Source organism: Cupriavidus sp. H39, assembly GCF_050271075.1.
GTDB classification, from domain to species: domain Bacteria; phylum Pseudomonadota; class Gammaproteobacteria; order Burkholderiales; family Burkholderiaceae; genus Cupriavidus; species Cupriavidus necator_B.
The window spans coordinates 1,234,577-1,290,934 of sequence record NZ_CP189848.1; the positions used below are offsets into that span (position 1 = coordinate 1,234,577).

Annotated in this window: 50 protein-coding genes, 1 tRNA gene and 1 riboswitch (1 of these 52 running past the window's edge); of the genes, 24 read left to right on the forward strand and 27 right to left on the reverse strand. The window is 66.6% G+C overall.

All coding sequences use genetic code 11. The features are described from left to right. Nucleotides 1–1,557, reverse strand: the 5' portion of a protein-coding gene (gene pepN / locus ACOCMH_RS21170) for an aminopeptidase N (protein WP_427312867.1). It extends 1,155 nt beyond the left edge of the window; the window shows 1,557 of its 2,712 coding nt (coding positions 1–1,557); it begins with the start codon at nt 1,555–1,557; its stop codon lies off the left edge, out of view. Between the two features lie 284 nt (nt 1,558–1,841). Between pepN and ACOCMH_RS21175 the strand changes: the two genes are divergently transcribed. Together ACOCMH_RS21175 and ACOCMH_RS21180 are read left to right on the forward strand one after the other, a co-directional pair. Next, entirely contained in the window at nt 1,842–2,456 is a 615-nt protein-coding gene (locus ACOCMH_RS21175) for a DUF4136 domain-containing protein (protein ID WP_427313337.1), read from the forward strand. 328 nt (nt 2,457–2,784) lie between these two features. Then, on the forward strand, nt 2,785–5,106 hold the full coding sequence (locus ACOCMH_RS21180) for an NADP-dependent malic enzyme (protein WP_427312868.1): 2,322 nt from the start codon (nt 2,785–2,787) through the stop codon (nt 5,104–5,106). 105 nt (nt 5,107–5,211) lie between these two features. Here the strand turns inward: ACOCMH_RS21180 and ACOCMH_RS21185 are convergent, their stop codons facing one another. From ACOCMH_RS21185 to ACOCMH_RS21210, 6 genes are all read right to left on the reverse strand, one after another. Beyond that, on the reverse strand, nt 5,212–5,457 hold the full coding sequence (locus ACOCMH_RS21185; RefSeq protein ID WP_012352285.1) for a hypothetical protein: 246 nt from the start codon (nt 5,455–5,457) through the stop codon (nt 5,212–5,214). A 241-nt stretch (nt 5,458–5,698) separates the two neighbouring features. After that, nucleotides 5,699–6,766: a porin gene (locus ACOCMH_RS21190; RefSeq protein ID WP_427312869.1), complete on the reverse strand. Its 1,068-nt coding sequence runs from the start codon at nt 6,764–6,766 to the stop codon at nt 5,699–5,701. A 179-nt stretch (nt 6,767–6,945) separates the two neighbouring features. Further along, nucleotides 6,946–7,464 carry a 2-oxo-4-hydroxy-4-carboxy-5-ureidoimidazoline decarboxylase gene (gene uraD / locus ACOCMH_RS21195; RefSeq protein WP_427312870.1) on the reverse strand — a complete coding sequence of 173 codons (519 nt, stop codon included), beginning with the start codon at nt 7,462–7,464 and terminating at the stop codon, nt 6,946–6,948. Beyond that, nucleotides 7,461–8,411 carry an allantoinase PuuE gene (gene puuE, locus ACOCMH_RS21200; protein ID WP_427312871.1) on the reverse strand — a complete coding sequence of 317 codons (951 nt, stop codon included), beginning with the start codon at nt 8,409–8,411 and terminating at the stop codon, nt 7,461–7,463. Before puuE ends, uraD begins: the two co-directional genes overlap by 4 nt. A 155-nt stretch (nt 8,412–8,566) precedes the next feature. After that, a complete protein-coding gene (locus tag ACOCMH_RS21205; protein ID WP_427312872.1) occupies nt 8,567–9,973 on the reverse strand; it encodes a nucleobase:cation symporter-2 family protein in 1,407 nt (468 codons plus the stop codon). A 177-nt stretch (nt 9,974–10,150) separates the two neighbouring features. Then, nucleotides 10,151–10,918 carry a GntR family transcriptional regulator gene (locus ACOCMH_RS21210; RefSeq protein WP_427312873.1) on the reverse strand — a complete coding sequence of 256 codons (768 nt, stop codon included), beginning with the start codon at nt 10,916–10,918 and terminating at the stop codon, nt 10,151–10,153. 298 nt (nt 10,919–11,216) lie between these two features. Here ACOCMH_RS21210 and uraH point away from each other — a divergent pair, with 298 nt between their 5' ends. Both uraH and ACOCMH_RS21220 read left to right on the forward strand, forming a co-directional pair. After that, nucleotides 11,217–11,570: a hydroxyisourate hydrolase gene (gene uraH / locus ACOCMH_RS21215; RefSeq protein ID WP_427312874.1), complete on the forward strand. Its 354-nt coding sequence runs from the start codon at nt 11,217–11,219 to the stop codon at nt 11,568–11,570. A gap of 31 nt (nt 11,571–11,601) precedes the next feature. Then, nucleotides 11,602–12,816 carry a urate hydroxylase PuuD gene (locus ACOCMH_RS21220; protein ID WP_427312875.1) on the forward strand — a complete coding sequence of 405 codons (1,215 nt, stop codon included), beginning with the start codon at nt 11,602–11,604 and terminating at the stop codon, nt 12,814–12,816. 612 nt (nt 12,817–13,428) lie between these two features. Here ACOCMH_RS21220 and ACOCMH_RS21225 read toward each other — a convergent pair. From ACOCMH_RS21225 to xdhA, 8 genes are all read right to left on the reverse strand, one after another. Further along, the gene (locus ACOCMH_RS21225) at nt 13,429–14,688 is read right to left on the reverse strand and encodes an IS256 family transposase (protein WP_427312876.1); all 1,260 of its coding nucleotides are present in this window, start codon (nt 14,686–14,688) and stop codon (nt 13,429–13,431) included. 419 nt (nt 14,689–15,107) lie between these two features. Next, nucleotides 15,108–15,683 (reverse strand): TMEM165/GDT1 family protein, encoded by a 576-nt coding sequence (locus ACOCMH_RS21230; RefSeq protein ID WP_427312877.1) that lies wholly within the window; start codon nt 15,681–15,683, stop codon nt 15,108–15,110. A gap of 20 nt (nt 15,684–15,703) precedes the next feature. Further along, nucleotides 15,704–15,945: riboswitch (yybP-ykoY riboswitch) on the reverse strand. 49 nt (nt 15,946–15,994) lie between these two features. Further along, nucleotides 15,995–17,158, reverse strand: a complete 1,164-nt coding sequence (locus tag ACOCMH_RS21235) for a fatty acid desaturase (protein WP_427312878.1) — start codon at nt 17,156–17,158, stop codon at nt 15,995–15,997. Between the two features lie 187 nt (nt 17,159–17,345). Then, nucleotides 17,346–18,668, reverse strand: a complete 1,323-nt coding sequence (gene guaD, locus ACOCMH_RS21240; RefSeq protein ID WP_427312879.1) for a guanine deaminase — start codon at nt 18,666–18,668, stop codon at nt 17,346–17,348. A 77-nt stretch (nt 18,669–18,745) separates the two neighbouring features. Next, nucleotides 18,746–19,801 carry an adenosine deaminase gene (locus ACOCMH_RS21245; RefSeq protein ID WP_427312880.1) on the reverse strand — a complete coding sequence of 352 codons (1,056 nt, stop codon included), beginning with the start codon at nt 19,799–19,801 and terminating at the stop codon, nt 18,746–18,748. Between the two features lie 55 nt (nt 19,802–19,856). Next, nucleotides 19,857–20,846 (reverse strand): xanthine dehydrogenase accessory protein XdhC, encoded by a 990-nt coding sequence (gene xdhC / locus ACOCMH_RS21250; RefSeq protein ID WP_427312881.1) that lies wholly within the window; start codon nt 20,844–20,846, stop codon nt 19,857–19,859. A gap of 164 nt (nt 20,847–21,010) precedes the next feature. After that, a complete protein-coding gene (xdhB, locus tag ACOCMH_RS21255; RefSeq protein WP_427312882.1) occupies nt 21,011–23,371 on the reverse strand; it encodes a xanthine dehydrogenase molybdopterin binding subunit in 2,361 nt (786 codons plus the stop codon). Nucleotides 23,372–23,396: 25 nt separating this feature from the next. After that, the gene (gene xdhA, locus ACOCMH_RS21260; RefSeq protein WP_427312883.1) at nt 23,397–24,899 is read right to left on the reverse strand and encodes a xanthine dehydrogenase small subunit; all 1,503 of its coding nucleotides are present in this window, start codon (nt 24,897–24,899) and stop codon (nt 23,397–23,399) included. 229 nt (nt 24,900–25,128) lie between these two features. Here xdhA and ACOCMH_RS21265 point away from each other — a divergent pair, with 229 nt between their 5' ends. Next, entirely contained in the window at nt 25,129–26,076 is a 948-nt protein-coding gene (locus ACOCMH_RS21265) for a LysR substrate-binding domain-containing protein (RefSeq protein ID WP_010809162.1), read from the forward strand. 31 nt (nt 26,077–26,107) lie between these two features. Here the strand turns inward: ACOCMH_RS21265 and ACOCMH_RS21270 are convergent, their stop codons facing one another. Continuing rightward, entirely contained in the window at nt 26,108–26,953 is an 846-nt protein-coding gene (locus tag ACOCMH_RS21270; RefSeq protein WP_427312884.1) for a substrate-binding domain-containing protein, read from the reverse strand. A 145-nt stretch (nt 26,954–27,098) separates the two neighbouring features. Between ACOCMH_RS21270 and ACOCMH_RS21275 the strand changes: the two genes are divergently transcribed. From ACOCMH_RS21275 to ACOCMH_RS21295, 5 genes are all read left to right on the forward strand, one after another. Further along, complete coding sequence (locus ACOCMH_RS21275) at nt 27,099–28,196, forward strand: substrate-binding domain-containing protein (protein WP_427312885.1); 1,098 nt, start codon at nt 27,099–27,101, stop codon at nt 28,194–28,196. 120 nt (nt 28,197–28,316) lie between these two features. After that, a complete protein-coding gene (locus ACOCMH_RS21280) occupies nt 28,317–28,916 on the forward strand; it encodes a DUF4126 domain-containing protein (protein WP_171517504.1) in 600 nt (199 codons plus the stop codon). Nucleotides 28,917–29,001: 85 nt separating this feature from the next. Beyond that, nucleotides 29,002–31,617 carry an ABC transporter permease gene (locus ACOCMH_RS21285; protein ID WP_427312886.1) on the forward strand — a complete coding sequence of 872 codons (2,616 nt, stop codon included), beginning with the start codon at nt 29,002–29,004 and terminating at the stop codon, nt 31,615–31,617. A gap of 35 nt (nt 31,618–31,652) precedes the next feature. Further along, the gene (locus ACOCMH_RS21290) at nt 31,653–32,069 is read left to right on the forward strand and encodes a group II truncated hemoglobin (protein WP_427312887.1); all 417 of its coding nucleotides are present in this window, start codon (nt 31,653–31,655) and stop codon (nt 32,067–32,069) included. A gap of 43 nt (nt 32,070–32,112) precedes the next feature. After that, nucleotides 32,113–32,709 carry a DUF924 family protein gene (locus ACOCMH_RS21295; RefSeq protein WP_427312888.1) on the forward strand — a complete coding sequence of 199 codons (597 nt, stop codon included), beginning with the start codon at nt 32,113–32,115 and terminating at the stop codon, nt 32,707–32,709. 30 nt (nt 32,710–32,739) lie between these two features. Here ACOCMH_RS21295 and ACOCMH_RS21300 read toward each other — a convergent pair whose 3' ends face one another. The 10 genes from ACOCMH_RS21300 to ACOCMH_RS21345 form a co-directional block, all read right to left on the reverse strand. Further along, entirely contained in the window at nt 32,740–33,324 is a 585-nt protein-coding gene (locus ACOCMH_RS21300; protein ID WP_427312889.1) for a TIGR00730 family Rossman fold protein, read from the reverse strand. Continuing rightward, nucleotides 33,321–34,022 (reverse strand): TetR/AcrR family transcriptional regulator, encoded by a 702-nt coding sequence (locus ACOCMH_RS21305; protein WP_427312890.1) that lies wholly within the window; start codon nt 34,020–34,022, stop codon nt 33,321–33,323. Before ACOCMH_RS21305 ends, ACOCMH_RS21300 begins: the two co-directional genes overlap by 4 nt. 109 nt (nt 34,023–34,131) lie before the next feature. Next, nucleotides 34,132–34,617, reverse strand: coding sequence for a diacylglycerol kinase (locus ACOCMH_RS21310; protein WP_427312891.1), 486 nt, complete (start codon nt 34,615–34,617; stop codon nt 34,132–34,134). Continuing rightward, on the reverse strand, nt 34,544–35,662 hold the full coding sequence (locus ACOCMH_RS21315; protein ID WP_427312892.1) for a glycosyltransferase family 4 protein: 1,119 nt from the start codon (nt 35,660–35,662) through the stop codon (nt 34,544–34,546). The genes ACOCMH_RS21310 and ACOCMH_RS21315 overlap by 74 nt, the downstream gene beginning before the upstream one ends. Nucleotides 35,663–35,723: 61 nt before the next feature. Then, the gene (locus ACOCMH_RS21320; protein WP_427312893.1) at nt 35,724–36,701 is read right to left on the reverse strand and encodes a UDP-2,3-diacylglucosamine diphosphatase; all 978 of its coding nucleotides are present in this window, start codon (nt 36,699–36,701) and stop codon (nt 35,724–35,726) included. Nucleotides 36,702–36,820: 119 nt separating this feature from the next. Further along, nucleotides 36,821–37,801: an esterase/lipase family protein gene (locus ACOCMH_RS21325; protein ID WP_427312894.1), complete on the reverse strand. Its 981-nt coding sequence runs from the start codon at nt 37,799–37,801 to the stop codon at nt 36,821–36,823. Continuing rightward, nucleotides 37,798–38,337 carry an RDD family protein gene (locus ACOCMH_RS21330; RefSeq protein ID WP_427312895.1) on the reverse strand — a complete coding sequence of 180 codons (540 nt, stop codon included), beginning with the start codon at nt 38,335–38,337 and terminating at the stop codon, nt 37,798–37,800. Before ACOCMH_RS21330 ends, ACOCMH_RS21325 begins: the two co-directional genes overlap by 4 nt. 115 nt (nt 38,338–38,452) lie before the next feature. Further along, nucleotides 38,453–39,259 carry a DUF3106 domain-containing protein gene (locus ACOCMH_RS21335; protein WP_427312896.1) on the reverse strand — a complete coding sequence of 269 codons (807 nt, stop codon included), beginning with the start codon at nt 39,257–39,259 and terminating at the stop codon, nt 38,453–38,455. Nucleotide 39,260: 1 nt separating this feature from the next. Next, complete coding sequence (locus tag ACOCMH_RS21340; RefSeq protein ID WP_427312897.1) at nt 39,261–39,692, reverse strand: DUF3619 family protein; 432 nt, start codon at nt 39,690–39,692, stop codon at nt 39,261–39,263. Further along, nucleotides 39,689–40,258 carry an RNA polymerase sigma factor gene (locus tag ACOCMH_RS21345; RefSeq protein WP_171517517.1) on the reverse strand — a complete coding sequence of 190 codons (570 nt, stop codon included), beginning with the start codon at nt 40,256–40,258 and terminating at the stop codon, nt 39,689–39,691. The genes ACOCMH_RS21340 and ACOCMH_RS21345 overlap by 4 nt, the downstream gene beginning before the upstream one ends. A gap of 379 nt (nt 40,259–40,637) precedes the next feature. On the opposite strand from ACOCMH_RS21345, the gene ACOCMH_RS21350 reads away from it, so the two are divergent. The 7 genes from ACOCMH_RS21350 (at nt 40,638) to ACOCMH_RS21380 (ending at nt 48,333) form a co-directional block, all read left to right on the forward strand. Next, a complete protein-coding gene (locus ACOCMH_RS21350) occupies nt 40,638–42,401 on the forward strand; it encodes an acetolactate synthase 3 catalytic subunit (protein WP_427312898.1) in 1,764 nt (587 codons plus the stop codon). 2 nt (nt 42,402–42,403) lie between these two features. Then, entirely contained in the window at nt 42,404–42,895 is a 492-nt protein-coding gene (gene ilvN / locus ACOCMH_RS21355; protein ID WP_010809144.1) for an acetolactate synthase small subunit, read from the forward strand. A gap of 123 nt (nt 42,896–43,018) precedes the next feature. After that, entirely contained in the window at nt 43,019–44,035 is a 1,017-nt protein-coding gene (gene ilvC, locus ACOCMH_RS21360; protein ID WP_427312899.1) for a ketol-acid reductoisomerase, read from the forward strand. A gap of 248 nt (nt 44,036–44,283) precedes the next feature. After that, entirely contained in the window at nt 44,284–44,934 is a 651-nt protein-coding gene (locus ACOCMH_RS21365; protein ID WP_427312900.1) for a phosphatidylserine decarboxylase, read from the forward strand. Nucleotides 44,935–44,959: 25 nt separating this feature from the next. Next, nucleotides 44,960–45,841, forward strand: coding sequence for a CDP-diacylglycerol--serine O-phosphatidyltransferase (gene pssA / locus ACOCMH_RS21370; protein ID WP_427312901.1), 882 nt, complete (start codon nt 44,960–44,962; stop codon nt 45,839–45,841). A 118-nt stretch (nt 45,842–45,959) separates the two neighbouring features. Then, nucleotides 45,960–46,463, forward strand: a complete 504-nt coding sequence (gene lysM, locus ACOCMH_RS21375) for a peptidoglycan-binding protein LysM (RefSeq protein ID WP_427312902.1) — start codon at nt 45,960–45,962, stop codon at nt 46,461–46,463. A gap of 328 nt (nt 46,464–46,791) precedes the next feature. Then, nucleotides 46,792–48,333 carry a 2-isopropylmalate synthase gene (locus ACOCMH_RS21380; RefSeq protein ID WP_171517523.1) on the forward strand — a complete coding sequence of 514 codons (1,542 nt, stop codon included), beginning with the start codon at nt 46,792–46,794 and terminating at the stop codon, nt 48,331–48,333. 112 nt (nt 48,334–48,445) lie between these two features. On the opposite strand, the gene ACOCMH_RS21385 is transcribed toward ACOCMH_RS21380, so the two are convergent. After that, on the reverse strand, nt 48,446–48,976 hold the full coding sequence (locus tag ACOCMH_RS21385; RefSeq protein ID WP_427312903.1) for a hypothetical protein: 531 nt from the start codon (nt 48,974–48,976) through the stop codon (nt 48,446–48,448). Nucleotides 48,977–49,179: 203 nt separating this feature from the next. On the opposite strand from ACOCMH_RS21385, the gene ACOCMH_RS21390 reads away from it, so the two are divergent. The 7 genes from ACOCMH_RS21390 (at nt 49,180) to ACOCMH_RS21420 (ending at nt 56,196) form a co-directional block, all read left to right on the forward strand. Continuing rightward, on the forward strand, nt 49,180–50,436 hold the full coding sequence (locus tag ACOCMH_RS21390) for a branched-chain amino acid ABC transporter substrate-binding protein (RefSeq protein ID WP_427312904.1): 1,257 nt from the start codon (nt 49,180–49,182) through the stop codon (nt 50,434–50,436). Nucleotides 50,437–50,597: 161 nt separating this feature from the next. Then, nucleotides 50,598–50,867 carry a 30S ribosomal protein S15 gene (gene rpsO / locus ACOCMH_RS21395; protein WP_010809136.1) on the forward strand — a complete coding sequence of 90 codons (270 nt, stop codon included), beginning with the start codon at nt 50,598–50,600 and terminating at the stop codon, nt 50,865–50,867. Between the two features lie 442 nt (nt 50,868–51,309). Continuing rightward, the gene (gene pnp, locus ACOCMH_RS21400) at nt 51,310–53,481 is read left to right on the forward strand and encodes a polyribonucleotide nucleotidyltransferase (RefSeq protein ID WP_427312905.1); all 2,172 of its coding nucleotides are present in this window, start codon (nt 51,310–51,312) and stop codon (nt 53,479–53,481) included. Between the two features lie 154 nt (nt 53,482–53,635). Continuing rightward, complete coding sequence (locus tag ACOCMH_RS21405; RefSeq protein ID WP_427312906.1) at nt 53,636–54,640, forward strand: NAD(P)H-quinone oxidoreductase; 1,005 nt, start codon at nt 53,636–53,638, stop codon at nt 54,638–54,640. Between the two features lie 114 nt (nt 54,641–54,754). Continuing rightward, entirely contained in the window at nt 54,755–55,498 is a 744-nt protein-coding gene (tpiA, locus tag ACOCMH_RS21410) for a triose-phosphate isomerase (RefSeq protein WP_427312907.1), read from the forward strand. Nucleotides 55,499–55,561: 63 nt separating this feature from the next. Further along, nucleotides 55,562–55,924, forward strand: a complete 363-nt coding sequence (gene secG, locus ACOCMH_RS21415) for a preprotein translocase subunit SecG (protein WP_306851404.1) — start codon at nt 55,562–55,564, stop codon at nt 55,922–55,924. Between the two features lie 187 nt (nt 55,925–56,111). Next, nucleotides 56,112–56,196: transfer RNA gene (locus tag ACOCMH_RS21420), tRNA-Leu, on the forward strand. Nucleotides 56,197–56,358 lie beyond the last annotated feature (162 nt).

The following is a 56,358-nucleotide window of genomic DNA, read 5'->3' on the forward strand; positions in this document are numbered from 1 at the left end:
GGGCGCGCTTTCGCCTTCGAGCTGCAGCGGCAGGTCCTTGCCGTCGGCGCCCAGCAGGCCCAGCGCGAACGGGATATGGAAGGGCTGTTTCTCGGGCGTGCCGGCGCGGGTCTCGATGCCGACCTTGGGGCAGCGCTGCGACAGCGTCAGGGTCAGGCTGCCGTCGTCGCCGTTCCACGCGGTGCGGGCCGTGACCACCGGCGTGCCGGCCTGGCTGTACCAGAGGCCGAACTGGCTCAGGTCGCGGCCGTTGGCATCGGCCATGGCGGCGCGGAAGTCGTCGCAGGTCACGGCCTGGCCATCGTGGCGCTGGAAGTACAGGTCCATGCCCTTGCGGAAGCCGTCGCGGCCGAGCAGGGTCTGGTACATGCGCACGACTTCGGCGCCTTTCTCGTACACGGTGACGGTGTAGAAGTTGTTGATCTCTTCGTAGCTGTCGGGGCGCACCGGATGCGCCATCGGCCCGGCGTCCTCGGGAAACTGCACCTGGCGCAGCACGCGCACGTCCTCGATGCGCTTGACCGCGCGGCCCGATTCCGAGCCCATCATGTCGGCCGAGAACTCCTGGTCGCGGAACACCGTCAGCCCTTCCTTCAGCGACAGCTGGAACCAGTCCCGACAGGTCACGCGGTTGCCGGTCCAGTTGTGGAAGTACTCATGGCCGACCACCGCCTCGATATTGGCGAAGTCGGTATCGGTGGCAGTCTGCGCGTTGGCCAGCACATACTTGGTGTTGAAGATGTTCAGGCCCTTGTTTTCCATCGCGCCCATGTTGAAGTCGCCCACGGCGACGATCATGAAGCGCTCGAGGTCCAGCTCCAGCCCGAAGCGGCGCTCGTCCCAGCGGATCGAATGGATCAGCGAATCCATCGCGTGGCGGGTCTTGTCGAGGTCGCGCGGCTCGACCCACACCTGCAGCAGCTTGTCCTGGCCGGAGGCCGACTGGATCCGTTCCTCGATGCATTCCAGCTTGCCCGCGACCAGCGCGAACAGGTAGGACGGCTTGGGGAACGGGTCTTCCCACACCGCTTCGTGGCGGCCATCGGGCAGTTCGCGCTGGCTCACCAGGTTGCCGTTGGACAGCAGCACCGGATAGCCGGCGCGGTCGGCGCGCAGCGTGACGCGATAGGTCGCCATCACGTCGGGGCGGTCCAGGAAGTAGGTGATGCGGCGAAAGCCCTCGGCCTCGCACTGGGTGAAGAAGTTGCCGTTGGACACATAGAGGCCCGACAACGTGGTATTCGCCGCGGGCTGGCACGCGGTGGTGATCTCCAGCGTGCCCTGCGCCGGCAGGCCGGGCAGGGTCAGCGTGCCGCCCTCCACGGTGGCATTGGCGAAGGGCTTGCCATCCAGGCTGACGCCGGTCAGTTCGAGTTCTTCGCCGGCCAGCACCAGCGGCGCGTCGGGGGCGCCGGCCACCCGCGCGAAGCGCAGCGTGCTGGTGACCACGGTGCGCTGCGGATCGAGCTCAAGCACCAGTTCGGCGTGGTCGATGGCGAACGGCGGCGGGGTATAGTCCTTGCGATAGACGGTAACGGGCGTGTCGGTGCGCAGCATGGAGGGATCCTGTCTTCGGAAGACCGTTAGCAAAGGGGGCGGCCAGTTGCGTGAAGCAAAGCATGGCACTGAAGTCCTCATTGTAGCCAAGGGGTCGGGGCGCGGTCTGGCGGGCGCCGCACCAAGCCGCCGCGGGGAATTTCGCGCCGCTGGCGTGGTCTCAGAGACACGCAGGGTTTCCGTGGACAGAAGAGCGAGGTAGCACTATGTGGCAGCGCGCAGGCGGTGTCGGCAATGAAGGGGCGGCGGGCCGGTGGCCAGGGCTGCGCAGGGCATGGGGCGCGTTGGCGCTGCTGGCGGCGCTGCTGCTGACGGGATGCGCCAGCACCGTGACCACCGATGTCACGGCGTTCCGCCAGCCGGGTTGGCAGAACGACGCGCCGCGCACCTACAGTTTCGAGCGCAGTGCCGAGCAGGCGGCGCAGCTGGACCGGCAGACTTATGAACAGTGGCTGGCGGCGGCGCTGGCTGGCGTCGGCTTCGAGCAGGTGCCGGCCAGGCAGGCGCGCTACCTGGTCAGCATGGACTATGACGCCGCGCCGGGGCTGGTGCGCGTGGCCGAGACCGTGTACCCGGACCCGTGGTACGGCCCCTGGGGCCCGTACTGGGGACCCGGCTACTACCATCCGTGGGGCCCCTGGGGCCCGTGGGGTCCGGGCTACTGGCCGCCGCAGACGGTGGTGTACGACGTGCCGGTGACGTTCTCCAGCCTGCGGGTGTATTTCAAGGACGCGGCCAGCGGCAAGCGGGTCTACCAGGTCACGGCGCATAACCAGACCGAGAACGGCAGCCTGCCGGCCATGATGCCCTACCTGATCCGCAGCGCCTTCACCGACTTCCCGTCCGACAGCGGCCGTCCGCGCCGCGTGACGCTGGAGGTGGAAAAGAACGGCAAGTAGGCGGCCATGACCGGCGGCCCCGGGGCCGGCCGGCGCAATGCGTGCAGAGGCATGCAGGAGCATGCTTCTGCGCCACCATTGCATACCCAAGGGTAAAAGCTGTTTAACGGGAACAATCCGCGCAAAATGCGGCCTCCGGACGGGCTGTGGTGGTACTTTGCGCGGGCGCGTGGGCTAGAATAACTGCTCGATTTTTCCGGCCCAGTCTGCCGGAGTCGTCAGTTTCGCTGCCAGAAGGTGTCCTTCGCTGCCGGCTTGTCGCGCGGGCCGGGCCGAACCATGGCGGGAGAGGGGCGCTTCCGGTCCGGGCCATTTTCCGGACGAGCCAATGAGCAGCAAGCACGGCGGTGATGCACCGCAACATGCCCCCAACAGTCCTGAAGCGCAGTTGCGCCTCGCCGCGCTGGAATACCACCGCAGCCCTACCCGGGGCAAGATCCAGGTCACCGCGACCAAGGCGCTGTCCAACCAGCGCGACCTGTCGCTGGCCTATTCGCCGGGCGTAGCCTATGCCTGCGAGGAAATCGCCAAGGATCCCGCCACCGCTGCCGAGTACACCTCGCGCGCCAACCTGGTGGCCGTGGTCACCAACGGCACCGCCGTGCTGGGCCTGGGTGACATCGGCCCGCTGGCCGGCAAGCCGGTGATGGAGGGCAAGGGCTGCCTGTTCAAGAAGTTCGCCGGCATCGACGTGTTCGACATCGAGCTCGACGCGCGCGACCCGGACCAGATCGTCGAGATCGTTGCCGCGCTGGAGCCCACGCTGGGCGGCGTGAACCTCGAAGACATCAAGGCGCCCGAGTGCTTCTACATCGAGCAGAAGCTGCGCGAGCGCATGAACATCCCCGTCTTCCATGACGACCAGCACGGCACCGCCATCATTTCGACCGCGGCGCTGCTCAATGGCCTGAAGGTGGTTGGCAAGGACGTCGCCAAGGTGAAGCTGGCCGTGTCCGGCGCCGGCGCGGCGGCGATTGCCTGCCTCGACACCATGGTCAGCCTCGGCGTGAAGCGCGAGAACATCTCGGTGGTCGATTCCAAGGGCGTGATCTATGTCGGCCGCGACGCCAACATGGAAGCCAACAAGGCCCGCTACGCGCAGGACACCTCGGCGCGCACGCTGGCCGACATCGTCAACGGCGCGGATGTGTTCCTGGGCTGCTCGACCGCCGGCGTGCTGACCGGCGAGATGGTCAAGACCATGGCCGACAAGCCGATCATCCTGGCCCTGGCCAACCCCGAGCCGGAAATCCGCCCGGAAGTGGCCAAGGCCGCGCGCCCGGACTGCATCATCGCCACTGGCCGTTCGGACTACCCGAACCAGGTCAACAACGTGCTTTGCTTCCCGTATATCTTCCGCGGCGCGCTCGATTGCGGCGCGACCAAGATCACGGAAGCGATGAAGCTGGCCTGCGTGAAGGCGATCGCCGAGCTGGCCGAAGCCGAGCTCAACGATGCCGTCGCCGCGGCCTACGGTGGCCGCGAGCTGAAGTTCGGCCCCGACTACATCATCCCGACGCCGTTCGACCAGCGCCTGATCGAGAAGATCGCGCCGGCGGTGGCCAAGGCCGCCGAAGAATCCGGCGTGGCCACGCGCCCGATCCAGGACCTGGAAGCGTATCGCCAGCAGCTTTCGACCTACGTCTACCACACCGGCCTGATCATGAAGCCGGTGTTCTCGGCCGCCAAGGCCGCGCCCAAGCGCGTGGCCTATGCCGAAGGCGAGGAAGAGCGCGTGCTGCGCGCGGTGCAGTCGGTGGTCGACGAAGGCCTGGCCCGTCCGATCCTGATCGGCCGCCCGCACGTGATCCAGATGCGCATCGACAAGGCCGGCCTGCGCCTGAAGCCGGGCGTGGACTTCGAGCTGATCAACCCCGAGGACGATCCGCGCTACCGCGCCTACCATGAGGCCTACCACGCGCTGCGCGGCCGCGACGGCGTGACCCCGGACATGGCCAAGGTGGCGCTGCGCCGCTCCAATACGCTGATCGGTACCATGCTGATGCACATGGGCGACGCCGACGCGCTGCTGTGCGGCACGGTGGGCCGCTTCGAGGCGCACCTCGAGCACGTGCGCGACGTGATCGGGCTGGCCCCGGGCGCGCATGTGTTTGCGGCGATGAACGCGCTGATGCTGGAGAAATACACGCTGTTCATCACCGACACCTTCGTCAACGACGACCCGAGCGCGGAACAGCTGGCAGCCATTGCCCAGCTGGCCGCGGAGGAGATCGCCCGCTTCGGCCTGCAGCCGAAGGTGGCGCTGATGTCGCACTCGATGTTCGGCTCGTCGACGCGGCCGTCGGCGCGCAAGATGCGCGAGGCCGCGCAGATCCTTGCGCGCGAGGCGCCGCACCTGGAGGTGGAAGGGGAGATGCAGGGCGATGCCGCCCTGGTCGAGGACGTGCGCCGCCACTTCCTGCCGTCGACCAAGCTGGCCGGCAGCGCCAACCTGCTGGTGATGCCGACGCTGGACGCCGCCAACATTGCCTTCAACCTGCTCAAGATCACGGGCGGGCAGGGCGTGACGGTGGGCCCGATCTTGCTGGGCGCGGCCAAGCCGGTGCACATCCTGAACCCGCAGGCGACCACGCGCCGGATCGTCAACATGACGGCGGTCGCCGTGGCGGAGTGCAACGCGGTGCGCTGAACCACAGCAAAGCGCGCGCCATGCAAAAAGCCGGGTCGATGACCCGGCTTTTTTGCGTTGTTGCCCCGCCGCATCCGTGCGCTCAGGGGGCGGTTGGCGTGGTGGCTATTGCAGCACGTTGTACTGCTCGCGCATGACCACGATGATCGATTTCGCCGCGGCCAGCTGGTGGCCCAGGTTATCGACGGACTCCTGCGGGAAATCGACCTCGGCGCTCCAGTTGCATCCGGTATGGTCAGGCTGGTGCATTCGCACCGCGTGCAGCTCGCATTCGCCGCACTCGGGGTTGTTGTCGAGGCACTGGTTCAGGATGGCCATCAGTTCAGACCGGGTCTTCGCGTATCGCCGCATGTGTCACCTCGCTATCATTGGTTTTTGAGGCCTGGAACACCAATCTAGGAAGCGCGCCGGGGCCTATCCAATTGAATCCGCCTATGGAGCGGCAGTTTCTCATCCGCCGAAAGGCCGCGACTGGCGTGGCGCAGCGCAGCATTGGCGAGGCTGCATCGGGGCGCGCGATGGCCTTCGCGGCCCATGAAAAAAGCCCGCCGGAAAGGCGGGCTCCAGGGCTGCCGGTGACGCGCTCAGCGCATCAGAACTTGTGGCGCACGCCCACGCCGAAGGTATCGCCGTGCTCGATGCCGGTGATCTTGTCGTAGTAGTAGGCGGCGTACACGTCGGTGCGCTTCGACAGGTTGTAGTCGTAGGCGACGGCAAAGGTATTGCGCTTGAAGTCGCCCAGCGAGTTGTCGACCTTGCCGTAGGCATACGACGCCAGCACGTTGCCCGCGCCGATCGGCACCGACGCGCCGAACTGGCCGTCGATATGCTTGATGTCGCCGGACGGCGCGGTGGTGGCGCGGGTCTTGATGTACTGGCCCTGCGCGAACAGCTTGACCACCTTGAAGTCATAGGACAGGCCGATCTGCGCGGCGTCCTGGCGCGACAGGCCGATGTCGGACAGGTCGGTCGGCACGTTGTTGAAGCGCACCTGCTGGTAGGCTACCGTCGCGGCGAACGGGCCGTTGAAGTACAGGACGTTGCCGCCGAACTTCTGCTTGCCCGCGGCGCCCGGCTGCTCGCCGAAGCCGTAGATGAAGTTGGCGGTCAGGCCGCCGAAGTTCGGCGTGCTGTACACCACGGAGTTGTTCCAGCCCGAATCGCCGATGATGCCCGGATCGACGACGGCACCGCTGGTCGCGCCGAAATAGGTGTGGAAGATGGTCGGCGAGAACACGTACGAGTCGACCAGCGGGTTGAACAGGATGGTCGAGATGAAGTACGGCGTGGTGTTGCGGCCCAGCTTGATGGTGCCGGCCTTGTCGTTCTGCAGGCCGACATAGGCGTTGCGGCTGAACATCGAGTCGCCGTTGAAGCGGCCGCTGCTGCCGCTGTCGGTGCGGAAGAAGCCGTTCAGGTCGAAGATGGCCTTGGTGCCGCCGCCCAGGTCTTCGGTGCCCTTGATGCCCCAGTAAGACGTCTGCATGCCGCCCGAATTGGCCCCCCATGCGCGCTCGCCCGAGCCCGGGCTCTTCACGCCGCCGACGAACATGTCAGCCTGGCCGTACAGCGTGACGCTGGACTGGGCCATGGCCGCGCCGGAAAAAAGGGTAGCCGCTACCGCCGCCAGCTTCAGGGCCGGCTTGTACTGCTTCTGCATTGTTAGACCTCCGTGGTTTTGATCCTGCTTGGAACGTTGTGTACTGGGTCCCTGTCGGGTTCTTTTAATGTCTTTGTGCTTTTATTCGTGCCGCCTGGCCTGGGCTCGGTGTGGTGATGCATGGGGGCCGGCGGCATCGGGGTACAGCGTTTTTTGTTATACAGGTGACGCTTTTTTTCTCAGGCGGATACTAAGTCGTCAAGACGGAACTGCGCAATGCGGTGGATCTGGCTGATGCAAGTTTGCAACTCTTGCTGCGGCGTGTTTTCCAGGCGGCGCGCGAACTCCGCGATGATGCCGTGGCGGTCGTAGCCACGCACCGCCAGGATGAACGGAAAGCCGAACTTCTGGTTGTACGCCGCGTTGAGCGACTGCAGGCGGTCGAATTCCTCGGGCGTGCACAGGTTCAGGCCGGCACCGCTCTGTTCGCGCGTGGATTCGGCGGTCAGCTCGCCGCGCACCGCGGCCTTGCCGGCCAGTTCCGGGTGGGCGCGCACCAGCTTGAGCTGGGCCGCTTCGCCGGCTTCATCGACCGCCTGGCGCAGCGCCTGCGCCAGCGCGGCGCCGTCGGCAAAGGGCCGTTGCGCGGCGGCGGCCTCGGCAAACCACGGCGAATGTTCGTAGATGCCGCCCAGCACCTGCACGAATTCCGTGACCGGCATGGTGTTGAGTTGGGCGATGGTGTAGGTCTGGCTCATGCTTGGTTCCGGGGAGTGTAGGGGTGGGTTTCGGCCCAGTGGCGGGCGATGTCGACACGGCGGCAGATCCACACCTTGTCGTGCCCCTGCACGTAGTCCAGAAAGCGCTGCAGCGCGCGGAAGCGGCCGGGGCGGCCGAGCAGGCGGCAATGCATGCCGATCGACAGCATCTTGGGGCTGTCCTGGCCGGCCGGGTCGCCTTCGTCGTACAAGACGTCGAACGCATCCTTCAGGTACTGGAAGAACTGTTCGCCGGTGTTGAAGCCCTGCGGCGTGGCAAAGCGCATGTCGTTGGAGTCGAGCGTGTACGGCACTACCAGGTGCGGCTTTTTCTCGCCGCCGGTGACTTCCACTTCGGTCCAGAAGGGCAGGTCGTCGCCGTAGTAGTCGGAGTCATATAGCAAGCCGCCGTGCTCGACCACCAGGCGGCGCGTGTTGGGGCTGTCGCGGCCGGTGTACCAGCCCAGCGGCAGCTCGCCGGTGAGCTCCTTGATGATCTGCATGCCGATGCGCATGTGCTCGCGCTCGGTGGCTTCGTCGATGTTCTGGTAGTGGATCCAGCGCCAGCCGTGGCAGGCGATCTCGTGGCCGAGCTCGACAAAGGCGCGCGTCAGCTCCGGATGGCGCTGCAGCGCCATCGACACGCCGAAGATGGTCAGCGGCAGGCCGCGCTTTTCGAACTCGCGCAGGAGGCGCCAGACGCCGGCGCGCGAGCCGTATTCGTAGATGCCCTCCATGCTCATGTGGCGGTCGGGATAGGCCGCGGCCCCGACGATCTCGGAGAGGAACTGCTCGGAGGCGGCGTCGCCGTGCAGCACGCAGTTCTCGCCGCCTTCTTCGTAGTTGAGGACGAACTGCAGCGCCACGCGCGCACCGCCCGGCCAGCGGGCGTGCGGCGGGCGGGCGCCGTAACCGATGAGATCGCGTGGATAGTTATCGTTGGTCATGTGTCGTTGCTTGCTTCAGGAAAACCACCCGGCACCGCCGTCCCGCCGCAGGCGCCGAACGTCATGCAATGAGCATGCCAGTCGTGCCGGCGGCAGCGCCGGTCTGCTTCAGGGCCGGATCCTTCCAGGCCGGCCCTGCCTTGCCGGTACTTCGATTACTCGGTGCCGTGCGAGTTGGCCGCGGCGTTGCGCATGGCCTCTTCGCGCGACTGGATGCCGTTGTAGAACAGGTTCAGCGCCACGGCCACGATCGTGCCGAGCACGATGCCGCTGTGCGTGAACGGGCTGGTCCACTTGGGCAGGTACTGGAAGAACGTCGGCGCCAGCGTCGGGATCATGCCGAAGCCGATCGAGATGGCGACGATGAACAGGTTGTGGCGGTTGCGGTTGAAATCGCACGAGCCCAGGATGCGGATGCCGGTGGCGGCCACCATGCCGAACATCACGATGCCGGCGCCGCCCAGCACGAACTGAGGCACCGAGGCCACCACGTGGGCCATCTTGGGGAACAGGCCGAAGGCGATCAGGATGATGCCGCCGGCCGCCGCCACATAGCGCGAACGCACGCCGGTCACCGTGACCAGGCCCACGTTCTGCGAGAACGAGGTGTAAGGGAAGGTGTTGAAGACGCCGCCGATCACCGTGCCCAGGCCGTCGGCGCGCAGGCCGCGGGTCAGGTCCTCGTTGCTCAGCTTCTTGCCGGTGATGTCCGACAGCGCCAGGAACATGCCGGTCGACTCCACCAGCGTGATCAGCATGACGATGCACATCGACAGGATCGCGGTCACTTCGAAGGTTGGCATGCCGAAGTGCAGCGGCGTGATGACGGCGACGAAGCTGGCTTCATCGAGGCCTTCGAACGACACCTTGCCCATCGCCATCGCCAGCAGCGTGCCGGCGATAATGCCCAGCAGCACCGCGCAGTTGGCCACCAGGCCGCGGCCATACTTGGTCAGCAGCAGGATGATGACCAGCGTCAGGGCGGCGATGCCAAGGTTGCCCAGGTCGCCATAGGCGAGGTTGGGAACTTCCTTGGCGACGCCGTCGATGACAGCGCGCGTGGTGGGCTGGCCGCCGGCCGACCAGTTGATGGCCACGCGCATCAGCGACACGCCGATCAGCGTGATCACGGTGCCGGTCACCACCGGCGGGAACAAGCCGAGCATGCGTCCCATCATCGGCGAGATCAGGATGCCGAAGATCCCTGACGCAATCACCGCGCCGTAGATGCCGAGCAGGCCGACATTGGGATCGGTGCCGATGGCGATCATCGGCGCCACCGAGGCGAACGTCACGCCCATCATCACCGGCAGGCGGATGCCGAATTTCCAGAAGCCGATGGCCTGGATCAGCGTGGCCAGGCCGGCGGCGAACAGGTCGGCGTTGATCAGGAACGCCAGCTGGTCCTTGGGCAGCTTGAGCGCGCCACCCACGATCAGGGGCACGGCGACCGTGCCGGCGTACATCACCAGAACGTGCTGCAACCCGAGCGCGAGCAGGCGCCCGGAAGGCAAACGCTCGTTGGTGAGGTCCGTCGGGACCGTGGTGCTTGCGGAATTCATTGGTGCGTCTCCTCTCCTTTGGTTTGATGGGAACGCCGCTGTCCTGGCCTCGGTCCTGGATCCCGGTGGGGCTCCGGACCGTTATCTGCCTGTGGTCTCAGCACTCTCGTTTGTCTGCCGGGTGCTGTTTTGCCGCCAGGTCTGGCCTTGCATGGGGGGCAGGGCGGGAACACCGTGCTAGGTGGAGCGGCCTAGTACGCTGCGAAGATCGAAGTTGCCCGGTTCGTCCGGCTGCACGCGGTCGGCGCAGGCGCCGAGGTGGTGCGCCATGCGCGACTGGGCCAGTGCGGCATTGCCCTGTTCCAGGGCATCGAGGATCTCTTCATGTTCGTCGAACGAGCAGGCATTGTTGCCCGGCGCTTCCACGCTGGCGATCATCAGCGTGGTGCGCGACACCAGCCGGCGCATCATGTTGACCAGCAGCGCGTTGCCCGACAGTTCCGCCAGCGCGGTGTGGAATTCGGCGGACAGGCGGATCCATTTGGGGCGATCGTGCGTCAGGAAGGCCTGGCGCTCGCTGGCCACCATCTGGCGCAGCGGCGCGATCACGGCCTTGACGTCAGGCATGCCGGCCAGTTTTTCGAGCACCGCGCGTTCCAGCATCTGGCGCAGCTCGAACATGTCGTGCGCTTCGTCGGTGGACGGGCTGGCGATAAAGGCGCCGCGGTTGGGCTCGAGGTCGACCATGCCGTCCGCGGCCAGGTGCGATAGCACCTTGCGCACGGTGTGGCGCGCGGTGGCATAGATCTCGCAAAGCGAATGCTCGGTCAGCTTGGTGCGCGGCGGCAGCCGGTGCTCCATGATCGCGTCGTAGATCTCGTGGTACATGCGCTCTTCCACCGAGCCCTTGCGCGCGGGCTTGGTGGGCTTGCCCGGGATCTCGGTGGGGTCCGCGTCGGCCTTGGTCTCGGCGTTGGCGGCAATCAGCTTCAGGCTCTTGGACATCGTGGCACCAGCAGGTCAGGCAGGGCACCGTGAATCCTGGATATCAGGGTACGGTGATCCAAAAATTGTTGACAATTATTTGGTTACGGCCTCAATATTGTCAACAAAACCGACTCAGGTTTTCGACAACTCAGGGAAATTCCTGAATTGCCAACGGGGAAGTGCAGGCGCATTGTCGCCACGCACCCAACCAGCGCCGGGATGCGTTACCAGACGTACCGAGCGGGCACCATCGCACACATGGTGCTAGTGAAGGCAGCGGCGCCCCTCACAACCCAATCGCAAAAGGACCAATACGATGGGACGCTTGACCACCCATGTTCTCGACACCGCTGCCGGCACGCCCGGCCAGGGCATGTCGATTACTCTCCATAAAATTGTCGACAATCGTCGCGAAACCCTCAAGACCGTCGTCACCAACCACGACGGCCGCTGCGACCAGCCGCTGCTGGAAGGCGCCGATCTTGCCGCGGGCGTGTACGAACTGGAATTCGCCGCCGGCGATTACTTCCGCGCGCAGGGCGTGAAGATGCCCGAGCCGGCCTTCCTGGACGTGGTGCCGCTGCGCTTCGGCATTGCCGATGTCAACGCGCACTATCACGTGCCCCTCCTGGTTTCGCCCTGGTCGTACTCGACCTACCGTGGCAGCTGAAGCGGTGGCATAGGGAAACAGGAGACAAGACATGGAAGGCTATATTCTCGACTGGGCCAATATGCTGCTGCGGTGGGTGCACGTCATCACCGCCATCGCGTGGATCGGCTCTTCGTTCTATTTCGTGTGGCTGGACAACAGCCTGACCAAGCCCACCGCGCCCGACCTGAAGGACAAGGGTGTCGACGGCGAATTGTGGGCGGTGCACGGCGGCGGCTTCTACAACCCGCAGAAGTACCTGACCGCGCCCAAGTCGCTGCCGGAGAACCTGCACTGGTTCTACTGGGAGTCGTATTCGACCTGGATGAGCGGCTTCGCGCTGCTGGTGGTGCTGTACCTGTTCAACGCCAGCACGTTCCTGATCGACAAGAACGTGTTCGACATGTCGCCCGGCGCGGCGGTCGGCTTCGCGGTGTCGTACCTGCTGATCGGCTGGATCGTCTATGACGGCATCTGCCGCCTGTTCAACAAGAATGACCGCTTGGTCGGCATCCTGGTGGCGATCTATATCGCCGCGGCGGCCTACGTTGCGTGCCATATCTTCTCGGGCCGCGCGGCGTTCCTGCTGACCGGCGCGATGATCGCGACGATCATGAGCGCCAACGTGCTGGCATGGATCATCCCGGGCCAGCGCAAGGTGGTGGCGGCACTGAAGGCCGGCCAGCCGGTGGACCCGATCCACGGCAAGCGCGGCAAGCAGCGCAGCGTGCACAACACCTACTTCACGCTGCCGGTGCTGTTCGCGATGCTGTCGAACCACTACAGCATGACGTACGCCCACAAGTACAACTGGGTGGTGCTGATCCTGATCATGCTGTCGGGCGTGCTGATCCGCCAGTTCTTCATCCTCAAGCACAAGGGCAAGATCAACGTGCTGTGGCCTGCCGCCGGCGTCGCCGCGCTGGCCGTGGTGGCGGTGCTGATCGCCCCGCAGCCGCGCCCGGCGGTGGCTAAGGCAGAAGGCGCCGACGCGGCTGCCGCGACCAGCGTGAGCTTTGCCAAGGTGCAGGAAGTGATGAACGCGCGCTGCGTGCAGTGCCACGCCGAGCAGCCGAAGATGATGCCGACCGCGGCCAAGGGCATCAAGCTCGATAGCGCCGAGGACATCAAGTCCCACGCGCAGCTGATCTACCAGCAGGCCGTGCAGCAGAAGGCGATGCCGCTGGGCAACGTGACGCAGATCACCGACGACGAACGCGCGCTGCTGGGGCAGTGGTTCGAAGGCGGGGCCAAGACGACGAATTGATCGTGGTCTGAGTTGAAAAGCATTTGGGGCCGGCTCTTGGGGAGTCTGCCCGCGAGATCCGAGCATCGGTGATCGACGGTCCGGAGGGTTGAGTGGTTGGCAACCGTTGGTACTGGACCGGCGAGGGTTTGAACGGGGCCTATGTGTCCCGTTTTTTTTTGGTTGGTGCTGGTGGTGACGTGGTGTGGGGCGTTTTTTGCGGTGGTCCCTGCTGGTGACATGCTGTCGGCTTTTGAAGCGCGTGGTTCCGCCCTGCTGGGCGGGTCACTTTTTGTCCGAGCGACAAAAAGTAACCAAAAAGCGCGTTTACTGCCCTGCGGGCGGCATGTCTTATCGTAGTGGGCGTGGGGTTTTCGTACGGGGCTTGGCTTCCTCACAAAGCTAGACTGCCTGCCGCAGGGGGTGCACGACGGTGGGTGGGGCGTTGGAGTGGGGTTTGAACGAGCCCAGAGCGGTGGGTGGTCCCTGCTGCGTACCTTATCGTGGGGACGCCTACGGCTGCGCTACGCGCCGGCCCAAAACAGCAAAACTGCCTCACCGGGCCTGTCAGGGTTTTTGTGTTCAGGGCAGTTAAAGGCTCACCGTCGACTTGACCGGTGAGCCAGCATTATCTCAGCGATGCGGGTGGGTGAAGCGCTCCTCATAGAGAATCGCAAACTGGTTCATGGCAGCCTTCCAGTCATGCGTTGAACTGCCCCACTTGCCGGTGATGTTGCGCAGGGCTAGCCATAGCAGCTTCGTTGCCGCTTCATCACTGGGGAAGTGTCCCCGGGTCTTGATGATCTTGCGCAGTTGCGCATTGATGCTTTCAATGGCGTTGGTCGTGTAGATGATCTTGCGGATTGCCGGCGGGAACGTAAAGAACGGGATCACCTGATCCCAGGCACGACGCCAGGATGCGGCAATGGGGGGATACTTCTTAGCCCACTCTCCCTGCTCGAAGGCCGCCAACTCGGCCAGCGCCGCCTCAACAGTGGGCGCGGTGTACACGGGCTTAAGCGCCGCCGCCACGACCCGGCGCTCTTTCCAACCGGCGTAGCCTAAGCTGTTTCGGATCAGATGCACGATGCAGGTCTGTAGCGTCGTGTGTGGGAACACCGCGTTCAGGGCCTGCTCCATGCCCTTGAGGCCATCGGTGACCGCGATCAGGATGTCCTGCGTGCCACGGGTCTTCAGGTCATTGAACACCTTCATCCAGAACTTGGCGCCTTCGGTGGTCTCTATCCACAGGCCCAGGATGTCGCGCGTGCCGTCTGGCAGCACGCCCAGGGCCAGATAGACGGCCTTGTTGCGCACCACGCCGTCCTCGCGCATCTTGACCCGCAGCGCGTCGAAGAACACCACCGGGTACATCGCCTCCAGCGGCCGGGCCTGCCAGGCGGTGACCTCGTCCATGACCGCATCGGTTACCGAGCTGATGAACTCGGGCGATACCTCGGTGCCGTACTGCTCGGCCAGGAACGCCTGGATCTCGCGCACGGTCATGCCCCGGGCGTACATGGCGATGATCTTGTCGTCGAACCCAGTGAAGCGCCGCTCGTGCTTGGGGATCAGAATTGGATCGAAATTGCCGTCGCGGTCGCGCGGAATGTCTATCCGCAGCGGGCCGTCGTCGGTCAGAAGGGTCTTGGCGCTCTTGCCATTGCGCTGGTTGACCGTGCCGGCCGGGCGCTCGGCGCCAGCCGCGTAGCCCAGGTGATGGCCGAGCTCAGCGCCCAGGGCGCGTTCGATCAGGGCCTTCTTGAACGCCATCGAAGCGTCCTGGACCGCCTCGGCAGTCATTGGGCCCTTGACGAAATGGGCAAGCAACTCCTCGGGGATGGTCGGCAACTCACGGTCGGCGGCCTGGCTCGTCTTGGTTCTGCGTGGCATACATGCTCCTTGGCGACATGTTATGCCCTAAACACAAAATTTCTGACAGGTCCTGGGCCGGCGCGTAGCGCAGCCGTAGGCGTCCCCACGATAAGGTACGCAGCAGGGACCACCCACCGCTCTGGGCTCGTTCAAACCCCACTCCAACGCCCCACCCACCGTCGTGCACCCCCTGCGGCAGGCAGTCTAGCTTTGTGAGGAAGCCAAGCCCCGTACGAAAACCCCACGCCCACTACGATAAGACATGCCGCCCGCAGGGCAGTAAACGCGCTTTTTGGTTACTTTTTGTCGCTCGGACAAAAAGTGACCCGCCCAGCAGGGCGGAACCCGGCGGTTCAACAGCCGACAGCATTTCATCAATCCTTACAAAGCGAAGTTCAACGCCCGCCAGCACATCACCACCAGCCCCAACCAAATAATCACCCCCCAACATTCACCAACACCAACACCCCCAGCACCAAAAAAATCCCCGCCGCTATCTTATGCACCAGCCCGATCGGCATCTTGTGGGCAAACTTGTCCCCCAGCAGCACCGCCGGCGCATTGGCGATCATCATGCCGAAGGTCGTGCCCATCACCACCGCCAGCACGGCATCGCTGAAGCGCGCCGCCAGCGCCACCGTGGCGATCTGGGTCTTGTCGCCCATCTCGGCAAAGAAGAAGGCGACGAGGGTGGTGCCGAGGATGCCGATGAAGCCCTTGACGGGCCTGGCCTGCTCGGCGTCGTCAAGCTTGTCGGGGATCAGCATCCATGCGGCCATCGCGATAAAGCCCAGTCCCAGGATCCAGCGCAGCAGGCTTGCGCCGACCACGTGCGTGATCCAGCCGCCGAGCGCCCCGGCAAAGCCGTGGTTGAACAGCGTGGCGACCAGGATGCCGAGAATGATGGGAAGGGGTTTGCGATAACGTGCCGCCAGAACCAGCGACAGCAACTGCGTCTTGTCGCCCATTTCAGCAAGGGCGACGATGCCTGTGGAGACGAGGAAGGCTTCCATGTTGTTATGTGGGGTAACCGGGCCGCAATGCATCGCGAGATGCCAATGACACAACCCTTTCCCGGCCCGGCCAGAAAGGGATGGTCATCGGTCTCGCCAGGCATGGACGCTGCCTGGGCCAGTTGGCCAGGCGGGTCCGAAGCTGCGTACGCCATAACCGCAAGCGGTCAAGTCTGTTGACGTACGCCCCTGTCCCCCGAAGCCCGCATTGCGCGGCGCGGTGAGAGCAGGGCGGCTACTCCCCAATGGAAGCGGCGATTATAACCGCGGCGGCGGTGGATCGTCCACCACCGCCGCGGTCGGCAAGGCGATCAGGCCGGCACCGGCGCGTTGTCGCTGGTCTGGCGGCCGCGGAAATCGGTCCAGCACAGCGCCTTGAAGTCATAGAGCTTGCAGCGCCGCGCGGTGTCGAAGTACCAGCGCCACGAGAAGTTCTCGATGATGATGCGGCCCGGCAGCGCGTGTTCCAGCAGCGCCTGCGCGCGCTTGAGGCGGTACAGCGGCACACTCATGTCGACGTGGTGCGCGGTGTGTTCCATGATGTGGTGCAGCGCCGCGCCGATGCCGTGGCGGAAGCGCAGGTGCACGGTGGTGGAAACGAACGGCTGGGCTTTCGCCCACATCGCCTTGGTGTCGTACCAGGCGACGCTGGTGTGGGTGTGGTGGACGTACAGCACGAAGCCGACGGTGACGTTCCACACCAGGAAGGGCAGCACGAAGCCGGCGCCGATCAGCATCCAAACCGACTGCTCCGTGGCCAGCGCCAGGCCCGCCAGCGCGCCGATCCATGCCAGCCCGAACGCGGCCACCAGCACGCAGTCGCCGGTGAAAACAGCGCGGCGCGTCGCCATCTGGCGCTTGCTGGGGAAGAACAGCTTGCACCACCAGATCTCGACCAGGTAATACAGGCCCGGGCCAAAGCCGGTGCGGTAGATGCGCTCCATCACGCGGCGCCAGCGCGGCAGCGCGTTGAATTCTTCGAGCGAGTAGGGCGCCCAGACGAAGTCGAAGCCCTTGAGGTTGGTGTAGCCGTGGTGCACCACGTTGTGGCCGACCTCCCACAGGCTGTACGGCGTCAGCGACGGCAGGAAGGTCAGCCGCCCCAGCCACTTGTTCAGGCCGCGGCGCGGGGTCAGGCTCTGGTGGCAGGCATCGTGGCCGATGATAAACAGGCGCGCGATCAACAGCCCCGCCAGCACGCCCAGCGCCAGCTTGGCGGCCCAGTGCGGGGCCAGCACCACGCCGGCCAGCACGGCGCCGAACAGCAGGTAGTCGAAGGCGAACAGCATCAGCGCGCGCGGCGTGCTGCGCTGGCCCAGCGGGATCAGCCAGCCGCGGATGATCTTGCGCGAGGGCAGCGGTGCGTCCGGCGCGATCGGTTCGGGCAGGGGGACGTCATGCCGTGCCTGGGGGCGCGCGCGGGCTTGCGGGGCGGCAGGCGCGGCGTGGGAATCTGCGGTGTGAGAAGCAGTCATGCAGAACCTTCTGATTGCGGTCGATGAGTATGGGTGCGCGGCAACACGAAGGCCGCGGCGGAACCGCAAGGTTAGAAGGCTTTGTCGAAGGCAGTCTTGACGGTCGTCAAGCCGGTGGGATGACGGAAGCGGTAAAGGCGTGCCCGCCGCGATGGCGGCGGGCGTGTGCGCGGCGCGGTGTGATGTGTCAGGCTGCCGGGACGTTTGCCGCCTCACCCATCACATAGACGCTGTCGATCACGCGGTCGTCGCCCAGCATGGCAAAGGCGAAAAGTTCCTCTTCCAGCGTCTCCGAACGGTTGCTGCGGCGGGCGATCAGCGGCGTGGCCTTGGGATCGAGCACGATGAAGTCGGCCTCGCAGCCCTCGCTGAAGCTGCCCACGCGGCCGGTCCATCCCAGTGCCTCGGCGGCGGCGCGCGTGGCCAGGTAGAACATGCGCAGCGCGGTCAGGTAGTAGCCGCCCATGCGCGCCACCTTGTGCGCGGCGTTCATGGTGCGGAACATCGAGAACGAGGTGCCGCCGCCGACGTCGGTGGCCAGCGTCACCTTCAGGCGGTTGGCGTCGGACTGGTGGAAGTCATAGAAGCCGCTGCCCAGGAACAGGTTGGAGGTGGGGCAGTGCGCCACCGCGGCGCCGCTGTCGGCCAGCCGGCGGCGATCGTCCTGGTCCAGGTAGATGGCGTGGCCGTACATCGCGCCCGGCCGCAGCAGGCCGTAGCGGTCGTAGACGTCCAGGTAGCTGCGCGCGTCCGGGAACAGTTCGGCCACCCATTTGACCTCGTCGCGGTTCTCGGCCACGTGGGTCTGGATAAAGGCGTCCGGGTAGGCGCGCGCCAGCTCGCCGCAGGCGGCCAGTTGCGCCTCGGTCGAGGTGGGCGCGAAGCGCGGCGTGATGGCGTACGACAGGCGTCCCTTGTTATGCCAGCGCGACAGCAGGTCGGCCGAGTCGCGGGCGCCGGTCTCGGCCGTATCGCGCAGAAACTCGGGGCAGTTGCGGTCCATCATCACCTTGCCGGTGACCATGCGCAGGTTGCGCGCCTCGCTTTCGGCAAAGAGCGCGTCGGCCGAGGCCTTGTGCACCGTGCTCCAGACCACCGCGCTGGTGGTGCCGTTGCGCAGCAGTTCCTCGGTGAAGAAGCCGGCCACGCCGCGCGCGTAGTCGGGATCGGCGAAGCGGCGCTCTTCGGGGAAGGTGTAGGTGTCGAGCCAGTGCAGCAGGCCCGGCGACGGTGACGCGATCATGTCGGTCTGCGGGTAGTGCACGTGGGTGTCGATAAAGCCGGGCACGATCAGCTTGCCGCGGTGGTCGATCACCTCCGCGCCGGCCGGGATGCGCGCGGCCAGTTCCGCGTAGTCGCCTGCGGCGGCAATGCGCCCGTCGGTGACGATCAGCACCCCGTCGTCCCAATACTGATACGCGTCTTCATGGAATTGCGGATCGCGCAGGAAATGCAGCACGCGGCCGCGAATGGCGCGGGTACGGGAGTCAGTGGTGGGGTGGGTCGTCATGGTTTGTCTCTCGTCGCCGGCCCGCGCGGCACCGCGGGGGTGCAAGCAGCAGGCCGGGCTATTGGCATGCGCCGTGCTCAGGCCGCGGGGGCCGTTGCAGGCGGGGACTTGGGCGGATCGGACCAGAAGTGGTCGACTTCCGCCAGGAACTCGGCCTTCTGCATGGCAGGCAGGAAGGCCGCTTCAAAGCTGTTGCGGGCCAGCTTGTGCGCATCGGCCGCATCCAGCGGCAGCGCGTCGAAGCTGGCTTCCCAGTTGGCATTCATATACCCGCCGAAGTAGGCCGGGTCGTCCGAATGCAGCGTGATCACCACGCCGGCATCGAGCATGCGCTTGAGCGGGTGGTCGCGCAGGTCGGGATAGACCTTGAGCTTGACGTTCGACAGCGGGCATACGGTCAGCGCCACGCGCTCGCGCGCCAGGCGCTCGACCAGCGCGGGATCGTCGATGGCGCGCACGCCGTGGTCGATGCGCTCGGCCTTCAGGATGTCGAGCGCATCGGTGACGTATTGCGCCGGGCCTTCCTCGCCGGCGTGCGCGACCAGGTGCAGGCCCAGCGCTTTCGCCCGCGCGAACACGCGTGCGAACTTCTCCGGCGGGTTTCCTTGCTCGGACGAATCCAGGCCCACGCCGACGAAGCGGTCGCGGTAGGGCAGCGCCGCTTCCAGCGTGGCGAACGCGTCTTCCTCCGGCAGATGGCGCAAGAAGCACAGGATCAGGCTGCTGGAGAAGTCGTACTCGGTGCGGGCCTGGGCCAGGGCATCGGCAATGCCGTCGATCACCACGCCGATCGGCACGCCGCGCGCGGTATGGGTCTGGGGATCGAAGAAGATCTCGGCGTGGCGGACGTTGTCGGCGACGGCGCGCTTGACGTAGTCCATGGTCATGTCGAAGAAATCTTCCTCGGTCAGCAGCACGCTGGCGCCGGCGTAATAGATGTCCAGGAACGACTGCAGGTCGGTGAAGGCGTAGGCGGCGCGCAGCGCGTCGACGCTGGGGTAGGGCAGCGCCACCTGGTTGCGCTGCGCCAGCCGGAAGATCAGTTCCGGCTCAAGCGTGCCTTCGATATGCACATGCAGTTCGGCCTTGGGAGTGCGGCGGATCTGTTCCGCGAGCGCGGCATCGATGGTCATGGGGGCCTCGTTTCTGGGCTTTTCTGTGCCGGCCGGCAGGGCCGGCGGCACGGGTTCAGGGATGCACCGTCTCGGCATGGCCCGCACGCAGCGCGGCAAGGCGCTGTTCACGGACCTGGAGCAGCTGGGCGACGATGGCAATTGCAATCATAGCCGGAGCCTTGTCGGTGATCCCCGAAACCCCCATGGGGCATGTCATTTCCGCAAACCTGGCCGGGTCGATGCCGTGCTCGGCCATGCGGTGTTCAAAGCGTGCGCGCTTGGTCTTGGAGCCGATCAGCCCGAAGTAGGCAAAGTCGGTGCGCTTGAGGATTTCCTCGCACAAGGTCTGGTCCAGCGCATGGCTGTGCGTCATGACCAGGAAGTAGCTGCCCGCGGGCGCCTGTGCCACTACTGCCTCGGGCGTGTCGCTGGCCTCGGCCTCGACGTTGTCGGGCAGCCCGCCGGGGAACAGCGTGTCGCGCTCGTCCACCCAATGCACGCGGCACGGCAGCGTGGCCAGCACCTTGACCAGCGCATGGCCGACATGGCCCGCGCCAAACAGCACCACGTGCATGGTGTCGGGCACCAGCGTGTCGGTCCAGCTGCCGTCCGGCTCCAGCACGACGCCGGGAAGGACGGCGCGGCTGTCTGCGAACGTGATGGCACCGTGGGCGGGGACATGCCGTTGCAGCGAGCCGTGCGCGGCGAACCTGCGCTGGACGGCATCCAGCCACGCCAGGTCGGACGCGCCAAGGACCTCGAACGCCAGTTGCACCACGCCGCCGCAGCACTGCCCCAGCGCGGGCCCCAGTGGAATGCGCTCGATCCGGCGGGCCTCTCCGCGCACCAGCATCGCGCGGGCGATATCCATGCCGCGCCACTCCAGGTGGCCACCGCCGATGGTGCCGACCAGGTCGTCGGCGCTGACCAGCATGCGGATGCCGGCCTCGCGCGGGGCCGAGCCCTTGACCTCGACGATGGTGACCATCGCCACCGGCACGCCGGCGCGCACCATGCGTGCGGCATCGGCGAAGCGGAAGGGTTTAAGCGGTGCGTCCTGCATGGTCGGGGGCCTTTGGGGAGATACCTGGTGATGCCTGGTGGGGCTTGGAGTTGCCGGGTTCAGGGGTGGCGCGCGCCGGCTTCTTCCACCGGCCCGGCGGCTGTCAACGCAGCCGCCGGGGGAAAGTCCGGGGCGCCCGCGGGCGCGCGCTTCCTGACCATGGTTCAGGCTGCCTGCGCAGCCCCTTGCGCCACCGCCTCGCGCACCGCGTCGACGGCGTCCAGGATTGCCTCGCTGGTGGCCGGGGCCTTCAGCGGCGGGTTGATGCGGTAGTCGCCCACCGCGGCCACGGCATCGCGGATCGCGAAGAACACCGAGAACGGCAGCAGCAGCGGCGGCTCGCCCACGGCCTTGGAACGATGGATGCTGTCCTCGACGTTGCGGTTCTGGAACAGGCGCACGTTGAATGCTTCCGGGCAGTCGTTGACCGTCGGGATCTTGTACGTGGACGGGGCGTGCGTCATCAGCTTGCCGTCCTTGTTCCACCACAGTTCCTCGGTGGTCAGCCAGCCCATGCCCTGGATAAAGGCGCCTTCGACCTGGCCGATGTCGATCGCCGGGTTCAGCGAGCGGCCGGCGTCGTGCAGCGCGTCGGCGCGCAGCAGCTTCCATTCGCCGGTGAGGGTGTCGACCAGCACCTCGGAGCACGCGGCACCGTAGGCGAAGTAGTAGAACGGGCGGCCCTGCAGCTTGCTCTGGTCCCAGTGCAGCTTGGGCGTGGTGTAGAAGCCGTCGGACCACAGCTGCACGCGCGCCACATATGCTTCGCGTGCCAGCTCGCCGAACGACAGGCGCAGTTCGCCGGCGCTGACCAGGTCATCGTTGAAGCGCACTTCGGACGGCTCCACGCCCGCCTTGCGCGCGGCGAAAGCGGCCAGGCGCTCGCGGATCTGGCGCGCGGCGTCCTGCGCCGCCTTGCCGTTCAGGTCGGCACCGGTCGACGCGGCGGTGGCCGAGGTGTTGGCCACCTTGCTGGTATCGGTCGCGGTCACGCGCACGCGTTCCATGCGGATGCCCAGTTCGTGCGCCACCACCATCGCCACCTTGGTGTTCAGGCCCTGGCCCATTTCGGTGCCGCCGTGGTTCACCAGCACCGAACCGTCGTTGTAGACGTGCACCAGCGCGCCGGCCTGGTTGAAGTGGGCAACGTTGAACGAAATGCCGAACTTCACCGGGGTGATGGCGATGCCTTTCTTCAGCACCGGGCTGGTAGCGTTGAACGCGCGCGTGGCCTCGCGGCGGGCGCGGTATTCGCTGCTGGCCACCAGTTCGTCGATCAGTTCGTGGATGACGTTGTCTTCGACGGTCTGGCCGTAAGGCGTGACGTTGTTCTCGGTCTTGCCGTAGAAGTTGGCGCGGCGCACGTCCAGCGAATCCTTGCCGACCGTACGGGCGATATTGTCCAGGATGTACTCGACCGCGAACGCGCCCTGCGGGCCGCCGAAGCCGCGGAACGCGGTGTTGCTCTGCGTGTTGGTCTTGCCGCAGTAGCCGTCGATCTGCACGTTCGGCAGCCAGTAGGCGTTGTCGAAGTGGCAGATGGCACGGGTCATCACCGGGCCAGACAGGTCGGCCGAGAAGCCGGCGCGCGACACCATCTCGACCTTGACGCCTTCGATATGGCCCTCGTCGTCGTGGCCCACGCTGTAGTCGAACACGAAGTCATGGCGCTTGCCGGTGATCATCATGTCGTCGTCGCGGTCCGGGCGCAGCTTGACCGGGCACATCAGCTTCCAGGCGGCCAGCGCGGCGCAGCAGGCGAACAGCGCCGACTGCGATTCCTTGCCGCCGAAGCCGCCGCCCATGCGGCGGCATTCGACCAGCACCTGGTGCGCGTGCCAGCCCAGCATGTGCGACACGGCGTGCTGCATTTCGGTCGGGTGCTGGGTCGAGCACCACACGTGCATGCCGTCGTTCTCGCGCGGGGCGGCGTAGGAGATCTGGCCTTCCAGGTAGAACTGCTCCTGGCCGCCCAGGTGGATCGTGCCGCTGTCCTGGTGGACGGCGCCGGCAATGCGCGCGGCGGGCTCGCCGCGGGTCAGGTGCATCGGCGGCAGCACATAGGTGCCGGCCTGGTGCGCGGCCTGCGGCGACAGCACCGGTGGCAGATCCTCGTAGTCGATCACGCCGAGGCGGGCAGCGCGGCGCGCGGCGTCATGCGAGGTCGCCACCACGATAAAGACCGGCTGGCCGATGAACTGCACCACGTCGCGCGCCAGGATCGGGTCGTCATGGATGATCGGGCCGCAGTCGTTGGTGCCGGGGATGTCGTCCACGGTCAGCACGTCGACCACGCCCGGCGCGGCACGCACCTTGTCGAGCGAGACCGACTTGATGCGCGCGTGCGCGCGGGCGCTCATGCCGAGCGCGGCGTGCAGCGTGCCGGCCAGCTCCGGGATGTCGTCGGTGTAGGTGGCGGTGCCGGCCACGTGCAGGTGGGCGGATTCGTGCGGGCGCGAGACGCCGACCTGCGGGACCTGTTCGGCGGTGGCGTCGAGCAGGAAGGGTTCGGTTTGCTTGTTCATGCCGATGCGTTCCTTATTCTCTGGCTCAGGCCGTGGCGATGGCAGTGGCGCCTGCGCCGGGGGCGCGGACATTGACGGCTGCGGCGGGCAGCGCGTTGGCGTGGGTTTCCAGCCAGAACCGGTACAGCAGGTTGGCGGCACCGCGGCTGCGGTACGACGCGGTCGCGCGCATGTCGGACAGCGGCGTGTAGTCCTGTGCCAGCGCGGCCATGCCAGCGCGGGCGGTGGCTTCATTCCACGGCTGGCCGGCCAGGGCCGCCTCGGTGGCGGCGGCGCGCTTGGGCGTGGCGGCCATGCCGCCGAAGGCGATGCGGGCCTGCGTGACGATGCCGTTCTGCACGGTGATGCCGAATGCCGCACACACGGCGGAAATGTCCTCGTCAAAGCGTTTGGACAGCTTGTAGGTGCGGAAGTGCTGCGGGCCGGCCACCGGCACGCGCAGCGCGGCGACGAATTCGCCCGGCTGCATCGCGGTCTTCTGGTAGGCCAGGTACAGGTCTTCCAGCGGCAGCGTGCGGCGCGTTTCGCCGTGCTGCAGCACTACTTCCGTGCCCAGCGCGATCAGCGCCGGCATCGAGTCGCCGATCGGCGAACCGTTGGCGATATTGCCGCCCAGCGTGCCGGCATTGCGGATCGGCAGCGAGGCAAAGCGCTTCCACATCTCTTCCAGCTCAGGGTGCGCGGCGTTGAGTGCGGCGTAGGCCTTTTCCAGCGTCACGGCGGCGCCGATCTCGATCATGCCGTCGCGTTGTTCGATCTGGTTCAGGTCTTCAACCTGGCCCACGTAGAGCAGGCTGCCCAGTTCGCGGAACTGCTTGGTGACCCACAGGCCGACGTCGGTGCTGCCGGCCAGGATGCGGATATCGGGCTGCGCCGCCTTGATCGCGCCGAACTCGGCCGCGGTGCGCGGGGCAAGGAATTCCTGGCCCTGGGCGCGGTAGCGGAAGGTCTCGCCGCGCTTGAGGTTGCGCAGCGTGTCGGCGATCTGCCTGGGGTTGAGCTTGTCCGCGGTGGGGGCGGGCAGGGCCATCATGCGCTCGCCGGCATCGATGATCGGGCGGTAGCCGGTGCAGCGGCACAGGTTGCCGGTCAGCGCGTCGCAGATGGTCTGGCGCGAAGGCGCCTCGCCGCCGGGGGTGTGCTGCTGGTACAGCGCCCACAGCGACATCACGAAGCCCGGGGTGCAGAAGCCGCATTGCGAGCCATGGCACTCGACCATGGCTTCCTGCACCGGGTGCAGGTTGCCATCGGCCTGGCGCAGGTCCTCGACCGTGATCAGGGCCTTGCCGTCGAGCGTGGGCAGGAACTGGATGCAGGCGTTGACTGCCTTGAATTCGACGTCGCCGCCGTCCTGCAGTTCGCCGATCACGACGGTGCAGGCGCCGCAGTCGCCTTCGGCGCAGCCTTCCTTGGTGCCGGTGCAGCGCGCGTCTTCACGCAGGTACTGCAGCACGGTGCGGGTAATGGGGGCGTCGGATACTTCCTTGACCTGGCCGCGGTGGAAAAAGCGGATGGTTTGCGTCTCCATGGTCTTCTCTCTCTTGGTGATGGCGGAAACATAGCACCCGGGCTTTCCAGCAATATTCAGCCCAGGTGATATGCCCCATCAGCGGGCACGCCGGTCGGTACGCCGCCGCACCAGGCGGCGCCCCCGCGAGGGGGTGATTTGACCGATTGTGGGGTGCCTGTCATACACTATGCGCCGTTCCCATCCCCCACGCCACCCATCCGGCCCCCGCCGGAGGGCCGCCATCGCCATGCACGGACGCGACCATCTCGATACCTATTTGCTGCGGGTGCTCCATACCCTGCTCACCGAGCAGAGCGTGACCCGCACCGCCGTGCGCCTGGGCCAGTCTCAGCCCGCCATCAGCAATACGCTGAAGCGGCTGCGCGAAATCACCGGCGACGCCATTTTGGTGCGGGGCAAAAACGGCATGGTGCCGACCGAGCGCGGCCGCGAACTGCTGGCGCTGGCCGAGCAGAGCCTGGCCGCGATGGACCGCATCGCGCGGCCGCCGCAGCAGTTCGACCCGGCCACTACCACGCGCACGTTCCACCTCGGCGCCCCCGATTACCTGGATGCCTTCTTCCTGCCCAATATCGTCGAGCGCGTGCGCCGGCTGGCGCCGGGCGCCAAGCTGTTCGTGCATCCGATGACCTCATCGTCGGACTTCCTGGATGACCTCGAGCAGGGGCAGCTGGATATTGTGGTCGGCAACTGGCTGTCGCCGCCGGAGCACCTGCACATCTCGCCGCTGTTCGACGATGAGGTGGTGTGCATGCTGGGCGCGCAGCATCCGCTGGCGCGCAAGGGGCTGACGCTGAAACACTACCTTGAGATGCCGCACCTGGCGCCGGCGCCCTATGCGTCGATGCAGCGCAGCATGATCGACCAGGCCCTCGCGGAGCAGGGCTACAAGCGCAATATCCAGGTCACGCTGCCGTATTTCGGCCTGGTGCCGTATGTGCTGATGAAGACGGATATGGTATTTACCACCGGCCGGCAGTTTGCCGCGCACTATGCGCAGTACCTGCCGATTCGCATGGTGCCGTCGCCGGTGTCGTTCCCGCGCATGCGCTTCTACCAGCTCTGGCACGAGCGCTGCCATGCCGCGCCGGACGTGATGTGGATCCGCCGCATGATCGCCGAGGTGGCGGCGGACTTGCCGCAGTTGCCCAGGCTGGAGGCTGAGGCGGGGTGACCCGCCCACCGGGGCACGACGGCCGACTCCGTTATTTCTGGGCGGTCGACGCCCTGTAGTCGGGGAAGAACAACTGCTCGCCCTCGACCTTGTACCCCGCAATCGCGTCCTGTCCTTCCTTCGACGTGATCCACTCCACCAGCTTCATCGCGTCCTTGTAGTTAGTGCCCGGATGCCGGGCCGGGTTGACCGCGATGATCCCGTACGGATTGAACATCCTTGGATCGCCTTCGATGGCGATCGCCAGTCCGGTCTTGGCGCGATAGGCGCCATAGGTGGCACGGTCCGACAGGGTATAGGCCGGCATCTGCGCCGCCATGGTCAGCACCTCGCCCATGCCCAGGCCGGCGCTGACATACCAAGGCTGGCCCTTGGGCTCGATGCCGAGCTGCTTCCAGTACTCCTTCTCCATCACGTCGGTGCCGGAGTTGTCGCCGCGCGAGATGAACTTGCTGCCGCTGCCGGCGAGCTTGCGCAAGCCGGCCAGCACGTCCTTGCCGCCTTTGACACCAGCCGGGTCGCTGGCGGGCCCGACCACGATGAAATCGTTGTACATCACGTCGCGCCGGTTCACGCCGTAGCCCGCGGCGACAAAGGCGTCTTCCAGCTTGCGCGCGTGCACCAGCAGCACGTCGACATCGCCCATCTCGCCCATCTTCATGGCCTTGCCCGAGCCCACGGCGATCACCTTCACGGTGACGCCCGACTTCTGCTCGAAGCGCGGCAGCAGGACCTTCAGCAGGCCGGAGTTCTCGGTGCTGGTGGTGGTGGCGAGCTTCAGTTCGCCGGCGTGTGCGGCCGACAGCAGGCCGATGCAGAGGATCGACGCGACGAGGTGGCGCGTGCGGCGGTGCATGGGTTGGGCACGACGGGACATGCGGTATCTCCTCGATGTTATGTTTCTGTGGACATAATTGCTTTTGCCTTGGGTTCTCAGGGAGAATGCGGCAAAACAAAGATAAGAATGGGGTAAACATTGTGATCCAGCCAAGATCGCCAAGTAAATATGTCGCGGAGAACCTATGACTTTCCGCTTCGACTTGTTTCCGGTGATTGCCGCCGACGACAATCCGCGCGCCAATGCGAAGGTGTTCCAGTTGCTCAAGGCCGTGCGTGAAACCGGATCGCTGCATCGTGCCGCACGCGAGATCGGGTTGTCGTACCGCCACGCCTGGGGCGTGATGCGGTCATGGGAAGAGATGCTCGGGCGCAGCATGCTGGATATGGAACGCGGGCGGGGCGCCTCGCTGACGCGTTTCGGCGAGCGCCTGCTACGCGCCGAATTGCGCTTGCGCGAATCGATCGAGCCGGCGGTGCAGCGGGCCATGGCCGAGTTCATTGCGGACCTGGACGACGCCCAGCAGCCGCAGTCTTGCGTGCATTTCACCGGCAGCCATGATCCGGCGGTGGAGGTGCTGGCCGCTGCGCTGGGCACGGCGCGGAATCCGCTGCAACTCGACACGGTGTTCTGCGGCAGCGTCGAGGGCTTGATCTGCCTGCAGGAGCGTCAGTCGGAGCTGGCGGGATTTTATGTTTCGCCGGTGCAGACCGCGGGCTCGGTGGCGCATGTGACGTTGCGCAAATGGCTGCGGCCGGCCTCGGTGCGGCTGCTGCGGCTGGCGTGGCGCGAGCAGGGGCTGATCCTGTCGCCCGACGTGGCGCGCGAGGTGCACGACCTGCGCGGGCTGGCGCGCAGCCAGGCGCGCTTTGTCAACCGCCAGCGCAGTTCGGGCACACGCATGCTGTTCGACCAGTTGCTGGCTGCCGAGGGGTTGTATCCGGACCAGATCGCCGGCTACGACGAAACCGAGTTCAGCAACGAAAAAGTGGCCGAAGCCGTGCACAGCGGCCGCGCGCAGGCTGGCTTCGGGCTGCGCATGAATGCCGAGGCCCACGGGCTGGCGTTCGTGCCGCTTACGCGCGAGGCCTACTACCTGGCGCTGCGCAAGAACGATCAGACCGCCGGGTGGATGGCCGGGCTGCTGGCTTTGCTGGCCGACCCGGCCTTTGCCCGGCGCATCGAGGCGCTGCCGGGCTACACCATGGCCGAGCCGGCTGGCATCCTGACGCCGCAAGAGGCGCTGCCGTGGTTCGGCGTGGACGGCAAGGAAAACAACTGAGGGCGGGCTTTCCCCGACCGCGCACGGCCCGGGCGCATCGCACGCGGGTCCGTATTACACTCCCTGCCAGGGCGCGCCGATGTCCGCACCGGCTCGCGCCGGACCCTTGCAAGGAGCGCCATGCTGGAAACCGCCGCGCTGGCCGCGGGCATGTCCTGGGCCAGCGGATTTCGCCTGTATCTTGCCGTGCTGGCCGCCGGAGTGCTGGCGCGGCTGGGCTGGCTGGAGCTGCCGCCCGGGCTGCAGCCGCTGGAATCCTGGTGGGTGATCGGCGTGGCCGCGGCGCTGGCCGTGGCCGAGTTCGTGGCGGACAAGGTGCCGGCCTTCGACACCGTCTGGGACGGCATCCATACCTTCATCCGCATTCCTGCCGGTGCAATCCTGGCCGCCGCCGCCTTCGGCCAGCTGGATCCGCAGTGGATGGTGGCGGCTGGCCTGGTCGGCGGCACGCTGGCCGGCACCGCGCATGCGGTCAAGGCCGGCACCCGCGCACTGATCAACGTGTCGCCGGAACCGTTTTCCAACTGGACGGCCTCATTCACTGAAGACCTGACCGCCACCGGCAGCCTGCTGCTGGCGTTCTTCGTGCCAGTGCTGTTCCTGGTCCTGCTGGCGGTGTTCCTGCTGGTGTCGGTGTGGCTGCTGCCGAAGTTGTGGCGCGGGGTGCGCCGCCTCCATGCCAGCCTGCGCGGCGGGGCCCGGCGCGACGCACCGCGCTAGCGCCGCGGCCTTGTTGGCCAGCATTTTCGCATTGCCCGACTGACCCGAGGCGCACCGGCGCCAGCAACCAAGAACACACCAACCGATGCCCTCCGAGTCCGCCATCGACGTCCCGGCCACTGCCGCCCATCCTGCCGGTACGCACCCCGCCGCGGGCGGCAAGTTCTCCGCCTGGCGCCAGGCGCTGCGCATGGCCCGCCGTGACTGGCTGGCGGGCGAGCTCTACCTGCTGCTGTTTGCGCTGGTGCTGGCGGTGGCCGCGCTGACCAGCGTGGGTTTCATGGCCGATCGCATGCGGCTGGGGCTGGAGCGCGATGCGCGCCAGATGATTGCCTCGGACGTGCTGCTGGTGGCCGACCAGCCCTTCGACGCCGCGTTCACGCAGCGCGCCCGGTCGGCCGGATTGTCGGTGGCGCAGACCGTCACCTTCCCGAGCATGGCCACCGCCAATGGCAAGGCGCAGGGCGGCGCCGAGCCGGCCAGCCAGCTGGCCGCGCTCAAGGCGGTCACCGATGGCTATCCGCTGCGCGGCCGGCTCAAGGTGGCCGCGGCACCGGGCGGGGCGGAGGCCCCCGCCGATGGGATTCCGGCGCCGGGTACGGTATGGGTCGACGAGGCGCTGCTCGGCGCGCTGGGCGTTGCGGTGGGCGACAGCCTGCGGCTGGGCAGCCGCACCTTCCGCATCGACCGCATCATCACGCAGGAACTCGATCGCGGCACCGGCTTCATGAACTTCGCGCCGCGCGTGCTGATGCCGCTGTCGGACCTGGACAGCACCGGGCTGATCGGCTGGGGCAGTCGCGTCACCTACCGCCTGCTGGTGGCCGGCCCCGACGCCGCCGGCGCGGCCTTCCAGAAATGGGCGCAGGACGAGATCGAACGCCGCCAGTTGCGCAATACGCGGATCGAGTCGCTGGAATCCGGCCAGCCGCAGATGCGCGCCACGCTGGACCGCGCCGAGCGCTTCCTGTCGCTGGTGGCGGTGCTGTCATCGATGATCGCGGCGGTGGCGATCGCCATGTCGGCGCGCCGCTATATGCAGCGCCACACCGATGCCTGCGCGGTCTACAAGTGCCTGGGGCTGTCGCGCGGGCAGATCCTGCGGGCGTTCGGCCTGGAATTCCTGCTGATTGGCGCGGCCGGCGCGCTGGCCGGCGTGCTGCTCGGCTACCTCGCGCACTATGGCCTGCTGCTGTCGCTCGGCGGCCTGCTCAAGGTATCGCTGCCGCAGCCGTCGCTGCTGCCGGCGCTGGTAGGCGTGCTGGCGGGGCTGGTGCTGCTGGCGGGGTTTGCGCTGCCGCCGCTGCTGGCGCTGACACGGGTGGCGCCGCTGCGGGTGCTGCGGCGCGATATCGGACTGCCGCCGGTGTCGGCCTGGGTCGCCTACGCGCTGGGCCTGGGCGCCTTTATCGCGCTGCTGCTGGTGGCCGCCCGTGACCTGCGGCTGGGGCTGACCACCGCCGGCGGCTTTGTCGCCGCGGGCGTGGTGTTCGGCGTGCTGGCGCTGGGCCTGCTGACGCTGCTGTCGCGGCTGCTGCGGGGGCGCCTGCGCGGCCGCACGGCAATGGGGTGGCGCTTTGCGCTGGCGGTGCTGGAGCGCCGCCGCGCGGTCACGGTGCTGCAGACCGTGGCGCTGGCCGTGGGGCTGATGGCCCTGCTGCTGCTCGGCATGACGCGCAACGACCTGGTCGATTCGTGGCGCAACGCCACGCCGGCTGACGCGCCCAACCGCTTCATCATCAATATCCAGCCGGACCAGCGCGAGCCGTTGCGCCAGATGCTGGCCGGCGCCGGCATCACCGACCTGCTTTACCCGATGGTGCGCGGGCGCCTGACCCATATCGGCGCGCGCGCCATCCGCGGCGACAGCTTCGAGGACGGGCGCGCGCGCAACCTGGTCGAGCGCGAGTTCAACCTGTCCTATACCGATGCGCTGCCGGAGGGCAACCGCGTGATCGCCGGGCGCTGGTCGAACGGCTCCGACGGCGCCGAGGCGGGCGCGTCGGTGGAAGAGGGCATCGCCAAGACCCTGGGCATCCGGCTCGGCGACACGCTGCGCTTCGACGTGGCCGGCCAGCCCGTGCAGGCGCGCGTGACCTCGCTGCGCAAGCTCGACTGGGGCTCGATGCGCGTCAATTTCTTCGTGATCCTGCCGCCGCGGGCGATGCAGGGGCTGCCCGAGACCTACATCACGTCGTTCCATTTGCCGGCTGCCAGCGCGGCGCTGGGCAACCGGCTGATCGCGGCCTTTCCCAACATCACCGTGGTCAATACCGACATGATCCTGCGCCAGATCCAGGACATCCTGGACCAGGTGATCGCGGCGGTGGAATTTCTCTTCGTCTTCACGCTGGCCGCGGGGGTGACCGTGCTGTACGCGGCGCTGTCCGGCGCGCGCGACGAACGCAGGCGCGACGCGGGCCTGCTCAAGGCGCTGGGGGCCTCGGCCGCGCTGGTGCGGCAGACGCAGTACGCCGAATTCCTGGTGGTGGGCGGCCTGGCCGGCTTCCTGGCCAGCCTCGGCGCGATCGCGGTAGGCTGGGGCCTGTCGCAGTTCGTGTTCGACTTTCCCTACCGCTTTAATGCCTGGATTGTGCCGGTGGGCGTGGTTTCTGGCATGCTGTGCGCTTTTGCTGGTGGCTGGCTGGGCCTGCGCGAAGTGCTGCGCCAGCCCGCGCTGGCGACCTTGCGTGATGCCTGAGTCAACTTGGCAGCGCAGCGCAGACCGAGTGTGTGATGAGTACTGAATCCAACGACAAGCCCGGCAGCGCCGAGGTGACAGCATTTGAACTGGTGGGCGGCGAGGCGCGCGTGCGCGAACTGGTCGACCGCTTCTACGACCTGATGGACCTGGAGCCGCAGTTCGCGGGCCTGCGTGCGTTGCACCCGCCGTCGCTGGACGGCTCGCGCGACAAGCTGTTCTGGTTCCTGTGCGGCTGGCTGGGCGGCCCGAACCACTTTATCGAGCGCTTTGGCCATCCGCGCTTGCGCGCGCGTCATATGCCGTTCGAGATCGGCGTCAGCGAGCGCGACCAGTGGATGCGCTGCATGGCGCTGGCGATGCAGGACATCGGCCTGTCCGAAGACCTGCAGCTGCGCCTGATGCAGGCCTTCTTCCAGACCGCCGACTGGATGCGCAACGTGGCGCGCTGAGGCGCCGCCACTCCCTTCTTTCCACCGAAAGGTTTCTCAGCCCATGACAGACCAACTGCCTGAAGACGCCCTGCGTTTGCTCGATTTCTGGTTCGGCCAGCCCGGTTCGGCTGCCTGGAATACCGAGCGCCCGCAATGGTTCACCAAGTCGGACGCCTTCGATGCGCAGATCCGCGCAAACTTCCTGTCCGACTGGCAGGTCGCCTGCGACGGGGCACCGGACGACTGGTCGGTCACGCCTGAAGGCGCCTGCGCGCGCGTGGTGCTGCTGGACCAGTTCCCGCGCAACATGTTCCGCAACGATCCGCGTAGCTTCGGCACCGATGCGCTGGCGCTGGCACTGGCCCGGCGCATCGTCGCTACCGGCATCGACCGCAAGCTGCCCACGGATTTCCACCGCATGTTCTGCTACATGCCGTTCGAGCATTCGGAATCGCTGGAAGACCAGGACGAGGCCGTGCGCCTGATGACGCAGCTGCGCGAGGCCAGCGGCGGGGTGGTGGATGTGGTGGAGTGGGCCGAGAAGCACCGCGCGATCATCGCGCGCTTTGGCCGCTTCCCGCACCGCAATGCGGTGCTGGGGCGGCAGAGCACGGCTGAGGAACTGGCGTTCCTGCAGCAGCCGGGCTCGTCGTTCTGAGCGAGACCAGGCCGGGATAGCAGGGCGCGCTCAGGTCTTGTCGCGCGCCTGCTGCCACTTGTCGACGCGCACGCGCGGCGCGGCCGCCAGTTGTTGCAGCAGGCCTGCGGGCGTGTCGGCCACGTGCAGCAGGTCTGCATGCACCTGCTTCAGAAAGCCTTCCCGCACCGCATGCGACAGGAAGCCCAGCATGCCGTCGTAGAACCCGGCGAGATTCAGCAGGCCCACCGGCTTGTCGTGGTAGCCCAGCTGCAGCCAGGTGAAGGTCTCGAACAGTTCCTCGAACGTGCCCACACCGCCGGGCATGGCGATAAAGGCATCGGCACGGTCGGCCATCATCTGCTTGCGCTCGTGCATGTTGCGCACCACGTGCAGCTCGGTCAGGCCGCGGTGGCCGACTTCCTTCTGCATCAGGGCTTCCGGGATGATGCCGATGGCGCGGCCGCCATGCGCCAGCACGGCGTCGGCGACGATGCCCATCAGGCCCACCTTGCCGCCGCCGTACACCAGCGCCAGGCCGCTTTCGGCCAGGGTGCGGCCGAGCAGGCGTGCGCCTTCGGCGTATTCGGGGCGGTTGCCGGGACTGGACCCGCAATACACGCAGACGGATTTCACTTCGTTTCCTTTGCCGCGCCGGCGGCGGCCTTGGCGGCGGAGTAGTCGCGCGCCAGCTGGTCGAATGCATCCCGCGCCCGGCCACGCAGGTAAGGGGCCAGGATCGAGAAGATGTGGTAGCTCGATCCGTGCAGGTAGCCGCGGATCTGCTCGGGGTCGTTGTACTGGCGCGGGTGCTGCACGAACTGGAACGACAGCCAGTAGGTGGCGATCACCACCATGTTGGTGCAGATGGCCTCGACCTGTTCGGGCGTGGCATCCATTTCGCCGTCTTCGATGAACTGGCGGCAGATCTCGTGCGCAAAGCGCTGCTTCTGCTCGACGATGCGCTTGAAGTTGGTCTCCAGCATCCGGTTGCGCGCCAGCAGGTCGTTGATGTCGCGGTACAGGAAGCGGTAGTTCCACAGGAACTCGGACATGTACTGCAGGTAGCCCCAGCTTTCGTCGAGCGTGGCCTTGTGGTCGTCCGGCATCTTCAGGCGGCGCTCCATCTCTTGCTCGAAGCGCACGAAGATGGAGTTGATGATGTCGTCCTTGTTGCGGAAGTGGTAGTAGAGATTGCCAGGGCTGATCTCCATCGCTTCCGCAATCGTGGTGGTGGTGACGTTGGGCTCGCCGACTTCGTTGAACAGGCGCAGCGAGACGTCGAGGATGCGGTCCCTGGTACGGCGGGGGCCGGTTTGCGGTTTCGGTTCCATGGGCGTCCGGGCGATCGGTGCGATCGTTAAGTCGGGGGCAGGGTAGCGATTATAAGCAATCGGCCTGCCGTACCCCATCCCGTCCCGGGCGAGGCCGCCTGGCGCCGGCTCAGCCCGCCAGCGCCCGCGCCCACCGCACCACGTGCGGCCCGGCAATGGTGAGCCAGGTGCCGCCGCACAGCACCAGCGCCAGCATCACCGCCGCGCTGCCGAAGTCCTTGGCGCGCTTGGACAGGCTGTGCCGCTCCAGCGAGATGCGGTCGACCGCGGCCTCGACGCTGGAGTTGAGCAGTTCCACGATCAGCACCACCAGCAGCGTGCCGAGCAGCAGGATGCGCTCGACCGCCGCCACCGGCAGCAGGAACGCGCACGGCGTCAGCAGCACCACCAGGGTCAGTTCCTGGCGGAACGCGCTTTCCTCCAGCACCGCGTAGCGCAGCCCCGACAGCGAATTGATCGCCGCGTGCCAGGCGCGCGCCAGGCCGCGGTTGCCCTTGTGGGGATTCTGATCGACCGAGTAGTCAGCGCTCTGCATTGCCGGCGGCGGCCTCTGCATTGGCGGGTCGGGCGGCAGTTCCTGATGCGGTGTCGACATGGGTTTGCGAGGCGGGTTGGGCCGCTGCGCCGCCCCGCCCGGGCCTGGCGGCGAACGGCCGCAGGTGGGCCAGGAATTGCTCGGAGGCGGCGCGCCACGAGAACCGCTCGGCATGGGCCCGGGCCGTGGCGCGGTCGATGCGCAGCGCTTCCAGGCAGGCTTCGCGCAGGTCTTCGTGCATCACGCCGGCGGGGCTGTCGCCCAGCACATCGATCGGGCCGGTGACCGGGTAGGCGGCCACCGGCAGCCCGCTGGCCAGCGCTTCAAGCAGCACCAGCCCGAAGGTGTCGGTGCGGCTCGGGAACACGAACACGTCAGCGGAAGCATACACCCGGGCCAGTTCGGGCTGGCTCAGCACGCCCAGGTAGTTGGCGCCGGGATAGCGCGCGCGCAGCGCCGTCAGCGCCGGCCCGTCGCCGACCACCCATTTGGAGCCGGGCAGGTCGAGCGCGAGGAAGGCCTCGACGTTCTTCTCCACCGCCACGCGGCCGACGTACAGGAAGATCGGGTGGGCGGTGTTGAGCACATTGGCGCGCTGCGGCGTGAACACGTCGAGGTCCACGCCGCGCGTCCACAGCACGGCGTTGGTGATGCCGTAACGCCGCAGGTCGTCCAGCACCACCGGGGTCGGCGCCATCACGGCCTGGGCCGGGCCGTGGAACCAGCGCAGGAAGCGGTAGGTCCACGCCAGCGGTATGCCGAAGCGGGCCTGCACGTATTCCGGAAAGCGGGTGTGGTAGGCGCTGGTGAAGGGCAGCTTGCAGCGCAGCGCATGGCGCCGCGCGGCCAGTCCCAGCGGACCTTCGGTGGCGATGTGCAGGGCGTCGGGGCCGAAGGCCTCGATGCGGCGCCGCATGCGCGCACCCGGCAACAGCGACAGGCGGATCTCGGGGTAGGTCGGGCACGGCACGGTGCGGAATTCCAGCGGCGTGATCATGTCTACCGTGTGGCCCATGGCCTCCAGTTCGCGGCGCGTGGACTTGAGCGTGCGCACCACGCCATTGACCTGGGGTTCCCAGGCATCGGTGACGATCAGGATCTTCATGCAGCCTCCTCGGGCGCGGTGGAAGGGCAATGCGGATTGGGTAACAAGTGGCAGGCCGGCGTCAGCCGGCCACGGCAGCACGGCGCCGGCGGCGCGTGGCCGGCGCCGGTGCGTCTAGCAGCGTGGTCCAGTAGACGATCTTCAGTTCGCCTTCCAGGGTCTCGACCAGCGCCGACAGGCTCTCGACCCAGTCGCCGTCGTTGCAGTAAAGCTGGCCGTTGACCTCGCGGATCTCGGCCTTGTGGATATGGCCGCAGACCACGCCGTCGCAGCCGCGCCGGCGTGCCTCGTCCACCATCGCGCTTTCGAACGCGCCGATGTAGTTGACCGCGTTCTTGACCTGGTGCTTCAGGAATTGCGACAGCGACCAGTACGGGAAGCCCAGGCGCGCGCGCAGCCGGTTGAAGTGCCGGTTCAGCGCGAGGATCATCGTGTACAGCGAATCGCCCAGGTAGGCCAGCCAGCGCGCGTGCTGCACCACGCCGTCGAACAGGTCGCCGTGTACCACCCACAGGCGGCGCCCGGTGGCGGTGACGTGCACCGCCTCTTCGCGCACGGTGATGTCGCCAAAGGCCATGCCGTCGAACTGGCGCGCGGCTTCGTCGTGGTTACCGGGGACATAGATCACCTCGGTGCCCTTGCGCGCCTTGCGCAGCAGCTTCTGCACCACGTCGTTGTGGCTTTGCGGCCAGTACCAGCCGCGGCGCAGCTGCCAGCCATCGATGATGTCGCCGACCAGGTAGAGCTGGTCGGATTCATTGTGCTTGAGGAAATCCAGCAGGTAATCGGCCTGGCAGCCGGGCGTGCCGAGGTGGATATCCGACAACCAGATCGCGCGGTAGCGCTGGATCGGGTGCGGCTCGGGCGGATAGGTTTCCTGCGCTTCGCGCGGCGGCGCCAGCGTGGCGCCATCGAGCACCGGCGCCATGAAGGCGGTCACCGGCGCGGCGGCGCCGCTGTCAGCGCTGCGGCGCAGCCATGGCGCCAGTTGCGAGGCCTTCGACAGATACCCGCGGGCAGATCGGATTGCTTGCACCATGCCAGTCCCGGTTGCGGCGATGGCTGCATTCAGCCAGCCCGCGATGACGGCACCGTGACGGAAACATGACTGACATATGAATCGTTGCGGCGGCGGGACAGGGCAGGTGGAGGACCGGCTCAGCGGCCACGCGCAGACAACTCGGCCAGCGCGTCGAGCACGGCCCGCACCGCGGCGGGATGGCGCAGCAGCGACACATGGCCGATGCCGGACAGCGCGATATACCCGGCACCGTCGAGCCAGCCAGTGCATGGCGGCCCGGCAATCGAGTCATGCCAGCTGAAGATCGACACCATGCGGGCGCGCAGGCGTGGGGTTTCGGCCGCCGCCAGCGCGCGCAGCCAGGGACTGCCGCAGCGCATCTGGCGCGCATTATGGCCGCCGCCGAAGCGCGCCAGCGCGCTGCCGTGGTGAGGGCTGCCCAACGTCACCACGCCGGCGCAGGCGTCTTCGTCGCCGGCCAGCCGCAGCGCGGCGCGCGCAGCCAGGCCGCCCATGCTGTGGCAGAGCAGCAGCGGCGCGCGCCCGCTTTCCGCGCGGATGCGCCGCATCGCGGCCAGCAGCGCACGCGCGTAGTCGTCGATGTCGCCGAACACGGGTTCCAGGTCGATCCCTTGGCAGCGGTAGCCGGCGGCCGCCAGCGCCGGCTGCATGTCGAGCCAGATGGCCTGGCCGCAGGCGTAGCCATGGACCAGCAGCACCGGCGGGGCATCGCGTCCGGGCGCGGCATCCACGGCGGGGACGAAGGACGCGCTCGCGCGGAACGGCTGCAGCCAGTCGAACATGCGCAGCACGGCCAGGCATTCGGCCGCGTAGCAGCGCAACGCCTCCGCCAGCTTCAGCGGCCTGCGGGTGGCGGCAAGTGCAACGGGCGGCGCGGGCGGGTGATCGCCGCGTCCGACCCACAGGCCGCGCCCGCTCAGCCCGAAGGCGATGGCAATACCGATGGCGAAGCTGCCCAGGATCAGGCCGGCACCGGCGGCCAGCGCGCCGGGCCACGGCCAGGCGGCCGTGCGCACCAGCGCCGCGGCAATGCCAAGCGCTGCGGCCGCCTGCAAGGTCACCGCGAGGCGGCGGATGCCGGCGGCCCCCAGGCTCATGGCTTGGCGCGCAGGTCCGTCAGCCGCGTGCCGGCCAGCCGGTCATGCAGGAACTGGCGGCGCGGATCCAGCCATGCCAGCAGGATCCAGACCAGCAGGCCAGCGCCCAGCACGCCGACGAACGGGCCTTTCACCAGCCCCAGCAGATGGCCGAGCGCGGCCGATGGCGGCAGCCACAGCCACGCCAGCACGTAGCGCAGGGCCGCCTGGGGCCAGCGCGGCGGCACGCCGGCGGAGTTTTCGACGCGCATGCGCCAGGTCTGCATCGCCAGGGTCTGGCCGTTGCGCTGCCAGAACCAGGTGAAATACCACCCCATCACCAGGAAGCTCCATAGCTGGATCGCCAGCGCTCCCTCCATGCCAAGCTTCTGCAGCAGCGGCCGCACCAGCAAATAGGCCGCGGTCGACGCGCTCAGCACGCCAAACAGCAGCACGCCTTCGTAAAGCATGCAGGCGATGCGGCGGCGCAGCGGCGGCGCGGCCGGCACGGTGGCAGCTGTGGCGGGGGGCTGGGGTTTGAGTGTGGCAGCGGGCATGGAAGGCGATCGGGACGGGGCGCCGGCGCGCGGCCTTGGTGCCGATGCGGAGGCGGGGGCCGGCCTGGCTTCGCTGGCCGGCGTGAGACCGCCATTATGCCAAATGGCGTGGCGATTACTGGCGCACGGTGGCGTCAGAAGCGGTCGCAGCCGCCTCGGTGGCGACGTCGGCTGCCTGCGGCGCAACCGGCGCCGCGCTCGCGGGAAGTGCGGGGGTGGCGGCAGAAGGGGCGGCCGGGGCGGCAGGCCCGGAAGCGGCGGCCATGGCAGCCGGCGCCGAGGCTGGTTGCGCCTGCGCCTCGCTGGCCGGCTTGCGGCCGCCGTGGCCCGTGGCAGTGGCTGTCCTGGGCTCGCGGTGGAGCTGGCGGCTGGTGTCGCTGGGCAGGCGCTTGCCGCTGGGCAGCGCGCTGACGGCACCGGGGCGGCGCGGCACGTGGTCGGCGGCGGCCAGCTTCTTTTTCTGCTCTTCAGGCAGCTGCTGATACCTGTCCCAGGCCTCGGCCTTTTTCTCGGCCGGCAACGTGCGGGTGATCTGGTAGTTTTCGCGCGCCAGCCGGCGTTGCTGCGGGGTCATCCTGACCCACTCCGCCATGCGCGCCTGCAGCCGTGCCTGTTCGGCCGGCGAGTACTTTGGATAGCGCGCGGCGATGCGCAGCCACTTGTGGCGGTTCAGTTCCGGCAGGCTGTCCCACAGCGGCTGCAGCGGCGCGAGGATGCGCTGGTTGACTGGGCTCAGGTCGGCCCAGGCCGGCTTGGCACTGGCAGTCTGGGCGGGCTGCGCCACGGCGGGGCCAGCCGCCGCGGAAGCGCCCTGGGCCTGCGCCACGGCGGGCAGCAACCCCCAGCAGGCGGCGGCGCCGGCGCCGGCCAGCAATGCTGCCAGCCGGCGCATGGCGTCGGGACGGAAGATCGCGCGCGCCATGCTATTGACCGCGCTTGAGGAACACGTGGAAGCCCTCGTCGGCGTAGGCCGTGGGCGGCAGGTCGTCGAGCAGCATGGCGGCGTCGATATCGGCCAGTTCCTCGATGCGCTTCTGCTCCTGCCAGTGGTAGATGCCAGTCAGGCCGGCGGCCAGCGCCACCAGCGTCCACACCAGGCCAAGGCGCCGCAGCCACGCGCCGGCGCGGTGCAGCGGCGAGGTGTCGTCGTCGAACACCGGTGCGTGCGCGCCCGGCATGGCCAATTGCGGCACCAGCACAGGCGCCTCGGCCTTCTTGCGGGCGACCGCCATCCGGCGCGCGGCGGCGAGCCGTTCGGAAATATCGGCCGGCAATGCGTCGGCGCCGGCATCCAGTGCCGCCCGGACCTCATGGGCAAACCGGCGTTCGCGGATTTCTTTGTCGTTTCTGCTCATAGTCGGACCCCCCGCGCGCGCAGGGCCTGCGCAAGTGTATGCGTGGCACGGGAACAGTGCGTCTTGACGCTGCCTTCGGAACAGCCCATCACGGCGGCGGTTTCGGCGACGTCCATATCCTCCCAGTAACGCATCAGGAACGCCTGGCGTTGACGCGTGGGCAGGCGCTGGATTTCTTGCTCGATGATGTGCATGGTCTGGGCGCGCTCGACGTGGTCGGCGCTGCTTTCGGCCGATGCCGAGCCGGCCTGTGCCTCGAGCGTCTCGAGCAGGTCGTTGTCGTCGCCGCCGTCACGGTCGTCGCGCAGGCTGGAAAACAGCGAGACCCAGGTATTGCGCACTTTCTGGCGCCGGAACCAGTCGTGGATGGTGTTCTGCAGGATGCGCTGGAACAGCGGCGCCAGTTCCGCGGCACCCTTGTCGCCATACTTCTCGGCCAGCTTGATCATGGCGTCCTGGACGATGTCCAGCGCGGCCTCGTCGTCGCGGACGGCGAACACGGCCTGCTTGAAGGCGCGCCGCTCGACGCTGGCAAGAAAAGCGGACAGTTCCTGGTCGGTGGCCATTCAGGCGGTTGGGGCTTGTTGCTGCGGGACAAATGCCCGGTTCTGGTGAATGTGCTGCCTAGGGCGCGTGCATGCCCAATGTGCTGCGATGCTAGCAAAATTTCGCCGCGCTGTACCGTTTTGTATGGCACGACATACATGGCAGTGCGGAAAACTTTTTGCGCCAATTTGGGGAACTTGCCGGCGCCACAGGCGTAAACAATCGTAGACCGCGCTGGTGCATTGCAGTATCATCGACGGTTCACACGACATCAGTGGTTGTCTCATCCGGCCGCTTATGAGGCGGTCTTCCATGCAGACGCGCACCGCTTGAACCCGAGCCACAAGTTCGGCAGAGAGCATCCAAACAATTTTTTGCCGAAAATTGCAAAGGACTGAAATGAACATGCCCAGCGCGGAATTCTCCCACGCCGACAGCAATTCATCTGCCGCACCCGAAATGATCGGGGCGGAAATTCTCGTTCACGCACTTGCCGAAGAAGGCGTCGAGTACGTCTGGGGCTACCCCGGCGGCGCAGTGCTGTATATCTACGACGAGCTCCACAAGCAAACCAAGTTCGAGCACATCCTGGTGCGCCACGAGCAGGCCGCGGTCCATGCCGCGGATGGCTACGCACGCGCAACCGGCAAGGTGGGTGTCGCCCTGGTGACCTCCGGTCCCGGCGTGACCAATGCCGTCACCGGCATTGCCACCGCGTACCTCGACTCGATCCCGATGGTGGTGATCACCGGCAACGTGCCGACCCACGCCATTGGCCAGGACGCCTTCCAGGAGTGCGACACCGTCGGCATCACCCGTCCGATCGTCAAGCACAACTTCCTGGTGAAGGACGTGCGCGATCTTGCCGCGACCATCAAGAAGGCGTTCTTCATCGCCGCGACCGGCCGTCCCGGCCCGGTGGTGGTGGACATCCCCAAGGATGTCTCGCGCAATGCCTGCAAGTACGAGTACCCCAAGTCGATCGACATGCGCTCGTACAACCCGGTCAACAAGGGCCACTCGGGCCAGATCCGCAAGGCCGTGGCGCTGCTGCAGAATGCCGAGCGCCCGTACATCTACAGCGGCGGCGGCGTGGTGCTGGCCAATGCCAGCGACGAGCTGCGCCAGCTGGCCGCGCTGACCGGCCACCCGGTGACCAACACGCTGATGGGCCTGGGCGCGTTCCCCGGCACCAGCAAGCAGTTCGTCGGCATGCTCGGCATGCACGGCACGTATGAAGCCAACATGGCCATGCAGAACTGCGACGTGCTGATCGCCATCGGCGCCCGCTTCGACGACCGCGTGATCGGCAACCCGTCGCACTTTACCTCGCAGGCGCGCAAGATCATCCACATCGACATCGATCCGTCGTCGATTTCCAAGCGCGTCAAGGTCGACATCCCCATCGTCGGCAACGTCAAGGACGTGCTGCAGGAACTGATCGCGCAGATCAAGGCCAGCGACATCAAACCCAAGCGCGAGGCGCTGGCCAGGTGGTGGGAGCAGATCGAGCAATGGCGCTCGGTGGACTGCCTGAAGTACGACCGCAGCTCCGAGATCATCAAGCCGCAGTACGTGGTGGAAAAGATCTGGGAACTGACCCACGGCGACGCCTTTATCTGCTCCGACGTCGGCCAGCACCAGATGTGGGCCGCGCAGTTCTACAAGTTCAACGAGCCGCGCCGCTGGATCAACTCCGGCGGCCTGGGCACGATGGGCGTGGGCCTGCCGTACGCGATGGGCATCAAGAAGGCATTCCCGGAGAAGGAAGTCGTCACCATCACCGGCGAGGGCTCGATCCAGATGTGCATCCAGGAGCTGTCGACCTGCCTGCAGTACGACACCCCGGTGAAGATCTGCTCGCTCAACAACGGCTACCTCGGCATGGTGCGCCAGTGGCAGGAGATCGAGTACGACAACCGCTACTCGCATTCCTACATGGATGCGCTGCCCGATTTCGTCAAGCTGGCCGAGGCCTACGGGCACGTCGGCATGCGCGTCGAGAAGAGCGCGGACGTCGAGCCGGCGCTGCGCGAGGCGTTCCGCCTGAAGGACCGTACCGTGTTCCTGGACTTCCAGACCGATCCCACCGAAAACGTCTGGCCGATGGTCCAGGCCGGCAAGGGCATTTCCGAAATGCTGCTCGGCGCGGAGGACCTGTAAATATGCGACACATCATTTCGGTCCTGCTGGAAAACGAACCGGGCGCGCTGTCGCGCGTGGTGGGCCTGTTCTCGGCCCGCGGCTATAACATCGAGACGCTGACCGTGGCACCCACCGAGGATGCCTCGCTGTCGCGCATGACCATCGTCACCTCCGGCTCGGATGACGTGATCGAACAGATCACCAAGCACCTGAACCGGCTGGTGGAGGTGGTCAAGGTGGTCGACCTGACCGAAGGCGCGCACATCGAACGCGAGCTGATGCTCGTCAAGGTGCGCGCGGTGGGCAAGGAGCGCGAGGAAATGAAGCGCACCGCCGACATCTTCCGCGGCCGCATCATCGATGTCACCGAGAAGACCTACACCATCGAGCTGACCGGCAACGGCGTGAAGCTCGATGCGTTCCTGGACGCGATCGACCGCACTGCCATCCTGGAGACCGTCCGTACCGGCGGCTCGGGCATCGGCCGCGGCGAGCGCATCCTGAAGGTCTGAGCGGCTCCCGGCTCACCGCAACGGCTTCACGCAGTATCCCCGGGGCGGCGCGATCCGGGCGCACACGATGCGCCCGAGGATGCCGCCCCTCTCATACAAAAGACAGAGATTGAAGGAATCATCATGAAAGTGTTTTACGACAAGGACGCCGACCTCTCCCTGATCAAGGGCAAGAATGTCACCATCATCGGCTATGGCTCGCAGGGCCATGCCCACGCGCTGAACCTGAAGGACTCGGGCGTCAACGTGACGGTCGGCCTGCGCAAGAGCGGCGCGTCGTGGAACAAGGCCGTCAACGCCGGCCTGCAAGTCAAGGAAGTGGCCGAGGCCGTCAAGAACGCCGACGTGGTCATGATCCTGCTGCCGGACGAGCAGATTGCCGACGTGTACAAGAACGAAGTGCACGCCAACATCAAGGAAGGCGCCGCGCTGGCCTTCGCCCACGGCTTCAACGTGCACTACGGTGCCGTGATCCCGCGCGCCGACCTGGACGTGATCATGATCGCGCCGAAGGCTCCGGGCCACACCGTGCGCGCCACCTACACGCAAGGTGGCGGCGTGCCGCACCTGATCGCCGTGCACCAGAACAAGTCCGGCGCCGCCCGTGACATCGCGCTGTCGTACGCCACCGCCAACGGCGGCGGCCGTGCCGGCATCATCGAGACCAACTTCCGCGAAGAGACCGAAACCGACCTGTTCGGCGAGCAGGCCGTGCTGTGCGGCGGTACCGTCGAACTGATCAAGGCTGGCTTCGAGACCCTGGTGGAAGCCGGCTACGCTCCTGAAATGGCGTACTTCGAGTGCCTGCACGAGCTGAAGCTGATCGTCGACCTGATCTACGAAGGCGGCATCGCCAACATGAACTACTCGATCTCCAACAACGCCGAATATGGTGAGTACGTCACCGGCCCGCGCGTGGTGACCGAGGAGACCAAGAAGGCGATGCAGCAGTGCCTGAAGGACATCCAGACCGGCGAATACGCCAAGAGCTTCCTGCTGGAAAACAAGGCCGGCGCCCCGACGCTGATCTCGCGCCGTCGCCTGAACGCCGAGCACGAGATCGAAGTGGTGGGCGAGAAGCTGCGCGCGATGATGCCGTGGATTGCCAAGAACAAGATGGTCGACCAGTCGAAGAACTAAGCAGACGCGCTGTCTGATGGCCCGCGCCGCACGGCGGCGGGCCGAAGCCGTTCAGCGTTCCGTGCCTTGCCCTTCTATCATCGGAAGGGGATTGCCGGGACCTGAACGGCTTTTTGTTATCCTTGTCGAACTTTTCGGGCAAGGCGTGCCGGATACTGCTCCCGCGGTGGCCGGCAGGCACGCGTGGTACCGGTGTGCCGCGGCCATGCCGCCTTGCCTTGGCCTGACTCCACCGAAACACGTACTGCATGAACTATCCTCATCCGCTGATCGCCCGTGAAGGCTGGCCATTCCTGGCCGGCGCCTTTGTCATCTCGCTGCTGGTGCATGCCAGCGCGGGCTTCTGGTGGGCGCTGCCGCTGTGGATCATCACGATATTCGTGCTGCAGTTCTTCCGCGATCCGCCGCGTCCGATCCCGTCGCAGCCCAATGCCGTGCTGGCCCCGGCCGACGGCCGCATCGTCGTGGTCGAGAAGACGATGGATCCGTACGCCAACCGCGAGGCGCTGAAGATCAGCGTCTTCATGAACGTCTTCAACGTGCACTCGAACCGCGTCTCGGTCGACGGCGCGGTGGAGAAGGTCGAGTACTTTCCCGGCAAGTTCGTCAATGCCGACCTGGACAAGGCATCGACCGAGAACGAGCGCAACGCGGTGCTGATCCGGCGCGCGGCCGACGGCCAACTGGTCACGCTGGTGCAGGTGGCAGGCCTGGTGGCCCGCCGCATCCTGTGCTACACCACGGCCGGCGACAACCTTTCGCGCGGCCAGCGCTACGGCTTTATCCGCTTCGGCTCGCGTGTCGACGTGTACCTGCCGCTCGACGCGCGCCCGCGCGTGACCATCGGCGAGAAGGTGTCGGCCTCGTCGACCATCCTCGCCGAACTCGACGTGCAGTGAGCGGCGGCCTGACCGGAGGACTGTGATGGTTGCCTTCCATCGACGTAACAAGCGCAGCAACAGCGGCAACGTGACCCACCTGCGGCCGTTCCGCCACAACCAGCTGCGCGGCGCCGACGACGACTTCGACGACGAAGCCGCCGACGACCAGGACATCGTCTACCAGCGCCCGCGCCGGCGCGGCATCTACCTGCTGCCCAACGCCTTCACCACCGCGGCGCTGTTTGCCGGGTTCTTCGCCATCGTGCAGGCGATGAACATGCGCTTCGACGCCGCCGCCATCGCCATCTTCGCGGCGATGGTGCTGGATGGCATGGACGGGCGCGTGGCCCGCATCACCAATACGCAAAGCGCGTTCGGCGAGCAATATGACTCGCTGTCGGACATGACTTCATTCGGCGTGGCGCCGGCTTTGGTGATGTACGAATGGATCCTGCATGACCTGGGCAAGTGGGGCTGGATCGCGGCCTTTGTCTACTGCACCTGCGCGGCGCTGCGGCTGGCGCGCTTCAACGCCAATATCGGCGTGATCGACAAGCGTTTCTTCCAGGGCCTGCCGAGTCCGGCCGCGGCGGCGCTGGTGGCCGGCTTCGTCTGGCTGGTGATCGACAACAAGCTGCCGGTCAAGGAACTGTGGATGCCGTGGGTGGCGTTCGGCATCACGCTGTACGCGGGGCTGTCGATGGTGTCCAACGCGCCGTTCTACAGCGGCAAGGCGCTCGACGTGCGCTACCGCGTGCCGTTCGGCATGATGGTGCTGGTACTGGTGCTGTTCGTAGTGGTCTCGACCGATCCGCCGGTGGCGCTGTTCGGCTTGTTCGTGGCCTACGCCATTTCCGGCTATGTGCTGTGGGCCTGGCGGGCCATGCACGGCAAGCCGGCGATGGAGAAGAAGCCGCGCGAATAGATGGCAGAAGGGCGCTCAGGCGCCCTTCATGCATTGCGGCGTTCACCATTGTTTTCATGCCGCGGCCATCGGGCTGTGGCACTCTGCAGTGTTTTCCACCCACCGTCAGGAGGATGTCATGGGCATGTTCGACTTCATCAAGGAAGCGGGAGAAAAGCTGTTCGGTACCGGCGAGGCCAAGGCCGCGCAGGCGGCCGCCGCCGCGGATGCATCGGCGGAGAAGGTCGATGCGGCCAATCGCGCCGCGGGCGATGCGATCGAGGCGTATATCAAGAAGATGGGGCTGGACGCCACCGGGCTGATGGTGCAGGTCGACGGCTCGCAGGGCCTCGTCACCGTATTCGGCGTGGCGCCCGACCAGGCCACGCGCGAGAAGATCATCCTGTGCGCCGGCAATGTCGAGGGCGTCGACAAGGTCGAGGACAAGATGTCGGTCAATGTCGAGTCCGCGGAATCGGGCTGGCACACCGTGGTCAAGGGCGACACGCTGTGGGCAATCGCGCAGGCGGCTTACGGCAACGGCGCCGACTACAACAAGATCTTCGAGGCCAACCAGCCGATGCTGAGCCACCCGGACAAGATCTACCCGGGCCAGAAGCTGCGCATCCCGCCGAAGGGCTGAGGCAACGGCAGGCGGCGCGTGCGGCAAAACCCCGTGTTGCACGCGCCCGCCAAGTCAGCTATAGTCGCAGCCATGATTTCGCGCCAAGTCCTAATCGCCCGCACCACCCTAGGTGGCCTACTAGGCCATCAGGTCGGGACGCGCGCGCGCTAAGGACGGACTTACCCCTTAGCGCGAAATCCGCAAGGAATTTTTCCAACGCCCCGGCCTGCACCATGCACGCCGGGGCGTTTTGCATTCCACAGCCGTGGAGCGCGGAACAGGCGGTAAAGCCCCGGACGCAGCATGCCGGGGACAGCACACGATAAGCAATCAGGAGCTCCACACCATGTCTGACAAACTCATCATTTTCGACACCACCTTGCGTGACGGCGAGCAGTCGCCCGGCGCCTCGATGACCCGCGAGGAAAAGATCCGCATCGCGCGCCAGCTGGAACGCCTGAAGGTCGATGTGATCGAGGCCGGTTTCGCCGCGAGCTCCAATGGCGACTTCGAGGCGATTCGCTCGATCGCGCAGGTGGTCAAGGACTCCACCATCTGCTCGCTGGCGCGCGCCAACGACAAGGACATTGCCCGCGCCGCCGAGGCGCTCAAGCCGGCCAACTCGTTCCGCATCCACACCTTCATCGCCACCTCCGCGCTGCACATGGAGAAGAAGCTGCGCATGACGCCGGACGAGGTGTACCAGCAGGCGCGCCTGGCGGTGCGCTTCGCGCGCCAGTTCACCGACGATATCGAGTTCTCGCCGGAAGACGGCAGCCGCTCCGACATGGACTTCCTGTGCCGCGTGCTCGAAGGCGTGATCGCCGAGGGTGCGACCACCATCAACCTGCCCGATACCGTCGGCTATGCCGTGCCGGAAGGCTATGCCGAGCTGATCCGCTCGGTGCGCGAGCGCATCCCCAACTCGGACAAGGCGGTCTGGTCGGTGCACTGCCATAACGACCTGGGCATGGCCGTGGCCAACTCGCTGGCCGCGGTCAAGATGGCTGGCGCCCGCCAGATCGAATGCACCATCAACGGCCTCGGCGAGCGCGCCGGTAACACCAGCCTTGAAGAAGTCGTGATGGCGGTGAAGACCCGCCGCGACTACTTCAACCTGGACCTCGGCATCGACACCACGCAGATCGTGCCGGCGTCGAAGCTGGTGTCGCAGATCACCGGTTTCGCGGTGCAGCCGAACAAGGCCGTGGTCGGCGCCAATGCCTTTGCGCATGCCTCGGGCATCCACCAGGATGGCGTGCTCAAGGCGCGCGACACCTACGAGATCATGCGCGCGGAAGACGTGGGCTGGACCGCCAACAAGATCGTGCTGGGCAAGCTGTCGGGCCGCAATGCTTTCAAGCAGCGCCTGCAGGAACTCGGCATCGAGCTCGAGAGCGAAGCCGAAGTCAACGCCGCCTTCACCCGCTTCAAGGAACTGGCCGACCAGAAGGCCGAGATCTTCGACGAGGACATCGTCGCCATCGTCTCGAACGAGGCCCAGCACGACGCCAACGAGCACTTCCGCTTTATCTCGCTGTCGCAGCGCTCGGAAACCGGCGAGCGTCCGCACGCGCGCGTGGTGTTCAGCATGGACGGCCAGGAGCAGAGCGGCGAAGGCGAGGGCAATGGCCCGGTCGACGCCACCCTGCATGCGATCGAGTCGCGCGTGGCCAGCGGTGCCGAAATGGTGCTGTATTCGGTCAACGCCATCACCGGGGGCACCGAGGCGCAAGGTGAAGTCACGGTGCGCCTGACCAAGGCCGGCCGCATCGTCAACGGCGTCGGCACCGACCCGGATATCGTCGCCGCGTCGGCCAAGGCCTACCTGGCCGCACTGAACAAGCTGCACGACAAGGCCGTGCAGAAGATCAATCCGCAGATCTGACCCAGGCCTCTGCGCTGACGGCGGAAGGCCTACCCGGCCTGAACGCACGGACCAGGCCCGCCATTCCCGACCCGGGGATGGCGGGCTTTTTCATGGCCTTGAGGGCAGCGCGTCAGAAAAAACGCCGCTCGTCCGGATCGTAGAGCGGGTCGGGCGTGATCTGAGTCCGGCGCAGCACGCCGGCGTCGTCGAAATAGAAGTGGAACAGCGATGGCCAGACGTCTTCGTGGCGGAAGCGGTAGGACCAGACCTCGTTGCGCATGCGCGGGAAGTAGCTGACCGGCAGCCGCGTCATGCCGAAATGCTCGGCCACGTCGCGCTTGGTCCAGGTGTTGACTTGCGCCTTGTACAGCTCGGGTGTCGCCAGCATGTTGCGGAACACGGTGAGGTTGCCGTTGCGGTCGAAATCCGCGCCATAGGCATACTGGCCCATGGGCTGCTTCGAGTAAATCCAGCGCGAGGTGCCGTCGCGCAGCTGGAACACATCGGTGGGCGGCCCGAACATGGCCTGCACTGCCGCCTGCGGCTGGCCCACCAGCCTGCTACCTTCCTGCACCGGCATCAGCGTGGAGCAGGCGGCAAGCATGGCGACGCATAGCGCCAGCCCCAGGCGGCGGATGGTCCTGGCGATGTAGGAATTCATGGCAAAACCTCGGTAGGTGCGGTGTTCCGGATATCGCAAGTGTAGTGCGGCGCCGGCGCCGTGTGCGCCGGGCGCTGCTTTTGTGGGGATCGCGCGATAACGCGTCCGGTTCTCCATGGAATTGGAGACGAAGGACCCGTGGAGGGCGCATTTGCCCGTAACGGGACGCTGCCGTACTATCCTGCGCTTTCCAGGAGAGACGAATGACGGTTGGGGCGCGGTGGCGGGGATGGCTGGGCGGGTTGTTGCTGGCGGCAGCGGCGGGCGCATCGGCGCAGGAGCCGATCCGGCTGGGCATGATCGACGGCCTGTCCGGTCCGTTCGCCAATGCCGGCGAAGCGGTGGTGCGCAACCTGCGCCTGGCAATCGAGCGCATCAATGCGCGCGGCGGCGTCAAGACCGCCGAGGGTACGCGCCCGCTGGAACTGGTCACCTTCGACAGCAAGGGCAATGTCGACGAAAGCCTGATCCAGCTGCGCGCGCTGACCGACAAGCGCATTCCGTTCGTCCTGCAAGGCAACAGCTCGGCGGTGGCCGGTGCGCTGGTGTCGGCGATCAACCGCCATAACGCGCGCCAGCCCGACGCACGCGTGCTGTTCCTGAACTATTCGGCAGTCGATCCGAGCCTGACCAACGAGAACTGCAGCTTCTGGCACTTCCGCTTCGACGCCAGCGCCGACATGCGCATGCAGGCGCTGACCGAGGTGATCCGCCACGACCAAAGCGTGCGCAAGGTCTACCTGATCGACCAGGACTACAGCTTCGGCCACCAGGTGGCGCGCTCGGCGCGCGAGATGCTGGGCGCGCGCCGGCCCGACATCCAGATCGTTGGCGACGAGTTCCACCCGATCGGCAAGATCAAGGACTTTGCGCCCTACATCGCCAAGATCAAGGCCAGCGGCGCTGACGCGGTGATCACCGGCAACTGGGGCAATGACCTGACGCTTATGGTCAAGGCCGCGCGCGAGGGCGGGCTGCGGGCCAAGTTCTATACCTTCTACGGCAATGGCCTGGGCGCGCCGGCGGCGATGGGCGATGCCGGCGTGGGACGCGTGCTGGCGGTGGCAGAGTGGCATCCGAACGTGGGCGGGGCGGCTTCCGATGCGTTCTACCAGGAGTTCCGCGCGCGCTATCCGGAACCGAAGGACGACTACGTCCACCTGCGCATGCAGATGATGGTCGAGATGCTGGCGCGCGCGATCACGCAGGCCGGATCCACCGACGCGGTGAAGGTGGCGCGCGCGCTGGAGAACATGCGCTACGTCAACGACTTCCACGAGGCCACCGTGCGCGCCGACGACCACCAGGTGCTGCAGCCGCTGTACGTGTCGGTGATGGAGCGCCAGGGCGGGGCCGTGCGCTTCGACAACGAGGGTTCCGGCTATGGCTTCCGCACCGTGCGCAAGCTCAAGGCCGCGCAGACTACGCTGCCGACCACCTGCCGCATGGAGCGCCCCTGAGCGGCGCGGCGCCCGGGTACTCCTGTCGCGGCTTTTCGGCTATAATCCGCCGCTGTCGTGATCTGGCCATCGGCCGGGTGACGGCAGTAGCCAGTCATCAGATGGCACGACGCATGCGGCGCATCCCGCGCTGTAGCGTTCGCAAGTGAAAGGAAATCATCATGGCAGTCGCCGATATCAACAAGTCCGAAGTCATCAAGCAGTTCGCACGTGGCGCCAACGACACTGGCAGCCCCGAAGTGCAAGTGGCCCTGCTGACCACCCGCATCAACGAACTGACCCCGCACTTCAAGGCCAACATGAAGGACCACCACAGCCGCCGCGGCCTGCTGCGCATGGTGAGCCGCCGTCGCCGCCTGCTGGACTACCTCAAGTCCAACGATGCCGACCGTTACCGCGCCCTGATCGAAAAGCTGGGTCTGCGCAAGTAAGGTTGCGTCCGATGGCAGCGCGATTCCAGCGTTTGCACGGTTTCGCGTGAGGCCTCGATGCCTGCTTCAGCATTGCTGGGCAGGCATTTTGCATTTCTGGCGGGGCGCGAACCGCTTCTCCCAGCAATGCGGGCCGACCATGGAGTGATTTTCGCTTCATGCTGCCCGGCCATTGCGATGGCCCGGGCGCCCGTTGCGGCAAGCTTCGCAACGGAGTAAGTTGTTCTTTTTCAAACACCCCGGATCGGGCAAGGAAACAGGGCTTTGTGTCATTCCAGCGCGGCATCGGCAACGCCGGTGCCGCGCTGGAATGGCATAGCACTTCCCTGCGACCGCGACCGGCAACCCGGCAGTTTGCCTGCGGCTGAGAACGCAGGCGTCGTTGGCCGCGCACGTGTCATTGCGTGAATTGCGCGGCCAGCACGCAAGTCAAGGAATGCACATGTCCATGTTCAACAAGGTCGTCAAGGAATTCCAGTGGGGCCAGCACACGGTCCGCATGGAAACCGGCGAAATCGCCCGCCAGGCTGGCGGTGCCGTGCTGGTCGATGTGGAAGACACCGTGGTGCTGGCGACCGTGGTCGCCGCCAAGAACCCGAAGCCGGGCCAGGACTTCTTCCCGCTGACCGTCGACTACATCGAGAAGACCTACGCCGCCGGCAAGATCCCCGGCGGCTTCTTCAAGCGTGAAGGCCGTCCGTCCGAAAACGAGACCCTGACCTCGCGCCTGATCGACCGCCCGCTGCGCCCGCTGTTCCCGGAAGGCTTCTACAACGAAGTGCAGGTCGTGGTGCACGTGGTGTCGCTGAACCCGGAAGTGCCCGCCGACATCCCCGCGCTGATCGGCGCATCGGCCGCGCTGGCCGTGTCGGGCATCCCGTTCAGCGGCCCCGTCGGCGCCGCGCGCGTCGGCTACAAGGACGGTCAGTACCTGCTCAACCCGACCCGCCCGCAGCTCGCCACGTCGGACCTGGACCTGATCGTCGCCGGCACCGAGCGCGCCGTGCTGATGGTCGAATCGGAAGCCAACCAGCTGTCCGAAGACGTGATGCTGGGCGCCGTGGTCTACGGCCACGAGCAGATGCAGATCGCGATCAACGCGATCCATGAACTGGTGCGCGAAGGCGGCAAGCCGGAGTGGGACTGGACCCCGGCGGCCAAGAACGAGCCGCTGATCGCCAAGGTCACTGAAGTCGCGCTGCCGCTGCTGCAGGAAGCCTACCAGCTGCGCCAGAAGTCGGCGCGCAGCCAGAAGCTGAAGGAAGTGTCGGCCAAGGTGGCCGCCGCGCTGGCCGAAGCCGGTGTGGAAGCCGACAAGGTGGAAGTCGGCAACATCATGTTCGACCTGGAAGCCAAGATCGTGCGTGGCCAGGTGCTGGCAGGCGAGCCGCGTATCGACGGCCGCGACACCCGCACGGTGCGCCCGATCGAGATCCGCTCGTCGGTGCTGCCGCGCGCGCACGGCTCGGCACTGTTCACGCGTGGCGAAACGCAGGCGCTGGTGGTGGCCACGCTGGGCACCAAGAGCGACGAGCAGATCATCGACGCGCTGGCCGGCGAGTACCGCGACCGCTTCATGCTCCACTACAACATGCCCCCGTTCGCCACCGGTGAAACCGGCCGCGTGGGCAGCCCCAAGCGCCGCGAAATCGGCCACGGCCGCCTGGCCAAGCGCGCACTGATCCCGGTGCTGCCGAAGGACGATGAATTCGCCTACACCATCCGCCTGGTTTCGGAAATCACCGAGTCCAACGGCTCGTCGTCGATGGCTTCGGTCTGCGGCGGCTGCCTGGCGCTGATGGACGCCGGCGTTCCGGTCAAGGCGCACGTGGCCGGCGTGGCCATGGGCCTGATCCTGGAAGGCAACAAGTTTGCGGTGCTGACCGACATCCTGGGCGACGAAGACCACCTCGGCGACATGGACTTCAAGGTGGCCGGCACCGACAACGGCATCACCGCCCTGCAGATGGACATCAAGGTCCAGGGCATCACCAAGGAAATCATGCAGGTGGCGCTGGCGCAGGCCAAGGAAGGCCGCTTGCATATCCTGGCGAACATGCAGGAAGCGATGGGCCACGCCCGCACCGAACTGTCGGCGCACGCGCCGCGCATGATCACCATGAAGATCCATCCGGACAAGATCCGCGAAGTGATCGGCAAGGGCGGCTCGACCATCCAGGCGCTGACCAAGGAAACCGGCACCACCATCGACATCCAGGAAGACGGCACCATCACCATCGCGTCGACCTCGACCGATGGCATGGCAGAAGCCAAGCGCCGCATCGAGGGCATCACCGCGGAAGCCGAAGTGGGCAAGATCTACGCCGGTACCGTGCTGAAGCTGCTGGACTTCGGCGCCATCGTCAACATCCTGCCGGGCAAGGACGGCCTGCTGCACATCTCGGAAATCGTCAACGAGCGTGTCAAGGACATCAAGGACTGGCTGAAGGAAGGCCAGCAGGTCCGCGTCAAGCTGATCCAGGCCGACGAGAAGGGCCGCCTGCGCCTGTCGCTGAAGGCCGCGCTGGCGGAAGAGGGCGGCAGCATCAGCCCGATCAACGCTGGCGAGAGCGCCGCGCCGGCAGCACCGGCCGGTAGTTCGGAACAGCAGTAACACCACGGGTAGTTCTGCCCGCCGGCGCCTCCGGTTGGGGGCGTCACCGCAAAACGGCTGGACCATGTCCAGCCGTTTTTTTGTTTACACTGCCGGGCAACCCAATCGAGCCGCAGGCTCACACCGACCCGACAGAAGACAAGGAGCAGCAAGCATGCAAGCCATCGAGATCCGCGAATACGGCGCCCCCGAAGTCCTCCAGCTGACCGAGCGTCCCGACCCGGTGCCGGGCGCGGGCGAAGTCCTGATCCGCGTGGCTGCCGCCGGCGTCAACCGTCCCGACGTATTCCAGCGCACCGGCAACTACCCGGTGCCGCCGGGCGCTTCGGACCTGCCGGGCCTGGAAGTGGCCGGTGTCGTGGTGGGCGGCGACCTCGACCATGCCGACAACCGCTTTGGCCTGAAGGTGGGCGACCGCGTCTGCGCGCTGGTGCAGGGCGGCGGCTACGCGCAGCTGTGCACCGCGCCGCTGGCGCAGGTCCTGCCCGCGCCGCAAGGCCTGAGCGATATCGAGGCCGCGGCGCTGCCGGAGACGTTCTTCACCGTGTGGAGCAATGTGTTCGACCGCGGCTACCTGGGCCAGGGCCCGCGCGGCAAGGACGAGACCCTGCTGATCCAGGGCGGCTCCAGCGGCATCGGCACCACCGCGATCCAGATCGCCAAGGCGCTCGGCTACAAGGTCTTCGTCACCGCCGGCACCGATGACAAGTGCAAGGCTTGCGAAGACCTCGGCGCCGATCGCGCGATCAACTACAAGACCCAGGACTTCGTTGCCGAGGTCGCCGCGCTGACCGGCGGCAAGGGCGTCGACGTGATCCTCGACATGGTGGCCGGCCCGTACCTGGCGCGCGAGCTCAAGTGCATCGCCGACGATGGCCGCATCGTCATCATCGCGCTGCTGGGCGGCGCCAAGGCCGAGATTCCGCTGGGCGACATCCTGCGCCGGCGCATTACGGTGACCGGCTCGACGCTGCGTCCGCGCCCGGCATCGTTCAAGGGCAAGATCGCCGCGGCGCTGCACCAGCAGGTGTGGCCGCTGCTGGCCGCCGGCAAGATCAAGCCGGTGATCCACCAGGTGTTCCCGGCCGCGCAGGCGGCCGAGGCGCACCGGCTGATGGAGTCCAGCGAACATATCGGCAAGATTGTGCTGACCTGGTAAGCCGACCGGCGCCTGCCGTGCAGCGATGTGCCGCGCCCGCCGCCAGCGGGCAGCGGTAGCGCCTTGCCCCTGCCACACGCTACAATAGCGGGTTTGATTTGGGAGGGGCACCTCGTGAGACAAAAGCTCGTCATCGGCAATTGGAAGATGCACGGCAGCCTGGCTGCCAACGCGGCGCTGCTGGAAGGCATCCAGGCTGGCGCCGGTGTGACCGGCGCGACGCTGGCGGTCTGCGCGCCGTTCCCCTATCTTGCACAATGCCAGGCGCTGCTACATGGCTCTAAAGTGGCCTGGGGTGCACAAGACGTGTCGGCGGAGGCGCGCGGCGCCTTTACCGGCGAAGTGGCGGCGTCCATGTTGGGCGAGTTTGGCTGTACCTATGCGCTGGTCGGCCACTCCGAGCGCCGCACCTACCATGGCGAAACCGACCAGGCCGTCGCGGCCAAGGCGCTGCGGGCGCTCGAGTTCGGCATCGTCCCGGTGGTTTGCGTGGGCGAGACGCTGGCCCAGCGCGAGGCGGGCGAGACCGAGGCCGTGGTCGGCAGGCAACTGCAGGCGGTGCTGGACGCGCTGACCGTGGAGCAGCTGGGCCGCGTGGTGCTGGCCTATGAGCCGGTCTGGGCCATCGGCACCGGCAAGACCGCCACCAGCGCGCAGGCGCAGGCGGTGCATGCCTTCCTGCGCGGCCAGGTGGCCGCGCGCGATGCGGGCGTGGCCGAGCGCATGGCGATTTTGTATGGCGGCAGCGTCAAGCCCGACAATGCGGCCGAACTGTTTTCGATGACCGATATCGACGGGGGCCTGATTGGCGGCGCCTCGCTGAAGTCGGAAGATTTTCTCGCGATCGGCAACGCCTGAATGCCGGCCGTACCGATCGACCGATCAGGCAAGTAACCAGCCAGTAAGGCTTATTTAAATCAAATGGCAATCTTCAAGACTTTGTTGGTGGTGCTGCAGGTGTTGTCGGCGCTGGGCGTAATCGGCCTGGTGCTGATCCAGCATGGCAAGGGCGCCGATGTCGGCGCGGCCTTCGGCTCCGGTGCCTCGGGCAGCCTGTTCGGCGCCACCGGCTCGGCAAACTTCCTGTCGCGCACCACCGCCGTGCTGGCCACGCTGTTCTTTGTCTGCACGCTGGCGCTGACGCTGCTGGGCAATTACAAGCCCGCCGCGTCGCTGGGCGTGATGGGTGCGGCGCCGGCATCGGCGCCCGCCGTGGCCGGTGCCTCGGCGCCTGCCGCGGCCGCGGATGCGTCGGCGCCGGCAGCCCCCGCCGTACCGAAATAATCCGATCGCCTTGCGGCGGATTCCTGAGTTTTTTTGCAGTTGTGCGTTGAACAAAGCAAGAAATTTGGGTTAGAATGCAAGGCTTGAAACGATTCCCCAGCGAGGGGTTCCGAGCAAAGACGAAAGCCTCTGCAACGGACCTGAAGGGCCTGAAAACCCGGCGCCAGGCAATATTGTTTCTCCCCCAGCCGACGTGGTGAAATTGGTAGACACGCTATCTTGAGGGGGTAGTGGCGAAAGCTGTGCGAGTTCGAGTCTCGCCGTCGGCACCAAACAACTTGATCGGAGTCCCTGGCCGGGCAATGCACCCGCGCATGGGGCTCCGGCAGTCCGCAAGGCGGCGCGCCATGATTCTCGTGGCTTAGCGCCTGGGGTGGGCAACAGGACGCCGCTTCAGCTGGTGCTGTTGACAACATTCCAGATAAGGCTGGCCG

Bases quoted from the DNA above. Each gene is read 5' to 3' on its own strand.
- ACOCMH_RS21180 (WP_427312868.1), top strand. From the start codon at position 2,785: ATGAGCAGCAAGCACGGCGGTGATGCACCGCAACATGCCCCCAACAGT.
- ACOCMH_RS21185 (WP_012352285.1), bottom strand. From the start codon at position 5,457: ATGCGGCGATACGCGAAGACCCGGTCTGAACTGATGGCCATCCTGAAC.
- ACOCMH_RS21190 (WP_427312869.1), bottom strand. From the start codon at position 6,766: ATGCAGAAGCAGTACAAGCCGGCCCTGAAGCTGGCGGCGGTAGCGGCT.
- uraD (WP_427312870.1), bottom strand. From the start codon at position 7,464: ATGAGCCAGACCTACACCATCGCCCAACTCAACACCATGCCGGTCACG.
- puuE (WP_427312871.1), bottom strand. From the start codon at position 8,411: ATGACCAACGATAACTATCCACGCGATCTCATCGGTTACGGCGCCCGC.
- ACOCMH_RS21205 (WP_427312872.1), bottom strand. From the start codon at position 9,973: ATGAATTCCGCAAGCACCACGGTCCCGACGGACCTCACCAACGAGCGT.
- ACOCMH_RS21210 (WP_427312873.1), bottom strand. From the start codon at position 10,918: ATGTCCAAGAGCCTGAAGCTGATTGCCGCCAACGCCGAGACCAAGGCC.
- uraH (WP_427312874.1), top strand. From the start codon at position 11,217: ATGGGACGCTTGACCACCCATGTTCTCGACACCGCTGCCGGCACGCCC.
- ACOCMH_RS21220 (WP_427312875.1), top strand. From the start codon at position 11,602: ATGGAAGGCTATATTCTCGACTGGGCCAATATGCTGCTGCGGTGGGTG.
- ACOCMH_RS21225 (WP_427312876.1), bottom strand. From the start codon at position 14,688: ATGCCACGCAGAACCAAGACGAGCCAGGCCGCCGACCGTGAGTTGCCG.
- ACOCMH_RS21230 (WP_427312877.1), bottom strand. From the start codon at position 15,683: ATGGAAGCCTTCCTCGTCTCCACAGGCATCGTCGCCCTTGCTGAAATG.
- ACOCMH_RS21235 (WP_427312878.1), bottom strand. From the start codon at position 17,158: ATGACTGCTTCTCACACCGCAGATTCCCACGCCGCGCCTGCCGCCCCG.
- guaD (WP_427312879.1), bottom strand. From the start codon at position 18,668: ATGACGACCCACCCCACCACTGACTCCCGTACCCGCGCCATTCGCGGC.
- ACOCMH_RS21245 (WP_427312880.1), bottom strand. From the start codon at position 19,801: ATGACCATCGATGCCGCGCTCGCGGAACAGATCCGCCGCACTCCCAAG.
- xdhC (WP_427312881.1), bottom strand. From the start codon at position 20,846: ATGCAGGACGCACCGCTTAAACCCTTCCGCTTCGCCGATGCCGCACGC.
- xdhB (WP_427312882.1), bottom strand. From the start codon at position 23,371: ATGAACAAGCAAACCGAACCCTTCCTGCTCGACGCCACCGCCGAACAG.
- xdhA (WP_427312883.1), bottom strand. From the start codon at position 24,899: ATGGAGACGCAAACCATCCGCTTTTTCCACCGCGGCCAGGTCAAGGAA.
- ACOCMH_RS21265 (WP_010809162.1), top strand. From the start codon at position 25,129: ATGCACGGACGCGACCATCTCGATACCTATTTGCTGCGGGTGCTCCAT.
- ACOCMH_RS21270 (WP_427312884.1), bottom strand. From the start codon at position 26,953: ATGTCCCGTCGTGCCCAACCCATGCACCGCCGCACGCGCCACCTCGTC.
- ACOCMH_RS21275 (WP_427312885.1), top strand. From the start codon at position 27,099: ATGACTTTCCGCTTCGACTTGTTTCCGGTGATTGCCGCCGACGACAAT.
- ACOCMH_RS21280 (WP_171517504.1), top strand. From the start codon at position 28,317: ATGCTGGAAACCGCCGCGCTGGCCGCGGGCATGTCCTGGGCCAGCGGA.
- ACOCMH_RS21285 (WP_427312886.1), top strand. From the start codon at position 29,002: ATGCCCTCCGAGTCCGCCATCGACGTCCCGGCCACTGCCGCCCATCCT.
- ACOCMH_RS21290 (WP_427312887.1), top strand. From the start codon at position 31,653: ATGAGTACTGAATCCAACGACAAGCCCGGCAGCGCCGAGGTGACAGCA.
- ACOCMH_RS21295 (WP_427312888.1), top strand. From the start codon at position 32,113: ATGACAGACCAACTGCCTGAAGACGCCCTGCGTTTGCTCGATTTCTGG.
- ACOCMH_RS21305 (WP_427312890.1), bottom strand. From the start codon at position 34,022: ATGGAACCGAAACCGCAAACCGGCCCCCGCCGTACCAGGGACCGCATC.
- ACOCMH_RS21310 (WP_427312891.1), bottom strand. From the start codon at position 34,617: ATGTCGACACCGCATCAGGAACTGCCGCCCGACCCGCCAATGCAGAGG.
- ACOCMH_RS21315 (WP_427312892.1), bottom strand. From the start codon at position 35,662: ATGAAGATCCTGATCGTCACCGATGCCTGGGAACCCCAGGTCAATGGC.
- ACOCMH_RS21320 (WP_427312893.1), bottom strand. From the start codon at position 36,701: ATGGTGCAAGCAATCCGATCTGCCCGCGGGTATCTGTCGAAGGCCTCG.
- ACOCMH_RS21325 (WP_427312894.1), bottom strand. From the start codon at position 37,801: ATGAGCCTGGGGGCCGCCGGCATCCGCCGCCTCGCGGTGACCTTGCAG.
- ACOCMH_RS21330 (WP_427312895.1), bottom strand. From the start codon at position 38,337: ATGCCCGCTGCCACACTCAAACCCCAGCCCCCCGCCACAGCTGCCACC.
- ACOCMH_RS21335 (WP_427312896.1), bottom strand. From the start codon at position 39,259: ATGGCGCGCGCGATCTTCCGTCCCGACGCCATGCGCCGGCTGGCAGCA.
- ACOCMH_RS21340 (WP_427312897.1), bottom strand. From the start codon at position 39,692: ATGAGCAGAAACGACAAAGAAATCCGCGAACGCCGGTTTGCCCATGAG.
- ACOCMH_RS21345 (WP_171517517.1), bottom strand. From the start codon at position 40,258: ATGGCCACCGACCAGGAACTGTCCGCTTTTCTTGCCAGCGTCGAGCGG.
- ACOCMH_RS21350 (WP_427312898.1), top strand. From the start codon at position 40,638: ATGAACATGCCCAGCGCGGAATTCTCCCACGCCGACAGCAATTCATCT.
- ilvN (WP_010809144.1), top strand. From the start codon at position 42,404: ATGCGACACATCATTTCGGTCCTGCTGGAAAACGAACCGGGCGCGCTG.
- ilvC (WP_427312899.1), top strand. From the start codon at position 43,019: ATGAAAGTGTTTTACGACAAGGACGCCGACCTCTCCCTGATCAAGGGC.
- ACOCMH_RS21365 (WP_427312900.1), top strand. From the start codon at position 44,284: ATGAACTATCCTCATCCGCTGATCGCCCGTGAAGGCTGGCCATTCCTG.
- pssA (WP_427312901.1), top strand. From the start codon at position 44,960: ATGGTTGCCTTCCATCGACGTAACAAGCGCAGCAACAGCGGCAACGTG.
- lysM (WP_427312902.1), top strand. From the start codon at position 45,960: ATGGGCATGTTCGACTTCATCAAGGAAGCGGGAGAAAAGCTGTTCGGT.
- ACOCMH_RS21380 (WP_171517523.1), top strand. From the start codon at position 46,792: ATGTCTGACAAACTCATCATTTTCGACACCACCTTGCGTGACGGCGAG.
- ACOCMH_RS21385 (WP_427312903.1), bottom strand. From the start codon at position 48,976: ATGAATTCCTACATCGCCAGGACCATCCGCCGCCTGGGGCTGGCGCTA.
- ACOCMH_RS21390 (WP_427312904.1), top strand. From the start codon at position 49,180: ATGACGGTTGGGGCGCGGTGGCGGGGATGGCTGGGCGGGTTGTTGCTG.
- rpsO (WP_010809136.1), top strand. From the start codon at position 50,598: ATGGCAGTCGCCGATATCAACAAGTCCGAAGTCATCAAGCAGTTCGCA.
- pnp (WP_427312905.1), top strand. From the start codon at position 51,310: ATGTCCATGTTCAACAAGGTCGTCAAGGAATTCCAGTGGGGCCAGCAC.
- ACOCMH_RS21405 (WP_427312906.1), top strand. From the start codon at position 53,636: ATGCAAGCCATCGAGATCCGCGAATACGGCGCCCCCGAAGTCCTCCAG.
- secG (WP_306851404.1), top strand. From the start codon at position 55,562: ATGGCAATCTTCAAGACTTTGTTGGTGGTGCTGCAGGTGTTGTCGGCG.